Source organism: Mesorhizobium sp. RCC_202 (assembly GCF_041355295.1).
Lineage (GTDB): Bacteria > Pseudomonadota > Alphaproteobacteria > Rhizobiales > Rhizobiaceae > Mesorhizobium.
Genome location: NZ_JBFUPO010000004.1, coordinates 336195 through 392800 on the forward strand (window position 1 = coordinate 336195; position 56606 = coordinate 392800).

Sequence of the window (56606 nt, forward strand, 5' to 3'; positions counted from 1 at the left end):
AGGGGAGTAGTTCCCCAAGCGCTTAACTACCGACTATTGCCTACTCACTCTCTTACAGCTTTCCCAACAGTTCCGGCGTCGGCCAACCATCGACCGACAGCCCAAGCCGCGTCTGCTCCTTGCGGATAGCTTCGCGCGTGTTGGTGCCGAGGATGCCGTCGACCGTGCCGACATCGTAGCCCTTGGCTTCGAGCTTGGTCTGCAGCGCCTTCATCTGGTCGCCGCTAAGGCCTTGCTCGGGCGTGCGCGGGTCGAATTGCGGCGCGCCGGCAAACCGCGTCGCCATCACGGCGGCGGTCAGCGCGTAGGTGAAGGATTGGTTCCATTCCAGGTACACGTCGAAATTCTCATAGGTCAGGAAGGCGGGGCCCTTGCGGCCCATCGGCAGCGCCAGGCCGGCCCTCAGGCCATTGTCGATGAGCGGATTGCCGTTGGGCTCGGTAACGCCCCACTGCGCCCATTGCGAGATCGGCAGCTTGTTGGTGCGGCCGGTCTGGTCCCACGGCATCTCATCGGGCACGCGTACTTCCTGGACCCAGGGCTGGTCGCGCTTCCAGCCGCGCGATTGGATCTTGCTGGCCGTCGTCATGATGACGTCCGGCACGCTGTTCCTGAGGTCCACCTTGCCGTCGCCGTCGCCGTCGACACCATGCGCCAGATAGTCGGTCGGCAGGATCTGTGTCTGGCCGATCTCGCCGGCCCAGGCGCCCTTGACGTCAGCCGGCAGCACGCCGCGATCGATCAAGGTCAGCAGCGGCAGCAGCTGCGGCCGGAACAGTTGCGGACGACGGCAGTCATGCGAGAGCGTGACCAGCGCGTCCAGCGAGTGGAAATCGCCTTGGACGGCGCCGAAATCGGTCTCCAGGCCCCAGAAGGCGGTAATGATGGCCGGCTGGACGCCGAACTCTTTGTCGGCGCGGTCGAAGACATCGGCATATTTCTTCAAATTGGCCGCGCCCTGTTTGAGACGATAGGCCGAGATCATGCGGCTGGAAAATTCGGTGAAGGTCTGGGTGAACACGCCTTGGGCGCGATCGCGGGCCAGCACCTTCTGGTCGATGGTCGCGTCTTCCAGCGCGTCGAGACCGACGGCGCCGACGCCGGCGGCCTTGGCCTCGGTTGCCACGCCCTGTTTCCAGGCCTCGAAATCGCCGCCGCATTGCTGCGCCGCCGCCGGCCAGGCGAGGGCGCCAAGGATCAACGCCGCCAGGATGTCAGTGCGCAATCGCATCGCTTCCCTTTCGAGACCGGCGCATGATCCGATCGAAACCCGAACCGACCGGAGCATGCGTGGATTTCAAAATTCAGGAGCGCCGTTCGCCGCCCGGTTGGGTGCGCGGCTCCTTGTTCATCAGCGGTTGCATGTCGTTCCGCCCGCGCTGTCGAAAAGCAGGCGCGGGGGCGGATGTCAACGGGTGTTCTGCCGCAGCCACTTCTTCCAGGCGGCTTCCGAGCCGTTGAAGACGTTGATGTCGGACTTGCCGGTCATGCCGGGCACGATGCCAGTGCCGGTGTACTGCCAGAAGGTGAAAGGATGGCTGCCATATTTCTCGCGCGGGTGGCCGGCGACCGAGCGCAGCCAGTAGGGATAGCCGCGGAAAGTGGCCAGTTCATTGTCGTCGAAGAAGTCGACGGAGGTGTAGATGATCGGCTTCTTGCCGTAGTGGCGCTCGACGATTTCGAGGAAAGTGGTCATCTCGGCGCGCACGGTTGCCGGATCAGGGCGCAGCCTGCAGGTCGGCGATTTCGGGTTCCATTCCATGTCGAGCACCGGCGGCATGGCCGAGGGATCGTTGGGAACGTTGGCGATGAACCAGCGCGCCTGGGTGGCGGCCGGTGTGCAGAAATAGAAGAAATGATAGGCGGCGCGCGGCACGCCGGACGCCCTGGTGCGCGCCCAGTGCTCGTTGAAATACTCGTCGAAGCGGTCGCCGCCCTCGGTCGCCTTGATGAAGGCGAATGAGATGCCGCTGGCCCTGGCCGTCGGCCAGTCGACCGAGGTCTGATATTTGGAAACGTCGGTGCCATGGACGGCGTAGTTCCATGGCGCGCCGCTATCCCATTCATGCGGCTTGGAGTCCCCGAACTTGGGCGCGCGAACGGCAACATTCTGCGAGGCCGGCGACAGCGGCGACAAATCGTCGACGGTCGAGCAGGCGCCAAGCAGCGTCAGCATCAGGATGGCCGCAAGACGGCGCATGGCATTCCCCGGGGCCGGTTCCAGCCGGCCGCTGATGGGTCCTTGCAGATGGCCGTTGCTTGCGCTGGCCCCCTCCGGACGGTCGCCCCACAGGACCATCCGTTATTCATCGAGCGTCACCCCAACGCGCTTGGCGCATTCAGGCGGCACACCTCCGTGATCGCCGAACATGGTTGATAAACCATTGACGGCGCTCGACAAGAGACATGATTTTGCGGAAGCAATGGCGGCAAATCGATGACATAAATCGAGCTGCGAAATTCAAAGGGAAAAGATGCGCGCTGTCGTGAAGTTCATCAAATGGCTGCTCGGCCTCGTGGTGCTGGCGGTGGTCCCGCTCTTCGCCTGGCTCTATTTCGCCCCGCCCGAGCTTATCCGCGTCGGTTCGGGCTACTCAGCCAAGATCGTCTGTTCCAACGTCTTCGTTGCCGGCCGCGATGCCAATGAGGTCCTGGCGGTCGATGTGCAGGCGCCGGGCCATCCACTGCTCAAGCTGATGAAGGTGTCCGTCGACAAGGAGAGAGGCATCGTTTCGGCTGGGCTGCTTTGGGTGCTGGGCAAGAGTGTTGCCGTTGAGCGTGACGGCGTCGGCTGCGCCTCGGTTCCGGACGGCGACACCGGCAAGGCACGGCAAACGTCGCTGCGCGCGGCGCCGGCCGAGGCGGCGCAAGCCGACGCGCTCTGGCCCGACGGCGAGCGCGTGGATGCTTCGCAGAACCCCGAGATCGCGAAGATCATTGATGATGCATCGATGGCCGGCACAGGCATGCGCGCGATCGTCGTGGTGAAGAACGGCCGCGTTATCGCGGAACGCTATGGCGACGGCTTTTCGGCCAAGACCCCGTTGCTCGGCTGGTCGATGACCAAGACGGTCAATGCCGCGATCATCGGCACGCTGGTCAAGGACGGCAAGATGGCCGTGGACAGCAAGGGGCTGTTCGAGCGGTGGAAAGCCGACGGCCGCGCTGCAATCAGCCTTGCCGACATGATGGCGATGTCGAGCGGGCTTGAGTTCAACGAGGATTATGGCGACGTCGCCGACGTGACGCGCATGCTCTATCTGGAGCCGAACATGGCTGGCTTTGCCGAGAGCAAGCAGCTGACCGGCGAGGTCGGAAAAGTGTTTTCCTATTCGAGCGGCACGGCGGTGATGCTGTCGCGGCTCTGGCAGGATGCGATCGGCGACAAGACGAAGGCGCTTTCCTGGCCGCGCACAGCGCTGTTCGAGCCGCTCGGCATGCACAGCGCGGTGCTCGAGACCGACGAACAGGGCACTTTCGTCGGCTCGTCCTATCTCTACGCCACTGCGCATGACTGGGCGCGTTTCGGCCAGTTCCTGCTGCAGGGCGGCGTGTGGAACGGCAACCAGGTGCTGCCGACAGGCTTCGTCGACTGGATGCGCGAGCCGGCGCCGGCCTCGAAAGTCTATGGCAAGGGCCAGTTGTGGGTCGAAGGTCCAGGCGATGAGGAAAAGCCCGGTGCTGGCTCAGGCGCCGGCCTGCCCAAGGACACCTACTGGATGGAAGGCCATGACGGCCAGACGGTGACGATCATTCCGTCGGAGCAACTGGTCGTGGTGCGTTTGGGCTTGACGCCCGCCAAGTTCGGCTACCGGCCACAAACGATGGTTGGCGCGCTGGTCAAGGCGCTGCATTAGAGGATCGTTCGAAAGCTCTCTATGCGGCGGTCGGCAAAGGCTTGGCGCGGTTGACACGCGCCTGCTCATCGGGCGAATTCATGACCTGCCAAAGATCGTTGCGACGCTGGATGTTCAGCCAGAAATCGGGGCTGTTGCCGAATACCCGCGCCAGGATGAGCGCGGTTGCTGCCGTTACGCTACGGCGATCGTTGCACAACTCGTTCACATGCTTGCGCGGAACCCCCATCGCTTCAGCCAGAGCAGCCTGCGTCAGACCGAGCGGCTGCATGAATTCTTCCGTGAGGATTTCGCCAACCGTTGCAGGCTTGCGTGCGGTCATCAACATGTCTCGTCTCACTTATAGCTATGGTCGTCCAGATATAGGTCCGTCGCTTCACCGCGCCCGCCATCCCAGCGGAAGACTAGCCGCCATTGTTTGTTGAGGCGGATTGAATGGTAGCCTTCGAGATTGCCGCGCAATTTCTCGAAGTGATTGCTGGGTGGCACCCGTAAATCCTGGTCAGTCGCCGCATCGTCGATCATCTGGAGCTTGCGGAATAAACGGCTTTCAAGATCGGACGGAACGTTGCGGGAATGGGTATCATCCACAAAAAAGGCGCGCAGCCATTCGTCTCAAAATTCGATGATCATCACATCGCTCAGGTGATGATCTAATGTACCACCCCTTGGGGCATTCGACAATGTGCCGATGCGACAGATCACGGTCGCTGATATATGGCGACCGCAGCAGCAGACCTCTGGCTGCAAAGTTCAAAGTGCCGGATAAGATCCGATCTTGATGACCGCTAGCCAGGCATAGCCGCGATAAAGCGTTCTGAAGCGGAAGGTTGCGCCGGCACGCTCGGATTCCGATTCAAGCACGTCGCGCAGCGATGCTCGCGGCGTGACGTGGAATTTCTTGAGCCAGCCGCGCAGCATCGTCCGGAACCAGCGCGGCAGGCCTTCCTGCTGGCCGAAGTCGACGACATGCAGCGAACCGCCAGACGCCAGCGCGGCCAGGGCGGCCGACACGGTCTTTTCCCAGCCGGGGATCATCGACAGCGAATAGGACACGAACACGCGGTCGAAGCGCTCGACCCCGAAAAGCGCCTCGGCGTCGAAATCGGTCGCGTCGCCGCGCGCCAGCCTGACCTTGGCCGAGAGACCGTCGCGGGCGATCGCGGCGCTGGCCGTCTCAAGCATTTCGGCCGAGATGTCGAGACCGAAGAAACGGGCGTCGGGATAGCGGTGGGCGGCGAGCACGATGTTGCGGCCGGTGCCGCAGCCGAGTTCGAGCACGCTGCCATTTTGCGGCACATCGAGCCCCTCGATCAGCCGGTCGCGGCCGAGCAGGTAATATTTGCGGGTCAAATCGTAGATATGCCGCTGCCAGCGATAGACGCCGTCCATCAGCTCGGCATGGCTGGCTGGCAGCTCGGTCGTGCTCATGCGGCGCGCTTCACATAGAGGTGGAAGCCGCCGTAGATGGCCGAGCGATCCCTGGCCGAGAATTCGCGCGAGGCATCGCTCTCGTAAGTCCACTGGTCGAGCAGCGAGTTGGAGACGCGACCGGGCAGCAGGCTGGGTTCGGCCGCGGTGCGGAAGATGACACGCGCGCCGACCGATGCGGCGCGGGTGATCTCGGTCCACAGATCGTTGAGCAGGTCGTCGGTCATCCAGTCCTGCGCGTCGAGCAGCACGAAGCGGTCGACGGTGCCGGCATCCTTGCCGGCCAGGAACTTGATCAGATTGGCATGGTGGATGCCGACACGATCGATGTTGTCGCGAATGGTCTTGTAGTTCGCCTGTTCCAGATAGGCGGGAAGGGCCGCCTCGCCGGGCCGCGGATAACGGCGGGCAAAGGCCTGCCAGGCGAAATAATTGGTCTTCAGCGGGAAGTCGCAAGCGAGCTTTTCCAGCCGCGCCTTCAACACGCTGGCCATCGAGCCGTCGCCGGAGGTGATCAGCGAATCATACTGTGCCGGCGGAATGCCGAGGCCGAACAGCGAAGCCTTGCGCGAGGTTGCCCAGCGCAGCAGTTTCTTGTCGAAGATCGGCGCCAGCTCCTCGTTGAAGAAACGGCGCTGCTCGCCGATGTTCCGGGCCTTCATGATGCCGGCGGGATCGACACCGAACAGCTTGCCGACACGATGGCCCATGGCGATGAAGAGGCCGAGCAGGCCGGTCTGGTAGAAATTGCGGTCGAAGACCGAGATGCGGCGGCGGCCGCGCCAGCTGCGGCGCTCCCAGTAATGGCGGCTGACCGGATCGAGATGCGGCGCGATGAAGCGATCGTAGGCATCCGAATTATGGCTGGTGTCGGCGGCGCCGAAAAAGCAGAACAGGTCGCCCTGTGACGGCAGGTGGCGCACGGCCTCAAGCTTCATGCGGTTGAGCGCAATATGCGCGGCGTTGAGGTCGACGGCGTCGATGCTCGCCGGCGAGCGGGTCAGGTAGGCCAGAATGTTGCAGCCGCCTGACGCAATTGTGACGACGCGGTGGCCGGCGCCGAGCTGCATGGCCTCCATGTCGACATCCGGGTCTTCCCAGATCTGCGGGTAGACGAGGCCGGAGAACAGGAAAGCGAAAAGCCGCTCGGAAATGCCGTCTTTCGACAATGCGCGGTTTTGGTAGACCGCTTTTCCGACTTCCTTGCCGCGGCTATAAACGAGTTCTCCGGAAACATCCGACATGGCAAGGTGATTCCCCGTTTGCGTTGGCGCAAGCGGGTAGCGCAGCGTCATGACAGGCAGGTGACAGGCTGTTGACGGCTGGTTGAAGGGAAACCTACGCTTTGCCGAACGCTCCAGGGGTTGGCGTCATCACAATAACCGCTTCGCCGGCCTCGAGCACAGTCTGGTCGCAGGCCTTCAACGTCTCGACGCTGCCGTCCTTGCGCCTGACCTTGGTCGAGCCGGCCTCGCCGTCGCCGCCGCCGTCGAGGCCTTGCGGCGGGCGGTTACGGTGCGAGGACAGGATCGCGCATTCCATCTTCTCGAGGAAGCGGATGGCGCGCTTGGTGCCGTCGCCGGCGTTCCACTTGCCTTTGCCGCCGGAGCCCTCGCGGATGTGGAAGTCTTCCAGCACCACCGGGAAGCGCAGCTCCAGCACCTCCGGATCGGTAAGGCGCGAATTGGTCATGTGGGTGTGGACGCCGGACGTGCCGGCAAAGCCGCGGCCGGAGTTCATCTGGCCGGCCGGCGAGCCGGAGCAGATCGTCTCGTAGTATTGGTATTTCTTGTTGCCGAAGGTCAGGTTGTTCATCGTGCCCTGCGCGTTGGCGATCGCGCCCATGGCGCCGAATAGCGCGTTGGTGACGTGCTGCGAGGTCTCGACATTGCCGGCCACGACAGCGGCCGGATAGGCAGGTTTCAGCATCGAGCCGTCGGGGATGATGATGTTGATCGGCCGCAAGCACCCGGCATTCATCGGGATCATGTCCTCGACCATGACGCGGAAGGCGTAGAGTACAGCAGCGCGGGCGACCGGCTCCGGCGCATTGAAGTTGTTCTTCATCACCGGCGAGGTGCCGGTGAAATCGACGGTCGCTTCACGCTTGTTGCGGTCGACGCTGATCTTGACCTTGATCACCTGGCCAGTGTCGGTCGAGTACTCGTATTGCGAAGCATCGGGCAGCCGTTCCAGAACGCGGCGCACGCTTTCGGCGGCGTTGTCCTGGACATGACCCATATAGGCCTCGACGACATCGAGGCCGAAATGCGTGACCATCTTGCGCAATTCCGCCACGCCCTTCTCGTTGGCGGCGATCTGCGCCTTGAGGTCGGCGATGTTCTGGACCGGATTGCGGGCGGGGTAGGGGTGGTCGGTGAGAAGCGTTTCCAGTTCCTTCTCTCGGAAACGGCCGCGGTCGACGATGCGGAAATTGTCGAACAGCACGCCTTCCTCGTCGACCGTGGTGGCCAGAGGCGTCATCGAACCAGGCGCGGTGCCGCCGACATCAGCATGATGGCCGCGCGAGGCTGCCCAGAACAGGATCTTGTCCTTTGCGTCGTCAAACACCGGCGTCACCACGGTGATGTCGGGCAGATGCGTGCCGCCGTTGTAAGGGGCATTCAGCGCAAAGACGTCGCCGGGATGGATATCGCCGGAATTCAGCCGGATGATGGTCTCGACCGAGCGATCCATGGAGCCCAGATGCACCGGCATATGCGGCGCGTTGGCGACCAGCGCGCCGTGGCGGTCGAAGACCGCGCAGGAGAAATCCAGCCGTTCCTTGATGTTCACCGAATAGGCGGTGTTCTGCAGCGTCACGCCCATCTGCTCGGCGATCGACATGAAGAGATTGTTGAAGACCTCGAGCATCACCGGATCGGCTTCGGTGCCTAGCGCGGCGGCGCGCAGCTTCTTGACCACGCGGCGTATCACGACGTGGTTGAGATTGGTGATTTCAGCGCGCCAGCCCGGCTCGACGACGATGGTCTGGTTGGCTTCGATGATCAGGGCAGGGCCGGCGACCACGTTGGATGGGCGCAGGTTTTCGCGGCGGTAGATACCGGCTTCGTGCCAGTTGCCCTCGCAATAGATGCGCCGGCTTTCCGATGGCTTCGGCTCCGTCCCCGCAGGCCCGGCGGGCGCATAGGCTTCAGCGTTGCTTTCGGCGATTTCGGCGCCCTCGACGCCGACAGCTTCGACGATCATCGGCTTGTTGTCGTAGACGAAGCCGAACTGAGCCTTGTGGGCGATCTCGAAATCGCGCCTGGCCTGGAAAATCGAGTCTTCCGTGAAATTCACCGGCAGTGTCGTGTCGGTGCCGTCGTAGCGGATGTGGAGCACCGGTTTCGCGGCTACCGCATCCTGCGCGATGCCTTGCGCCGAGAGGTCGGCGATGACGGCTTTGCGCAAATCGGAGATGAGATTGCCGATATCGGTCCTGGATTCTTCCGCCAGCGGTTTGAGCAATGCCTGCTGGCGCGAGGCGAAGACCGAGGACAGGCCGATGCCGTAAGCCGAAAGCAGGCCGGAGAAGGGGTGAATCAGCACGGCCTCCATGCCAAGCGCATCGGCTACGAGGCAGGCGTGCTGGCCGCCGGCGCCGCCAAAACAGTTCAGGAGATATTCGGTGACGTCGTAGCCGCGCTGCACCGAAATCTTCTTGATGGCGTTGGCCATGTTCTCGACGGCGATGGTGATAAAACCTTCGGCAACCGCTTCGGGCGAGCGGCCGTCGCCGATTTCAGCCGCGAGCGCCGCGAATTTGTCGCGCACCGTTTTCGCATCGAGCGGCTGGTCCTGGCCCGGTCCAAAAATCGTCGGGAAGAAATCCGGCTGCAATTTGCCGAGCATGACATTGGCGTCGGTCACGGCGAGCGGACCGCCGCGCCGGTAGGCGGCAGGGCCCGGATTGGCGCCGGCGGAATCCGGCCCGACGCGGAAGCGGCCGGCCTCATAGTGCAGGATCGAGCCGCCGCCGGCGGCGACGGTGTGGATGCGCATCATCGGCGCGCGGATGCGCACGCCGGCGACTTCGGTGTCGAAGGCGCGTTCGTATTCGCCGTCATAATGGGCGACGTCGGTCGAGGTGCCGCCCATGTCGAAGCCGATGACCTTTTCGAAGCCGGCGAGCTTGGCCGTCTCGACCATGCCGACAACGCCGCCCGCAGGTCCCGACAGCAGCGCGTCCTTGCCCTGGAACATGTCGGCGGCGGTCAATCCGCCCGACGACATCATGAACATCAGGCGCGGGTCGGTGCCGAGTTCGCCGGCCACCCTTTGCAAATAGCGCGACAGGATCGGCGACAGGTAGGCGTCGACCACGGTGGTGTCGCCGCGGCCGACCAGCTTGATCAGCGGCGAGACCTCGTGGCTGACCGAGACCTGGCTGAAGCCGATCTTGCGGCAGACCTTGGCCACGGCCTTCTCGTGATCCGGATACTTCCAGGCATGCATGAAGACGATTGCGACCGCGTCGATGCCGTCGGCCTTGGCCTGCTCGATCGCCGGCCGGCAGGCGGCGATGTCGAGTAGGCGCTCGACGCAGCCGTCGGCGAGCACGCGTTCGTCGATCTCGATGACGCGCTCATAGAGCTGCTCGGGCAGGATGATCTCCTTGGCGAAGATATCCGGCCGCGCCTGATAGGCTATGCGCAGCGCATCGCGAAAGCCCTTGGTGATGAGCAGGAGGACACGGTCGCCCTTGCGCTCGAGCAGCGCATTGGTGGCAACCGTGGTGCCCATTTTGACGTCGCCGACCAGTCCGGACGGGATCGCCGCGCCGGCATCGAGCCCAAGCAGGTCGCGAATGCCCTGGATGGCAGCGTCGGCATAGGCTTCGGGGTTTTCCGACAGAAGCTTGCGCGGATGCAGGCCGCCTTGCGGATCACGACCGATGACATCGGTGAAGGTGCCGCCGCGATCGATCCAGAAATCCCATTTTTTGGCCTCTGCGGTGTTCGACATTCTGCTTTTACCCAATGGATTCAGACATGCGCGCTGCCAGCCCGCTGTGTTTAAGCCCGGCAATCGTAAGTTGGTGTTACATACGGAAATGCAACGTTACGAAACTCAGGCTTCGCTGGCGCATTTCTTATCTGACCGTTCACCAAAACGTGAGCGTTTATTTGAAGGAGAGATGTCATGAAGAAGCTCATTCTTGCGTCGATTTCGGCTTTGGCCCTTTTGGGTGTCGCCGCGTGCAGCGACAGCGGCACCGACAAGACCACGACCCAGAGCACCAATCCGCCGGCCAACGACACGATGAAGCCGGCATCGCCAGACGCTTCGAAGCCTGCTGAACCGGCTCCGGCAACAAATCCGGCTCCTGCCGCGCCTGCGCAGTAAGAGCTGACACAGCCAATACTCAAGAGGGCCGGCGCCTTGCCGGCCTTCTTTCTGGCCCAGATAGATTCGCCCTGCGGCATCGTCCCGACTTGATAGAACCGCCCGGTTCGCTCTATGAAGCCGGCATGTCGATTTGGGACCGCCTTGGCGATTTCATCGCTCGTGTTTCGTCGTCGGCGTCTTCGGGCGTCGCGGACGTCGTGGAAGCCGTGCGGACCGTCTTCTCCGGCGATCCGGATCTGCGCCGGCGTGTCGCTTTCTCGGTGGCGATGATCGCGCTGTCGGCCAAGATGGCCAAGGCGGACGGCATCGTCACCCAGGACGAGGTGCGCGCCTTCCAGGAAATCTTTGAGGTGCCGCCGAGCGAGACGCGCAATGTGGCGCGGCTCTACGACATCGCCAAACAGGACGTTGCCGGCTTCGAGATCTATGCCCAGCGCATGGCCGGGCTCTGCGGTTCGGGCCATGCCAACTGCATGATGCTGGAAGATATCCTCGATGGGTTGTTCCACATCGCCAAGGCCGACGGCCTGATCCATGAGCATGAAGGGCAGTTCCTGCATCGGATTGCCGAGATCTTTCGGATCGACGAGGCACATTACGAGGCGATCCTGTCGCGGCACGTCAATCTCGGCGCCGCCGACCCTTATGTCGTTCTCGGCATCGAGCGCGGCAAGCCGTTCGAGGAAATCAAGAAGCGCTACCGCAAGCTGATCTCCGACAATCACCCCGACAGGCTGATCGCGCGCGGCCTGCCCCAGGAATTCATCAAGATCGCCACGACCAGGGTCGCGGCGATCAACACCGCCTATGAGATGATCGAGCGGGGCCTCAGGCACGCATGAGCGGTTTTCTGCCGGAACATCCTGGTGCCGAGGTCCGGGTGTCGCCGAATTTCGGGCCGCGCCGCGAGACTCTCAGGCCCGACATGATCGTTTTGCACTATACCGGCATGGCGAGCGGCGCCGGCGCCGAGGCGTGGCTTTGCAACCCTGAGAGCGAAGTATCCTCACATTATCTGGTCTATGAGGACGGACGCATCGTCCAGATGGTACGCGAGCAGGACCGCGCCTGGCATGCCGGCAAGAGTTCGTGGTTCGGGCGCACCGACATCAACTCCTGTTCGGTCGGCATCGAGATCGTCAATCCTGGACATTCGCTGGGCTACAAGGCATTTCCGAAACGGCAGATCGAGGCGGTCACCAGCCTGTGCGTGGGGATCGTCGGACGCTATTTGATCCCGGCCGAAAGAGTGCTTGCCCATTCGGATGTCGCGCCTGGGCGCAAGGTCGATCCAGGCGAAAAATTCCCCTGGAAAGCCTTGTTTGCCGCCGGCGTCGGCCATCTGGTGCCGGCTGCGGCGATCCGATCGGGCGCGTCGCTGCGTGCAGGTGATACAGGCGCCGATGTCGAGGCGTTGCAGTCGATGCTGGCGCTCTATGGCTATGGCGTCGAGATCTCCGGTGTCTATGACCATCAGACCGAAATCGTGGTGTCGGCTTTCCAACGGCATTTTCGCCGGCGGCTGGTCGACGGCGTGGCCGATCAATCGACGATCAGCACGTTGCAAAGGCTCCTGGCTTCCCTTAAGGCAGCCTCCGCCAAATAATCGCGGCAGGGTCTTTTAATTACAATCCGTCACTTAAAGTGAATTGCCTCGCCTTCATTGCCGCCAATTCCACGGCCAAATGCCTCTCCCGCAAGTCGTCGGGCGTTTAGCCTCCCGGACGCTCCGACGTTGAATTGGAACAACTGCGCGAAGTTCTTCGCGCAGTTCTAACAGAACAGGATTACATGCAAAATTTGACCGTTGTAGCGGCAGCTGTTGCTGCCGGAGTGATAAGCTTTGCCTTCAGCCCGGCGAACAGCGCCCCCTTGAGCCCCCGCGCAGACAATGGCTTCGCCGCCGTCCCCGCAACACTGAAAGCAGCCGAGGCCAGCAAAATCTCAAAAAGAGCGCCAAAGGGTCAGAAGGTGGCTGCGATCAAGGCAACACAATCAACGGCCAAACGGGCCAAGCGCGGCAGAAAGACCATCGACTTTACCACGACGGCTTCGATCCACCCCGAGAAACCAGCCTCGACCCCAGCCGCTGGCGACGGCCAGTATTCGGCGATCATCGCCCGCTATGCCGCGAGCTATGGCGTTCCGGTGTCGCTGGCCAAGGCGGTCATCAAGATCGAAAGCAATTATCGGCCGCATATGGTCGGCGGCGCCGGCGAGATCGGCCTGATGCAAATCAAGCCCGCGACGGCGCGCATGATGGGCTACAATGGTTCGGCCAAGGGATTGTTCGATCCGGACACCAACATCAAATACGGCATGAAGTACCTCGCCATGGCGCGGGATCTCGGCGGCGGCACCACCTGCGGCACGATCCTGAAATACAATGCCGGCCACGGCGCAACGCGGATGAACCCGATCTCCGCCGCCTATTGCAGCAAGGTGAAGGTGCAGATGGCGGCGCTCGGCTCACCGGCTTAAGGCAGATTGTCTCTTTGCATGTCATAATCGGAAAACCGCCGGGCACCCTAGGGTTAGGCCCGAGGGCATGCTTTTGGGCGACATGCATTAGCTTTTTCGTTTGCGTTTTCAGGTGGGAATCCCTTTATACGCGCTTGTCAGCTGGCCGGGCGGCCGCACCCGCGACAAGTCGAAAGGCTGCGGGTGAGGAAAGTCCGGGCTCCATGGAGACACGGTGCCGGCTAACGGCCGGCGGGGGCGACCCCAGGGAAAGTGCCACAGAAAGCAAACCGCCGCGGCTCCGGCCGCGGCAAGGGTGAAAGGGTGGGGTAAGAGCCCACCGCGCGACTGGCAACAGGAGCGGCACGGTAAACCCCACCGGGAGCAAAACCGAATAGGGGCGGTGCGAAGGGAAACCTTCGAGGGCTGTTTCCGGCTCACCGCCCGGGTAGGTTGCGTGAGGCGCATGGCAACATGCGCCCAAGATGAATGGCCGCCACGTTCTCGCCCTCGGGCGAGGGCCATACAGAACCCGGCTTACAGGCCAGCTGGCATTTTCTCCGTTGGCGATAGCTGAACGGGATCAGAAGGTTACGCCGAAAGGCGGGCCTTTTGATTCAAAGCATCACGCAAGACAGCGCTCGATGTGGCCAAAGGTGTTCCTTGAAGCTGGTGCGATTTAATCGTACCATAGAGGAGCAAACGGAGTGCGTCATGGGCCAGGTCGACAAACGCAGCATCACGCTTTCGCCGGAACTGGCGGCCGCGGTCGACGACGTTGTCGCCGCAGGCGAATATGCTTCCGCCAGCGAAGTAATCCGCGATGCGCTGAGGCAATGGAAAGATCGCCGCGATCTGCTCGGTTACACCGTCGAGGAACTGCGCAAGCTGGTACAGGAAGGGATCGACAGCGGCCCGGCGCTGGAGGGGCCGCCGATCATCGAACGAGCGCGCGCCAAATATCTCAAGATGGCTGAAGCGAAAGGCTTCGAAAAGTGAAATACCAGCTGCTTCCTCAAGCGGCGGTCGATCTCGAAGATATTGGCGACTATATCGCCAGCCACAATCCCAACGCCGCGGTCCGTTTCGTGGATGCCTTGGAAAGGCGATGGAGCTTGCTCACCTTGCATCCTTTTCAGGTGCCCCGCGAGACGATATTGCGCTTGGTATGCGGCATCTGATTGTTGGTGAATACCTTACCTTGTACCGGGTCGGTCACGATGCGATCGAAATTGTCCGCGTACTACATGCCCATCGCAAAATCGAAGCGGGTGACATGAGCCCGTAACAGGGTCGCTTAACTGGAGATCTCATCCAGCGACGCCTCGATGGCCTGCCACAATTCTTCCACCGGTTCGCATCCAATCGATAGGCGCACGAATCCTGGCGGCACGGCGTCACCGCGCTTCGAACGCCGTTCGGCCGATGTGTGCACGCCGCCGAAGGAGGTTGCCGATTCAATCAGTGGGCAGTTGTCGATGAAAGCCTCCGCTTTCTGTTCCGAGGCGAGTTCGAACGAAATCAGGAAACCGAAGCGTTCCATATGGGCGCGCGCCAGATTGTGCGACGGATCGCCATCGAGGCCGGGATAGCGCAGACCGGTCACGGTGCGGTGGGCTTTCAGTCTTTTTGCGATTGTCTCGGCCGAAGAACACATCCGGTCGAAACGCACCTCCAGCGTTTCCAGTCCGCGATGCACCAGCCATGCCTCGAACGGTCCGGGAATCCCGCCGACCATGCCGCGCCAGTCGCTGACCTTGGCGATGATCTCCGGATTGCGGCTGGCGACATGGCCAAACAGCACGTCGGAATGACCATTCACCGCCTTGGTGTCGGCGGACACGACGATGTCGGCGCCGAGATCGAGTGGACGCTGGCCGAACGGCGTCATCGTCGTGTTGTCGACGACAAGCAGCCCATCCTGCCGGTGAACGGCTTCGGCGATCGCCGCGATATCGCAGATGTCCAGTCGCGGATTGGATGGCGTTTCGGCAAAGACCAGCCGGTAGCCATCGAAGCCGCCATCAAGGAAGGTCGGCGTTGGCCTTGTGTCGCAGGCGATGCCGAGGGGTTTCAGGAAGCGCTCCGCCATGGCGCGGGTGGCGTGGTAGCCATCTGACGGCAAAAGCACGCGGTCGCCCGATTTCAGCAGCGCGAAAAACACCGACGAGATCGCGCCCATTCCGGACGGGAAGCTGACGCATTGCGCGTCTTCGAGATGGCCGAGCGCGTGTTCGACGGCGCGCCATGTCGGATTGTCGTAGCGGCCGTATTGGTCGAAGCCGGCCTCAGTGCCGGGTGTGTGGAAGATCGAGGCCATGGTCAGCGGCAAGGGGATCGGATCGCCTTTGGCGAAACCATGGCTGCGCAAATGGGCAAGTGCCGCAGCGCGTGACTGCGCGGTGTCGGACATGAGGCTCGATCCTTTGGCTGAATAGCAATCGCCGCCGACGCTATGCGGGGCGGCAGCTCACATCAAGTTGGGTCTTTTTGGGCCAGAGGGCTCTAAACGCTTCGTTAGGCTTAATGGAGGATAAAAATCAGACGTGCCTTCAGCCTGCTCTTCCTGGTTGTGGCGCGTATGTTTGTGATGCCTACTCCCGTTGACGCCCATAGTGCCCCATGATATCCCATTTAAATCAAGCTTTCGTTCCGCGTCAGGGTGAAGCGTACGCCAATCGGGCAGTCGCGGCGGCTGCACGTTTGCCGGTTTTTGCCCTGGTGAATGAAGCGATTTGTCGCGTGCGCGGGGGCGCGGAGACCAATATGGAAAGGGGTGCGGCGGCGAAAGCGGCTGTAGCGTTCATTGGACCGTTTTCTGTCAAACACGGTGAGCAGGATCGATGCGAAGGGGCGGGTGTCCGTTCCGGCGCATTTTCGCGCCGTCGTGCAGAAACGCGGTTATTCGGAGCTTTACGCGCTGCGCTGCCTGGACCTGCCGGCGATGGATGTCGGCGGGCTCGACCTGCTCGACCGCTACGAGCAGCGGATTGCGCTGGAAGACCCGTTCCTGCAGACAGCGGACGACATGTCGTTCTTCTGCCATGGCGACGGAACGTTTCTGAAGCTGGACCAGGATGGCCGCATCACCACGACCGATTTCATCCGCGAGCATACGGGCATCTCGAACGAGGTGGCTTTCGTCGGCCGCGGCAATTTCTTTCAAGTTTGGGAGCCGGGACGGCTTGCCGCCTATGGGGCGCAAGCGCGGGCCAGGCTGTTGCAGCTTCGGCAGGGGACGAAGCCTGGGGAGCGATCGGAATGATGGCTGGCCACGGCGAGGGATCTCACGCCGTTGGCGGACTGGCCCGTCACATTCCGGTCCTCCTTGCCGAAGTACTTGAGGCTGTCCAGCCGAAGCCAGGCGAGACGATCGTCGACGGGACATTCGGCGCCGGCGGCTACACCAGCGCGATCCTCGATCGCGGCGCCTCAGTGGTGGCGATCGATCGCGACCCGGATGCGATTTTAGCGGGCAGGGCGCTCGAGCAGCAGGCGGGCGGCAGGCTGACGCTTGTCCAGGCGCCGTTCTCGACGCTGGATGAGCATGTCGAAAGCGCCGACGGCGTCGTGCTCGATATCGGCGTTTCGTCCATGCAGCTCGACCAGGCCGAGCGCGGCTTTTCCTTCCGCGCCGACGGGCCGCTCGACATGCGCATGGCGCAGGCGGGCTTGAGCGCCGCCGACGTCGTCAACAGTTTCAAGGCGGGCGATCTTGCCCGCATCTTCGGTTTCCTCGGCGAAGAGCGCCATGCCGGCCGCATCGCGCGCATGATCGAGAGCCGGCGTGACAAGCGGCCTTTCGAGCGCACGCTCGATCTTGCCGACGCGATCTCCACCCATATCGGCCGCGCGCCGAAGGATAAGATCCATCCGGCGACGCGCGTCTTCCAGGCGCTGCGCATCTTCGTCAATGACGAGCTTGGCGAACTGGCCACAGCGCTATTTGCCGCGGAGCGGGTGCTGAAGCCCGGCGGACGGCTTGTTGTGGTGACCTTCCACTCGCTGGAAGACCGCATCGTCAAGCGCTTCATCGCCGATCGCGCCGAGGCAGCCAGCGGCTCGCGCCATATGCCTGACGCGCCGCTGCGTGTTGCGACCTTCCGCAAGTCCGGCGGCGGCGTCACGGCGGGTGAGACCGAGATAGAAACCAACCCGCGGGCGCGTTCGGCAAGGCTGCGCGCGGCGATCCGCACTGAGGCGCCGGCGCGCGCCGGCGATTTTTCGATTTTCGGCCTTCCAAAGCTTCCCGCCGTCGAGCGGCCGGGGGAGAGGTAAGCACGTGTTTCGTACCAGCGACATAGTCCTGATCGCCGTCATGGTCTCGGCGGCCGCCTTGACCTACAAGACCAAGCGCGAAGCCGAGGAGCAGATGAAGGCTGTGCGCAACATTCAGGCGCAGATCCACTATGAGGAAGAAACGATCGATCTTCTCAAAGCGGATTGGAGCCTGCTCACCCAGCCCTCGCGCCTGCAGAAGCTCGCCGACGCTTACAAGAGCCAGCTCGGGCTCGAACCGGTCAACGCGCACCAGATTGGCGGCCTTGACGATATTCCCGTGAAGCCCGTGACCATCGAGGACCTCACCTCGCAGCGGTTTGGCGGCATGGCCGACAATTCCGACAAGCAGCCGTCAGACGGCAAGGACCCTGTGGTCACCGGGAGCACCGTGCAATGATCAGCAGGCTTCCCAGGATCGGTAACCTGCTCAGGCGGCGCACGAAGGCGGCGGAAAAGGGCTCGATCGTCGTCGATGCCCGCAAGGCGACCGGCGGCAAGGCCAAGACGCGTATCGTCATGACGATGGCGGTGTTCTTCACCATCTATTCGACGATTGCCGGCCGCCTGGTCTATCTCGGCATGCAGAGCCCCGACCTGTCGGGCGGGCCGCAGAGTCGGGTCACCGCGTCGCGGCCGGATATCGTCGACCGTAACGGCGAAGTGCTGGCGACCGACATCAAGACGGCATCGCTGTTTGCCGAGCCGCGCCGCATCGTCGATGCCGACGAGGCGATCGAGAAATTGTCGACCGTGCTTCCCGAGATCGACTACGAGCAGACCTACCATAAGCTCAAGAGCGGCGCCGGTTTCGTCTGGCTGCAGCGGCAGCTGACGCCCAAGCAGCAGTCCGACATCATGGCGCTGGGCGTTCCCGGTCTCGGCTTCCGCACCGAAAAGCGCCGCTTCTACCCGAGCGGCGAGACGTCTTCCTACATTGTCGGGCTGACCAACATCGACAACCAGGGCATCTCCGGCATGGAGAAGTATATCGACGAGCAGGGTTTGAGCGACCTGCAGGCGTCGGGCCTGGCGGTGGCCAAGGATCTGAAGCCCGTGAAGCTCTCGATCGATCTGCGTGTCCAGCATGTGGTGCGCGACGAGGTCGCCGCCGGCCTGGAGCGCTATCGCGCCCTAGGCGCCGGCGGCGTCGTGCTGAACATCAAGACCGGCGAAGTGATCGCCATGGCCTCGGTGCCGGATTTCGATCCGAACAATCCATACAATGCCCAGGAAAAGGACCGCCTGAACCGCATGTCGGCCGGCCTCTATGAGATGGGCTCGACCTTCAAAAGCTTCACCTCGGCCATGACGCTCGATTCCGGCAAGGCTAACATGAACAGCCGTTTCGACGCGTCGCATCCGATCCGGGTCGGCCATCAGGCCATCCACGATTTCCATGGCAAGAACCGCGTGCTGTCGCTGCCGGAAGTGTTCCTCTATTCCTCCAACATCGGATCGGCCCGTGAGGCCGAACTGGTCGGCATCGAGGGGCATCGCGAATTCCTGCATCGCCTTGGCATCCTGGACAGGATGCAGACCGAACTGCCGGAAGTCGCCCGCCCGACCGAACCGAAGGTCTGGAAACAGGTCAATTCCTTCACCATCGCCTTCGGCCATGGCGTGTCGACGACGCCGCTGCAGGCCGCTGTCGGTTGCGCGGCGCTGATGCAGGGCTATCTGATCCAGCCGACGTTCCTGGTCCGCAGCGAGCAGGACGCGATGGCGGTGGCCAAGAAAGTCGTCAGCGACAAGACCGTACAGGGCATGCGCTATCTCTATTCACTCAACGCCGAGAAGGGCTCGGCCAGAAACGCCAGGGTCCCGGGCTACCGCGTTGGCGGCAAGACCGGAACGGCCGAGAAGGTCATCAACGGCCGTTACTCCAAAGAGCTGAATTTCAACACCTTTGTCGCCGCTTTCCCGATGGACGATCCGCAATATCTCGTCTTTACGATTGCCGACGCTCCGCATCCGGAAAAGCCCGGGATGACGGACGTCGCGGCCAACAATGCGGGTGTCATGGCCGGCAACATCATCCGGCGAGCGGCGGCCATGCTTGGCGTGAAACCAGATTTCAGCCATGAAAATGGTGCAACGCTGGTTTCCTATGAGTGATTCTTGGAGCGCGCCGGCAATTGCGCGCTATTTTGTTGCGGTGAACGGGACTCAATGCATCTAAAAGATCTAGCCGGTATCCTGCCTGTCGAGGGAACAGCTTCCCGCGATCTGGAGGTGACCGGCCTCTCCTCCGATTCCCGCGCGGTCAAAACCGGGGTCGTCTTTTTCGCTCTCGCCGGCAGCAAGGCCGACGGCTCGGCTTACGCAGCCGACGCGGCGGGGCGAGGCGCGATCGCGATCGTGGCTGGCAAGGGCAGTGCCATTTCCGGCCTTTCCGTGCCGGTTCTCAGCGTCGACGACCCGCGCCTGGCGCTGGCGCTGAGCGCCGCACGCTTCTTCGGCAGGCAGCCCGAAACCATGGTCGCGGTAACCGGCACCGCCGGCAAGACTTCGGTCGCCGCTTTCGCCAGGCAAATCTGGGAGCAGGCCGGCTTTGCCGCCGCTTCGATCGGCACGACCGGCGTGTTGGCCCCCGGCCGCAACGACTATGGCTCGCTGACGACGCCGGATCCGGTGGCGTTGCACCAGTTGCTGAAAGAGCTTGCGGATGCCGGCGTGACGCACGCCTCAATGGAGGCCTCCAGCCACGGTCTCGACCAGCGCCGGCTCGACGGCGTGAGGCTCGCCGCCGGCGGCTTCACCAATCTCGGCCGCGACCACATGGACTATCATCCGACGATCGAAGAGTATCACCGCGCCAAATTGCGCTTGTTCGACACGCTGCTGCCGAAAGGAGCGCCGGCCATCATCTTTGCCGACGACCCATGGTCCGAGCCAACGGTTCGGGCCGCGAAGGCAGCGGGCCTGAAGGTGCTTACGGTTGGCCGTAACGGCGATTTCCTGACGCTGAAGCGGGTCGAACATGAGCGTCGCCGCCAGCGCGCCGAGGTGGTGGCCGACGGCGTGCTGCATGAGATCGACCTGCCTTTGGCCGGCGATTTCCAGATCGCCAACGCGCTGGTCGCGGCCGGTCTTGCGATTTCGACTGGAACACCCACCGATAAAGCCTTGGCCGCGCTGGAGAAATTGAAGGGCGCGCCGGGGCGGCTCGATCTTGTCGGCACAACGGCTGCCGGCGCTCCCGTCTATGTCGACTATGCCCACAAGCCCGATGCGCTGGAAAACGTGCTGACCTCGGTCCGCCCATTCACCACCGGCCGCGTCGTCGTGGTGTTCGGCTGCGGCGGCGACCGCGACCGGGGCAAACGGCCGATCATGGGCGAGATCGCGACGCGCCTGGCCGATGTCGTCATCGTCACCGATGACAATCCGCGCACCGAGGTTCCCGAAACCATCCGCGCCGCGATCCTTGCGGCTGCGCCCGGGGCCATCGAGATCGGCGACCGCCGCAGGGCGATCCACGAGGCAGTGGCGATGCTCCACGCCGGCGACACGCTGATCGTCGCCGGCAAGGGCCATGAGGAAGGCCAGACGATCGGCTCTGAGACCTTTCACTTCTCCGATCATGAGGAAGTGCGCGAAGCGCTGCAGGAGCGCGCCGCATGAGCCTGCTGTGGACGTCGGAAGCGCTGGTCGATGCCATGGGCGGCAGGCCCATCGGCTCATTGCCGGACGGCATCACCGGCATTTCCATCGACAGCCGCAGTCTCGAGCCGGGCAACGCCTTCTTCGCCATCAAGGGCGAAGCGATGGACGGCCATGATTTCGCGACCGCGGCGGTGAAGGCGGGTGCTGCCGTGCTGGTGGTCGCGGAAGGCAAGCTGCCGTCGCTTGGCCGGCTCACCGCGCCGATGATCGTCGTGCAGGATGTGCTTGCCGCGCTGGAAAAACTCGGCGTTGCGGCACGTGCCCGCTCGCAGGCCAAAATCATCGCGGTGACCGGCTCGGCCGGCAAGACGACCACCAAGGAAGCGCTGCGCCATGTGCTGTCGGCGGTCGGCAAGGTGCATGCTTCGGCGCAATCCTTCAACAATCACTGGGGCGTGCCGCTGACACTGGCGCGCATGCCGCAGGATTGCGACTACGCGGTCTTCGAGATCGGTATGAACCATCCCGACGAGATCAGGCCGCTGGTCAAGATGGTGAGGCCGCACGTCGCCATCGTGACGATGATCGCCGCCGCGCATCTCGGCTTCTTCAAGAACCTCGACGAGATCGCCAAGGCGAAGGCCGAAATTTTCGAGGGCCTTGAGCCCGACGGGGCAGCGGTGCTCAACCGCGACGACGGGCGCTGGAAGCTGCTCGAGAAAATGGCGAAGGAAGCCGGCGTCGCGCATATTTTCGGTTTCGGCGAGAACGCCCGTTCGACCTTCCGGCTCACCGGCTGCGACCTTTACGCCGACCATTCAGACATCACCGCCAAGATCGGCAAGCAGGATTTGACAGTGCGTGTCGGCGCGCCTGGTCGCCACATGGTGCAGAACATATTGGCCGTGCTGGGCGCCGCCAAGCTGGTCGGCGCCGATCTCGACAAGGTGGCGGCGGCGCTCGCCGATCTGGCGGCGGAACGCGGCCGCGGCCGGCGCCATGTCCTGCGCCATCCCAATGGCCCGATCACCCTGATCGATGAGAGCTACAACGCCAATCCCGCCTCGATGGCGGCCGCGATGGCATTGCTCAACACCACGCCGGTGTCGGGCGAAGGCAGGCGCATCGCCGTGCTCGGCGACATGCTGGAGCTCGGCAGCCATTCGGCGAAGCTTCACGCAGGGCTTGCCGAGCTGATTGTCGGCACTGGAACGCACAACGTCTTTCTCGGCGGCCCGGAAATGCGGGCGCTGGCCGACGTTTTGCCGTCCGACATCGCAACCGAGTATCGCACGGGGGCGGAAGAGCTGAAGCCGGTGGTGATCTCGGCGCTGAGGCCCGGCGACGTGGTGATGGTGAAGTCGTCGAAAGGCATCGGGTTTTCAAAGCTGGTCGAGGCCTTGCTCGGCAAATTTCCGGCGGAAGCCACAAACATCGAACCGACCTAGGTCGGGCTCCGGGGGACGGAAAACAACATGTTCACACTGCTCGTCGATTTCGCGGACAAGATCTCGGTCTTCAACGTCTTCCGCTACATCACCTTCCGCACCGGCGGCGCACTGATCACCTCGGCGCTGATCGTCTTCATTTTCGGGCCGACGATCATCAACTCGCTGCGGCTCAGGCAAGGCAAGGGCCAGCCGATCCGCGCCGACGGCCCGCAGACGCATTTCAAGAAAGCCGGAACGCCGACCATGGGCGGGCTGATGATCCTGTCCGGCATCATCGGCTCCTCGCTTTTGTGGGCGAACCTTTCCTCGATCTACGTCTGGGTGGTGCTGCTGGTCACCGTCGGCTTCGGCTCGATCGGCTTCTATGACGATTACCTCAAGGTCACCAAGCAGTCGCATCTGGGCTTTTCCGGCAAGGCGCGGCTCTCGCTCGAATTCATCATCGCCGGCATCGCCGCCTGGGTGATCATGCACAATGGCCAGGCGCCGTTCTCCTCGTCGTTGACCTTCCCCTTCGCCAAGGAATTCCTCATCAACCTCGGCTGGTTCTTCGTGCCGTTCTCCTGCTTCGTCATTGTCGGCGCCGGCAACGCCGTCAACCTGACCGACGGTCTCGACGGCCTGGCGATCGTGCCGATCATGATCGCGGCGGCGTCCTTCGGCGTCATCGCCTACCTGTCGGGCAATGCGGTGTTCGCCGAATATCTGCAGATCCATTTCGTCCCGGGCACCGGCGAACTTGCGGTCGTGCTCGGCTCCGTTATCGGCGCCGGCCTCGGCTTCCTGTGGTTCAACGCGCCGCCGGCCGCGATCTTCATGGGCGACACCGGCTCGCTTGCCATGGGCGGCCTGATCGGCACCGTCGCCGTCGCCACCAAGCACGAGATCGTGCTGGTCATCGTCGGCGGCCTGTTCGTGGTCGAGATCCTGTCGGTCATCATCCAGGTCGGCTACTTCAAGATGACCGGCAAGCGCGTGTTCCTGATGGCGCCGATCCATCACCATTTCGAAAAGCTCGGCTGGACCGAAAGCCAGGTGGTGATCCGCTTCTGGATCATCGCCGTCATCCTGGCGCTGGTCGGCCTGTCCACCCTCAAGCTCAGATAGGACGCGCAGTGATCCCCGCCGCATCCTTCTCAGGCAAACGCATTTCGCTCTTCGGGCTTGGCGGCTCGGGGATCGCGACGGCGCATGCGCTGATCGCGGGCGGCGCCGAGGTCCTTGCCTGGGACGACAATCCCGACAGCGTCGCCAAGGCCGCGGCCGCCGGCATTGCGACCGGCGACCTGCGCGCCGCCGACTGGTCGAAGTTTTCGGCTTTCGTGCTGTCGCCCGGTGTGCCGCTGACGCATCCCAAGCCGCACTGGACGGTGGAGCTGGCGCGCGGCGCCGGCGTCGAGGCGATCGGCGACATCGAGCTGTTCTGCCGCGAGCGCATCAGCCGGGCGCCGGGCGCACCGTTCATTGCGATCACCGGCACCAACGGCAAGTCGACGACGACGGCGCTGACGGCGCATATCCTGAAATCGGCCGGTCGCGACACGCAGATGGGCGGCAATATCGGCCGCGCCATCATGACGCTCGATCCGCCTGAGCCGCAGCGGCACTATGTCGTCGAATGCTCGTCCTACCAGATCGACCTCGCGCCTTCGATCAACCCGACCGCCGGCATCCTGCTCAATTTGACGCCCGACCATCTCGACCGGCACGGCACGATGGCGCATTACGCCTCGATCAAGGAGCGGCTGGTCGCCGGCTCCGACACCGCGATCGTCGGCGTCGACGATTCCTGGTGCGCCCAGATCGCCGACCGGCTGGAACGGGCGGGCCGGCAGGTTGTGCGCATTTCCAAGCGGCTGCCGCTGACCGACGGCTACTTCGCCGACGGCTCCGATCTGATGGAGGCCGTGCATGGCCGCTACAGCCGCGTCGCCTTCCTCGAAGGCATCGGCTCGCTGCGTGGCCAGCACAATGCGCAGAACGCATTGGCCGCGGTCGTCGCCTGCCTGAAGGTTGGGCTCGAGCTTGGCGAGATCCAGGCCGGGCTCGAAAGCTTCCCCGGGCTCGCGCACCGCATGGAGCAGGTGGGCCGCAAAGGCCACGTGCTGTTCATCAACGATTCCAAAGCGACCAATGCCGATGCGGCGGCACCCGCGCTGTCGAGCTTCAACAACCGCATCTACTGGATCGCCGGCGGTCTGCCCAAGGAAGGCGGCATCGAGCCGCTGCGCGGTTTCTTCCCGCGCATCGCCAAGGCCTATCTGATCGGCGAGGCGGCGCCCGCCTTTTCGGCCACGCTCGGCGAGACCGTGCCTTACGAAATATCCGGAACGCTGGCGGCCGCGGTCGAGCATGCCGCCAACGATGCGGCGAACGATGCCGGCGGCGAAGCCGTGGTGCTACTTTCGCCGGCCTGCGCCAGTTTCGACCAGTTCAAGAATTTCGAAGTTCGCGGCGAAGCCTTCAGGCAAGCTGCGACTGCTATTGATGGGGTGATACCCATCGGAGGGCCACGTTGATGCAAAGCCGTCTCGACAAAAGTCCTGTCGCCACCTGGTGGTGGACGATCGATCGCTGGTTCCTGGCGGCATTCCTGTCGCTGATGGGGCTGGGCATCGTCTTGTCCTTCGCCGCGAGCCCGGCGGTCGCCGAGCGCATCGGCCTCGACAGCTTCCATTTCGCCACGCGCCAGATCATCTTCACCATTCCGGCGCTGGTGGTGATGCTTGTCGTCTCCTTTCTCGAGGCGCGGCAGATCCGGCGCATGTCGCTGGTTATGATCTGCATCATGCTGGTGCTGATGGTGGCGGTGCTTTACATCGGCGTCGAGGTGAAGGGTGCACGGCGCTGGGTGTCGCTGGCAGGCCTCTCCATCCAGCCATCCGAATTCCTGAAGCCGGCCTTCGTCGTCATCTGCGCCTGGCTTTTTGCCGAGCACAGGCGCCAGCCCGATATTCCCGGCAATCTGTTCGCCATGCTTTTGCTGGCCCTAGTGATCTCCCTGCTGGTGGCGCAGCCCGATCTCGGCCAGACCATGCTGGTGCTCGGCACCTGGGGCGTGATGTTCTTCATGGCCGGCCTGCCGTGGTTCTGGATCACGGCACTGGGCGCTGCCGGTGTCGGCGGTGTTTTCGCCGCCTATACGGTGTTCCCGCACGTCGCGGCGCGCATCGACAAATTCATGACCGGCGAAGGCGATACCTTCCAGGTCGATATGGGCCGCGAGGCGCTGATCAATGGCGGCTGGTTCGGCGTCGGCCCGGGCGAGGGCACGGTCAAGCGCGTCATCCCCGACAGCCACGCCGACTTCGTCTTCTCGGTCGCGGGTGAGGAATTCGGCCTCATCATGTGTTTCTTCATCATGTCGATCTTCGCCTTCATCGTGCTGCGCGGCTTGAGCATCGCGCTCAAGGAGCAGGACGATTTCACCCGCTACGCGGTTGGCGGCCTGGTCACCGTCTTTGGGCTGCAGTCGGCCATCAACATGTGCGTCAACCTGCAACTGATGCCGGCCAAGGGCATGACGCTGCCCTTCATCTCCTATGGCGGTTCCTCGCAGATCGCCATTGCCGTCTCTATGGGCATGGTCCTGGCGCTGACGCGCAAGCGTCCCGAAAAGCGCAAGCAGATGGGCTTTGGCTTCTCGCAGCGCGCCATGCCGGCGGAATGAGGTTGGATGTCGAAGGGTGTCATCCTGCTGGCAGCCGGCGGAACGGGCGGGCATCTGTTCCCGGCCGAGGCGCTAGCGCATGAGTTGATCGAGCGCGGCTGGAAGGTGCATCTGGCCACCGATCACCGCGCCGAGCGCTATTCCGGCCAGTTCCCCGCCGTCGCTGTCCATCCGATCCCATCGGCGACCTTGGGCTCGAAAAATCCGATCGCCATGCTCTCTTCCTTCTGGAAGATCTGGCAAGGCGTGCGTGAGGCCGGGCGTGTCATCGCGAAGATCCGCCCCGAGGCCGTGGTCGGCTTCGGCGGCTATCCGACCTTGCCGCCGCTCTATGCGGCGACACGGCGCAAGGTGCCGACGCTGATCCACGAGCAGAACGCGGTGATGGGGCGCGCCAACAAGGCGCTGTCGGCCCGCGTCGATGCGATCGCCGGCGGCTTCCTGCCGGAAGGCGCAAGTGCGGCCGGCGCAAAGACGGTGACCACCGGCAATCCGGTCAGGCCGCAAGTCCTGCAAGCGGCGAAGACGCCTTACGTTCCTTCCAACGACGGTGAGCCGTTCCGCTTCCTGGTGTTCGGCGGCAGCCAGGGCGCGCAGTTCTTTTCCGACGCGGTGCCGGCGGCGATAGCGCAGTTGCCTGAGGACCAGCGCAAGCGGCTGCTCATTACCCAGCAGGCCCGCGCCGAGGATGTGGCGCGGGTCAAGGCCGCCTATGCCGATCTCGGCGTCGATGCCCAGGTCTCGCCCTTCTTCACCGACATGGCGGCGCGCATGGCGGCGGCGCATCTGGTGATGTCGCGCTCCGGCGCCTCGACGGTTTCGGAAATCGCTGTCATCGGCAGGCCGGCGTTGCTGGTGCCGTATCCGCATGCGCTCGACCATGATCAGGCGGCGAATGCCGCCGCACTTGCCGCTGCCGGCGGCGCCGAGCTCCATCCGCAATCGACGCTGTCCTCCGAGCGGATCGCCGAACTGGTCGGCGGGCTGATCCAGGATCCGAACCGGCTGGCGACCATGGCCGCCGCCGCGCGTTCGTCCGGCAAACCTGACGCGGCGCGGTTGCTCGCCGATCTCACAGAGGCTATTGCGTCCGGCAAAACAGTTTCGCACTACAGGGAGACGCGCGCATGAAGATGCCGCAGACGATCGGCCTCGTGCATTTCATCGGCATCGGCGGCATCGGCATGAGCGGCATCGCCGAGGTGCTGCACAATCTCGGCTACAAGGTGCAGGGATCCGACCAGGCCGATGGCGCCAATGTGCAGCGCTTGCGCGACAAGGGCATCGAGTGCTTCGTCGGCCACAGAGCCGAGAATCTCGGTGACGCCGAGGTCGTGGTGGTGTCGACGGCGATCAAGAAATCCAATCCTGAGCTGAAGGCCGCGCGCGAGAAGCTGCTGCCGATCGTGCGCCGCGCCGAGATGCTGGCCGAGCTGATGCGCTTCCGCCAGGCGGTCGCCATCGGCGGCACGCATGGCAAGACGACGACCACCTCGATGGTGGCGACGCTGCTCGAGGCCGGCGGTCTCGACCCGACCGTCATCAATGGCGGCATCATCAACGCCTATGGCACCAATGCGCGCATGGGTGACGGCGAATGGATGGTGGTCGAGGCCGACGAGAGCGACGGCACCTTCCTGAAGCTGCCGGCCGACATTGCCGTCGTCACCAACATCGATCCCGAGCATCTCGACCATTACGGCAGCTTCGACAAGGTGCGCGAGGCCTTCCGGCAATTCGTCGAGAATGTGCCGTTCTATGGTTTCGGCGTGATGTGCACCGACCACCCGGAGGTGCAGGCGCTGGTCGGCAGCATCGAGGACCGCCGCGTCATCACCTATGGCGAGAACGCGCAGGCCGATGTGCGCTTCACCAACCATCGCATGCAGGGCGCGATATCGGAGTTCGATGTGGTTATCCGCGACCGCAAGGGACGCGGCACGACGACAATCGAGGATCTGCGGTTGCCGATGCCCGGCCGCCACAACGTGTCCAACGCGACCGCTGCGATTGCGGTTGCCCACGAGCTCGGCCTCTCGCCGGAGGCAATCAAGAAGGGCCTGTCGTCCTTCGCCGGCGTCAAGCGGCGTTTTACCCATACCGGCTCCTGGAACGGCGTCGACATGTTCGACGACTACGGCCATCACCCGGTCGAGATCGCGGCGGTGCTGAAGGCGGCGCGCAGCGCCACCAAGGGACGCGTCATCGCCATCGCGCAGCCGCATCGCTTCACCCGACTGCATGATCTCTTCAGTGAGTTTTCCGCCTGCTTCAACGATGCCGACACGGTGATGGTCGCCCCTGTCTACGCGGCCGGCGAGGAGCCCATCGACGGGGTGACGTCCGATGCGCTGGTGTCGCGCATCCGCGCCGGTGGCCATCGCGACGCGCGCTACATCGAAGGACCGGCGGCGATTGCGCCGATCATTCGTGATCTTGCCAGGCCCGGCGACTTCGTCGTCTTCCTCGGCGCCGGCAACATCACGCAATGGGCCTATGCGCTGCCCAAGGACCTTGGGGGCACGCCCTCATGATGCGCGGCCAGGCTCTCATCGACAAGCTCGGCGACCGGCTTGCCGGCCTGCGCGGCCGCATCACACCTAATGCCGAGATGGACAAGATCACCTGGTTTCGCGCCGGGGGCCTCGCCGAAGCGCTGTTCCAGCCGGCCGACGAGGAGGACCTCGCGGCCTTCCTGCGCGCGGTGCCGGAAGACATACCGGTCATGGTGGTGGGCGTCGGCTCGAACCTGCTGGTGCGCGACGGCGGCATACTGGGTTTTGTCATCCGACTTTCGGCCAAAGGTTTTGGCGAAGCAGAAGTCACCGGCCCGACCACCATCAAAGCGGGTGCTGCGACGCCGGACAAGCGTGTCGCGGCCGTTGCCTATGAAGCCGGCATCGGAGGCTTCCATTTTTACCATGGCATTCCGGGCGCCGTCGGCGGCGCGCTTCGGATGAATGCCGGCGCCAATGGCGTCGAGACGCGCGAGCGCGTCGTCGAGGTGAGGGCGCTTGACCGCAAGGGCAATGTCCACACGCTGAGCAATGCCGATATGGGCTATGCCTATCGTCATTCTTCGGCACCGGCCGGGCTGATCTTCACGTCGGCGACTTTCGAAGGCGTTGGCGAGGACAAGGCGGCGATCAAGGCGGCGATGGACGCCGTGCAGAACCACCGCGAGACGGTGCAGCCGATCCGCGAGAAGACCGGCGGCTCGACCTTCAAGAATCCCGAAGGCACGTCGGCCTGGAAGGAGATCGACAAGGCCGGTTGCCGCGGGTTGATGATCGGTGGCGCGCAGATGTCGCCGATGCATTGCAACTTCATGATCAACACCGGCACCGCGACCGGCTATGACCTCGAATATCTCGGCGAGACGGTGCGGGCGCGGGTGCTCGAAAATTCCGGCATCCGGCTGCACTGGGAAATCAAGCGCCTTGGCAATTTCAGGCCGGATCATGCCGTGGAGGAGTTCCTCGGTCAGCTCCTTTGAGATGTGTCGATATTCAGGTGAGGCCGGCCTGCGAACGGCGGCTATCTGCGCTTCCGGTGCTCACGTACCTAAGTACGCTCCGCTCCGGCCTTCGCCGGCCGAAGCCGTCTTAAGTGTTTCCGCTCTATGAAAGCTACGGCCGGCGTAGGCCGGTTCTCGAAAGCCACCGCTCTCGGCTCGGCCTGACCTAAATCTCGACACATCTCGGCGCCTCACGAAGTTCAAGTAGTACTTGAACTTCGGCCCTCTGCGACGGTGTCAACCGTTGCCGCAAAGACTCAACAACACACTTTTCTCGCGTGTTTTCGCGGAAAGTGAATCTGTCGGAATCATAGGCACTTGCCAGCGAATCAACTCTCTGATTCTCTGCCCTAAAGCGTTTCCTGATTTGAGTCGTTCGACGCGTTAAGTCGCGTTTTCCGTCTGGGGGGCAACCTGCCGGAAGACTCGGACTCAATGCTTGGGAATGCGGTGCGGGAATATCGGTTGCAGGCCCGGCGTGAGAGGGGATGACGGGATGAAGAAGAAGCATGTGGCTGTCCTTCTGGGTGGATTCTCCTCGGAGCGGCCCGTGTCTCTGTCCTCGGGGAAGGCATGTGCGGATGCGCTCGAGAATGAAGGCTATCAGGTCACCCGTGTCGATGTGTCGCGCGATGTTGGGGCTGTGCTTGCCGAGCTCAAGCCCGACGTTGCCTTCAATGCGCTGCACGGCCCGTTCGGCGAGGACGGCACCATTCAGGGAATTCTCGAATATCTCGGAATTCCCTACACCCATTCGGGCGTGCTCGCTTCGGCGCTGGCCATGAACAAGGAGCAGTCCAAGAAAGTTGCCAAGGCGGCCGGCGTTCCGGTCGCGGAATCGAAGGTGATCAACCGCTTCGCCGTCCAGAACAAGCATCCGATGAAGCCGCCTTACGTGGTGAAGCCCGTCAATGAAGGCTCGAGCTTCGGCGTCGTCATCGTGCATGAAGGGCAGTCGCATCCGCCGCAACTGATCGGCTCGTCGGAGTGGAAATATGGCGAGATCGTCATGGTCGAGCGCTACATCCATGGGCGCGAGTTGACCTGCGCGGTGATGGGCGACGTTGCGCTTGGCGTCTGCGAGATCATCCCGACCGGCCATTCCTTCTACGACTACGATTCAAAATACGTGCCTGGCGGATCAAAACACGAAATCCCTGCTAAAATTTCACCGAATATTTACCAAAAAATACAGACACTGGCCCTTAAGGCTCATCTTGCCATCGGTTGCCGGGGCGTCTCCCGGTCGGACTTCCGTTACGACGATCGCCACTCCGAAAATGGCGAGATTGTCTGGCTTGAGGTCAACACCCAGCCGGGCATGACGCCGACGTCTCTGGTGCCTGAAATCGCCGCGCAAGCGGGACACTCGTTCGGCGATTTGTTGAGTTGGATGGTGGAGGACGCTTCGTGTCTGCGTTGAGATGGGGACAGGGCAAAGGCGGTGCGGCCGGTTCCGCGCTGTTCGGCATGCCGTTGTCATTCGACCATTTCGTCCTGCCGCGCCAGCTGCGCCGGCCGGTTCGCGTGCTTGCGCGCCTCTGTGGCGGCGAGTACGAGGCGCCGCGCTTTGCGGCTGCGATCCTGTCCGCCGCGCTGATCGCATCCAGCAGCGCCTATGGCGCTTATGTCGGCGGTTACGGCGACAGCATCGTGCAAGGTGTCACTGCGCGCACCGGTTTTGCCGTCGACCAGATCAAGGTGATCGGCAACCGCCAGACATCCGAGATCGACGTGCTTGACCGGATTGGTCTCGATGGCTGGACCTCGCTGATAGGCTTCGATGCGGAAGCCGCGCGCGAACGCATCGGGACGCTGCCCTGGGTCGAGGGCGCCGCAGTGCGCAAGATCTATCCGCATACGCTCGAAGTGCGCATCGATGAGCGTGAGCCGTTCGCGCTCTGGCAGCAGGGCAACGATCTCTCGGTCATCGAACGCTCAGGCGAAGTGATTGCGCCTTTCTCGGGCGGCAAGCAGGCCTTGCTGCCGTTGATCATCGGTACCGGCGCGCCGGCGCAGGCGCCTGGTTTCCTGGAGAAGATCAAGCGCTATCCAGAACTCGCCGCGCGGGTCAAAGGCTACATCCGGGTCGGCGAGCGGCGCTGGGACCTGAGGCTCGAGAACGGCATCACCATCAAATTGCCGGAGGACGACGAGGATCAGGCGATCGCCGAACTCGTCAAGCTCGACCATGACAATGGCATTCTCGCTCGCGACATCGTCGGTGTCGACATGCGGCTGGCCGATCGGCTGGTGCTGGAATTGTCGCCGGAGGCCGCGACGCAGCGCGAAGCCTCGCTCAACGAAAAGCCAAAGAGCCTGACCAAGCGCAAGGCGGGGACGAAGATATGAGCTGGCTTGGCGGCAATGGTGACGCTTCTTCGCGCCGGTCCGGCACGCTCACCGTGCTCGATGTCGGTTCGAGCAAGGTTTGCTGCGTGGTGGCTAAGCTCAAGCCGAACGAGGACGGCAAGCTTTTGCGCGGACGTTCGCACCGCATCCAGGTGATCGGCATCGGACATCAGAAATCGCAAGGCGTGAAGTCGGGCGTCGTGGTCGACCTCGATCGCGCCGAACACGCCATTCGGCTCTCCGTCGACGCGGCCGAGCGCATGGCCGGGCTGACCGTCGATTCCCTGATCGTCAACATGACGGCCGGCCGGCTGAAGAGCGAAGCTTTCTCGGCAACCATCAATCTCGGCGGCCATCAGGTCGAGGAAGCCGACATCAAGCGCGTGCTCTCCGCCGGCGCCAAGCAGGCGCTCAGGGCCGAGCGCGAGGTGGTTCATTCTCTGCCCGTCGGCTTTTCGCTGGATGCCGAGCGCGGCATGCGCGATCCGCGCGGCATGGTCGGCGACGCACTTGGCGTCGACATGCATGTCCTGACGGGTGACGCAGCGCCGATGCGCAATCTCGAGCTTTGCATCAACCGCTCGCATCTGTCGGTCGAGCGCATGGTGGCGACACCCTATGCCAGCGGGCTTGCCGCATTGGTCGATGACGAGCTCGAAATGGGAGCTGCCTGCATCGATATGGGCGGCGGCACCACGACGATCTCGGTGTTTTCGGAAGGCAAGTTCGTGCATGGCGACGCCATCGCCATCGGCGGCAACCATGTCACGCTCGACATGGCCAAGGGGCTGTCGACGTCGCTCGATGCCGCCGAACGGCTGAAGGTGATGCATGGCTCGGCGCTGCCCGGCAGCGCCGACGACCGTGATCTCGTTTCGATCCAGCCGATCGGCGAGGAAGGCGAGATGCCGCTGCAGATCCCGCGTTCGGTGATGACGCGCATCATCCGCGCCCGCATCGATGAGACGCTGGAGCTTTTGCGCGACCGGCTGAACAAGTCCGGCTACGGCAATGCCGTGGGAAAACGCGTCGTGCTCACCGGTGGCGCCAGCCAGCTGTCCGGCCTGCCGGAAGCGGCGCGCCGCATCCTTGGACGCAATGTGCGCATCGGCCGCCCGCTTGGCGTCGCCGGCCTGCCGGAAGCGGCCAAGGGGCCGGCGTTCTCAACGCCGGTCGGACTGCTGATCTATCCGCAGATGGCAAGCTTCGAGAGCCATTCGGCGAAGGGACTTTCCGGTTTCAGGATGACCGGGACAGGCGGAAAACTGCATCGAATGAGTCAGTGGTTGAGAGACAGTTTTTAATTGACGGGGACAGCCCCACAGGCGGCCGCAGCGGCGAGGCGGCGGGAAAGGCAAAGGACGAAGAAATGACCATCAATCTGCAAAAGCCGGACATCACCGAGCTTAAGCCGCGCATCACCGTGTTCGGTGTCGGCGGCGGCGGCGGCAATGCCGTGAACAACATGATCACCGCGGGTCTGCGCGGTGTCGAGTTCGTGGTGGCCAACACCGACGCACAGGCGCTGACGATGTCGAAGGCCGAGCGGCTCATCCAGCTCGGCGCGCATGTCACCGAAGGCCTTGGCGCCGGCTCGCAGCCGGAAGTCGGCCGCGCGGCGGCGGAAGAGTGCATCGATGAGATCCTCGACCATCTCACCAACACGCATATGTGCTTCGTCACCGCCGGCATGGGCGGCGGCACCGGCACGGGTGCTGCTCCGGTCGTTGCGCGCGCCGCCCGCGAAAAGGGTATCCTCACCGTTGGCGTCGTCACCAAGCCGTTCCATTTCGAAGGCCAGCGCCGCATGAAGACGGCCGACATGGGCATCGAGGAACTGCAGAAATGCGTCGACACGCTCATCGTCATCCCCAACCAGAACCTGTTCCGGCTGGCCAATGACAAGACCACCTTCGCCGACGCCTTCGCCATGGCCGACCAGGTGCTTTATTCCGGTGTTGCCTGCATCACCGACCTGATGGTCAAGGAAGGCCTGATCAACCTCGACTTCGCCGACGTGCGTTCGGTGATGCGCGAGATGGGCAAGGCGATGATGGGCACCGGCGAGGCTTCGGGCGAGGGCCGGGCGATGGCCGCCGCCGAGGCTGCTATCGCCAATCCGCTGCTCGACGAGACCTCGATGAAGGGCGCCAAGGGCCTGCTGATCTCGATCACCGGCGGCCGCGACCTCACCCTGTTCGAAGTCGACGAAGCCGCGACCCGCATCCGCGAGGAAGTCGACCAGGACGCCAACATCATCCTGGGCGCCACCTTCGACGAGGAGCTGGAAGGCGTCATCCGCGTCTCGGTGGTCGCCACCGGCATCGACAAGTCGGCGGCTGAAATCGCTGCAGCACCGATTTCGATCCGCACCGCACCGCAGAAGCCCGTTAGCCGTCCCGCAGCGCCGGCTGTCGACGGCCGACCGGCAGCCGTGCAGCAGCCGATCTACGAGCCGCGCGCCGTTGATCCGGTAGCCGAGGCGATCCAGCTCGCCGAGGCCAACGCGGCAGCGATGGCGCAGCAGCGCCCGGCTCCCATCGACGACTTCCAGCCGCAGAGCAAGATCTTCCAGGCACCGCCGGCCCAGCCGCGTCCGCAGCCGGTCGTGCCGCAGCAGGTCATGCAGCCCGCGCCGCAGCGCGAGATGCCGCAGCCGATGGCGGCAGCACCGCAGCGTATGCCGCGCGTGGAAGACTTTCCGCCGGTCGTAAGGGCCGAAGTCGAGGCCAAGAGCCGTCCCGCCGACCATGAGAACAGCGGTCCGATGGGCCTGATCAAGCGGCTGACCAACGGCCTCACCCGCCGTGAGGAAGAGCCTGCCCGGCTTCAGCCAGCGCAGCCGCGCGAGCCGAAGCTGCGTCAGGCGGCGCCGGAAATGCGCCGTCTCGCCAGCCAGGATCCGGCGCTCTACGCGCCGCGCCGCGGTCAGCTCGACGATCAGGGCCGGCTGACGCCGCAGAGCCGCACGGTCCAGGAAGACGACCAGCTGGAGATTCCGGCATTCCTGCGCCGCCAGGCCAATTGAGCGGATACGGCGGCCCACTGCATCGATACCGCGGGCCGCTGATCGTTAACGTTATGTGACGGATGTTAACAGGCAGACGAGCCGATCGTCTGCCTGTTTTCATTCAAAGCATATTGAAAACAAAGCGTTGCCGGGTTTTCCTTACACTTTTCCGTGGTTACACGGGGTAAGAAACCGTGATTTGGAGTCTCTCTGGCGGGTCATTATCTTCCGTGCGATCAAATCGGCCTGCAGGGATTCGGGGAGTAGTCCTGCCTGCCGATCATACCAGAGCCGCAAGCTCTTGTTTGTTTTGCCGCATTCGTGTGGACGCGAGACGCCCCATTTGCCGCAAGATGTTCGAGGCTGACAAAGCGGACACAGGCATTTTGGGCTATGGGGTTTGTCTTGCACGACTATCAGACCACAGTGAAATCGCGTGCGACGTTGACCGGTACCGGCGTCCATAGCGGCAAACCCGTCACCGTGCATTTCCTGCCCGCCGACGCCGACACGGGCATTGTCTTCCACCTTTCGAATGGCGATGAGGGCCACGAGTTCCGCGCCCTGGTCGCGGAGGTTGGCGCAACGGATCTGTCCACCATGCTTGGCGACCCGGCCGGCGCGCATATCGCCACCATCGAGCATCTCATGGCCACGGTGTTCGGGCTTGGCATCGACAATCTGGTCATCGAGATCGACGGGTCCGAGGTTCCTATCCTCGACGGCAGCGCGATGGCCTTCGTCGAGGCTTTCGACCAGGTTGGTATCGAGACGCTGGCGGTCAAGCGCCGCTATATCCGCGTGATGAAGCCGGTGCGCGTCGAGGCCGGCGCGTCCTGGGCCGAGTTCCGGCCCTATGACGGCACGCGCTTCGAGGTCGAGATCGATTTCGAAAGCCCGGCGATCGGCCGGCAGCAATTCGCTTCCGACATCAACCCCGATGTCTTCCGCAGCGATATCGCCAGAGCTCGTACCTTCGGCTTCATGAAGGACGTCGAGCGGCTGTGGGCCGCCGGCTATGCGCTCGGCTCGTCGCTGGAAAATTCGCTGGTCATCGGTGACGACAACCGCGTCATCAATGTCGGCGGACTGCGCTATCCCAATGAATTCGCCCGCCACAAGACGCTCGACGCGATGGGCGACCTGGCGCTGGCCGGCGCGCGTTTCATCGGCTGTTTCCGCTCCTATCGCGGCGGCCACCGGATGAACGCTTCGGCGTTGCGCCGACTGTTGTCCGACCATACGGCCTTCGAAATCGTCGAGACGCGGCGCCGCGAGCGTGGCCGTGTCGCTGAAATGATCGCCGTCAGCCGGCCGGTCTACGCGCCTTGGGTCATCTAATCTTGGATCCGGCGCCTTGATCTCAAGGTTGGCATCGCCGTGATCGGCGTCAGGCAGCCTGCCAGAGGCGCTGGCGCGGCGTTTCCAGGTTTTGCGGGCCGTAAATGGTTCCTTTGCGACCGATGAGGCAGAATCGCTTGTGAGTCGCCGGGTTTGATGCGGGGTACGCCTTTGTGGTATTAATACATCACCGGGGCGCCAAATTGCGCGCCGATCACGGTGCCTGACGGCCGCCACAAAAATGTGCGATTGGCCGGACATAGCGTTGCCGGGCAAGGGGATAATGGTTTATGGCTTCGGCCCGGACCGAAACGACGCCGAAGGGGCGGAATTCAAACATGTTTTTTTCGCGAGTTGGTCAATCGGTAGCGCCGCGTCGTGCTGTTCTGCTGGCGCTGTCGGTGGTTGTTCCTTCGCTCGTGCTGTCGGCCTGCATGTCGTCCGAGAAGGATGTCAACCTGGCGACTTATGTCGACCAGACCGAGCCGGCGGACGTTCTCTACAACCAGGGCCTGGCCAATATGAATGCCGGCCGCCTCGACGAAGCGAGCAAGAAGTTCGACGCTGTCGACCGCCAGCACCCCTATTCGGAAGCCGCCCGCAAATCGATGGTGATGGGTGCTTTCGCCGATTACCGGGCCGGCAACTATGACGACGCGATCGGCACCGCCAAGCGCTATCTGACGCTCTACCCGACGACCGACGACGCCGCTTATGCGCAGTACATCATCGGCCTGAGCTACTATCGTCAGATCAAGGACGTCACCCAGGACCAGAAGGAAGCGCGCCAGACCATCCAGACCATGCAGGATCTGGTGACGCGCTGGCCGAACTCGGAATATGTCCCCGATGCCAAGGACAAGATCCGCTTCGCCAACGACCAGCTCGCCGGCAAGGAAATGCAGGTTGGCCGCTACTATCTCGAGCGCCGCGAATACATCGCCGCAGTCAAGCGCTTCCGCACCGTGGTGGAGAACTACTCCAACACCCGCCATGTCGAGGAAGCGCTGGCGCGCCTGACCGAGGCCTATTACGCACTGGGCCTGGTCTCGGAAGCGCAGACGGCGGCGGCGGTGCTCGGCACCAACTATCCGGACAGCTCGTGGTACAAGGATTCCTACAAGCTCCTGCAGAGCAACGGGCTTGAACCGCGCGAGAATGCCGGGTCCTGGATCTCCAAGGCCGGCAAGCTGATCACCGGCGCCTGACGGCGGAGCATCGAACGGAAGCGTGCACAACGCTTTTCGGATTGATCCGGCGCAAAAACAAAAAGATAGTGCGGCGCTGCGACTCCAGACGGGTCGCATGCCGCGTTGAGGTGCGTCGCGCTTGAACAGGCCCGTTTGACGCGCTTTAAGTCTTTTGTTTTGCGCATGTCGTTGTCCCGAAACCGGGTCCATTTTTGGGCGACATGCAATAGGTCCGGGTTCTGATGCTGTCCAGACTGTCGATCCGCGATATCGTCCTGATCGAGAAGCTGGACATCGATTTCCTGCCCGGACTCTCGGTGCTGACGGGTGAGACCGGCGCCGGCAAATCCATCCTGCTCGATGCGTTGTCGCTGGCGCTCGGCGCGCGCGGCGACGCTTCGCTCGTCCGCCACGGCGCGGCGCAAGGCCAGGTGATCGCGGTATTCGATGTGCCGCGCAACCATCCGGCGCGCGCGCTGCTGGCTGAAAATGACATCGAGGACGATGGTGACATCATCCTGCGCCGCGTGCAGACGGCTGACGGGCGCACGCGTGTCTTCGTCAACGACCAGCCGTCCAGTGTCACCTTGATGCGCGATGTCGGTCGTGCGCTGGTCGAGATCCATGGTCAGCATGACGAGCGGGCGCTGGTCGACCCCGGCGCGCATCGCGACCTTCTGGACAGTTTTGGCGGTCATCTCGGCGCCGTGCGCGGCACCGGCGAAGCCTGGCGGTACTGGCGCGGCTGCGCGCAGGAGCTTTCCCGGCACCGCGCCAAGGTCGAAGCGGCGGCGCGTGAGGCCGACTATCTGCGCGCCTCGGTCGCCGAACTTGCCAAGCTTGATCCGCAACCGGGCGAAGAGACCGAGCTCGCCGAGCTGCGGGCGCAGATGATGCGCGCCGAAAAGATCGCCGGCGAAATCCATGATGCGCAGGACGTGCTGTCGGGTCCGTCTTCACCCTTGCCGCAACTGGCCAGTTTGCTGAGGCGGCTGCAGCGCAAGGCGACGGAGGCGCCCGGGCTGCTTGAGGATGTGGTGAAGTCGCTCGATGAAGCGATGCTTTCGCTCGACGCGGCGCAATCCGGTGTCGAGGCGGCGCTGCGCGCCACCGAATATGATCCGCAGCGCCTGGAGAAGGCCGAGGAGCGACTGTTTGCGTTGCGCGCCGCCTCGCGCAAGCACAGTGTCGCCGTCGACGATCTGGCGCAGCTGCGCGACACGATGGTTGCCGATCTGGCCGATCTCGATGCCGGCGAGGAACGCCTGCATGCGCTGGAAAAGCAGGCTGCCGCCGCGCGCGAGGCTTACGACATCTCGGCGGCGCAGTTGTCGTCGCTGCGCCACGCGGCGGCGTCCGGCCTGACCAAAGCGGTGATGGTGGAATTGCCGGCGCTCAAGCTCGAGCGCGCCGAGTTCATCGTCGAGCTGACGACCGATGCCGAAAGCCGCATGGAGGAAGGCATCGACCAGGTCGAGTTCTGGGTCCGCACCAATCCCGGCACCAGGCCTGGGCCGATGATGAAAGTGGCGTCAGGCGGTGAGCTCTCGCGCTTCCTTCTGGCGCTGAAAGTCGCGCTCGCCGATCGCGGCTCCGCGCCGACGCTGGTCTTTGACGAGATCGATACGGGGGTCGGCGGCGCGGTGGCCGATGCCATCGGCCAGCGGCTGGCGAGATTGTCGAAGCGGGTGCAGGTGCTTTCGGTCACGCATGCGCCGCAAGTGGCGGCGCGCGCTGCGACGCATTTCCTGATCTCCAAATCCGGGGGCAAGGACCGTGTCGCCACCGGCATCGCCGAAATGGACCGCGCGGCGCGCCAGGAAGAGATCGCGCGCATGCTGGCCGGCGCCACCATCACAGACGAGGCGCGCGCTGCCGCTGAACGCTTGCTGCGCGAGAACACGGCGGCTGCTTAGAGACTTGCAGCTCCTTGTTTGGCAGCTAGAGTCAGCAGATGACTGCATCCTGCTGTTCGGGAATGATTTTTGCGCCAGCCGACTCCCTGCCGGCGAATCCTGATTTATAGTGGCCTGCAATAGTTCGAGGACCGCGCCGCATGTCGGAAAAGTCAGTCGATTCGTTGAGCGAGATTGAGGCCGCTGATGAGCTGAAGCGGTTGGCGGCCGAGATCGCCGAGCACGACCGGCGCTATCATGCCGAGGACGCGCCGACGATCACCGATGCCGAATACGACGCGCTGCGGCGGCGCAACCTTGCGCTTGAGGAGCATTTTCCCGGCCTGGTGCGCGAAGATTCGCCATCGCTTCGGGTTGGGGCGGCACCCGCTGAAGGCTTTGCCAAGGTGCGCCACGCGGTGCCGATGCTGAGCTTGGCCAAGGCTTATACCGACGAGGACGTCACCGATTTCATCGAGCGCGGCCGGCGCTTCTTCGATCGCGACAAGGACCTCGACATCGCTTTCACCGCCGAGCCGAAAATCGACGGGCTGTCGGCCTCGCTGCGCTACGAGAACGGCGTGTTCGTGCAAGGCGCGACGCGCGGCGACGGCGCCGTCGGCGAAGACATCACGGCAAACCTGATGACCATCGCCGACATCCCGAAGACGCTGAAGGGTTCAGGCTGGCCGCAGACCATCGAGATCCGTGGCGAGGTCTATATGACCTATGCCGAATTCGAGGCGCTGAAGCAGCGCTCGGCGGCGGTCGGCGGCCAGGATTATGTCAATCCGCGCAACACGGCGGCAGGCTCGCTGCGCCAGAAGGATCCGTCCGTTACCGCCAGCCGTAATTTGAGGTTCTTCGCCTATGCATGGGGTTACACCACCGCCGATCCCGCCCCGACACAATTCGAGTCGGTGCAGAAATTTGGCGAGTGGGGGTTCAAGGTCAGCCCGCTGATGGTGCGGGCAAAGTCGGTCGAGGAACTCATCGCGCAGTATCATCATATCGAGGAACTGCGCTCGTCTCTGGGCTATGACATCGACGGCGTCGTCTACAAGGTCGACCAGCTCGAATTGCAGCGCCGCTGGGGTTTTGTCACCGGCGAGCCGCGCTGGGCGGTCGCGCACAAATTCCCGGCCGAACAAGCGATGACGACGGTCGAGAAGATCGACATCCAGGTCGGCCGTACCGGCACGCTGGCGCCAGTGGCGCGGCTGGCGCCGGTGACGGTCGGCGGCGTGGTGGTCGAGAACGTCACGCTGCACAATGAGGACTATATCAAGGGTTTCGACAGCAACGGCCAGCCGATCCGGGACGGCATCGACGTGCGCATCGGCGATACCGTCGTCATCCAGCGGGCTGGCGATGTCATCCCGCAGATCGTCAGCGTCGTCATCGACAAGCGGCCGGCCAATGCCGTGGCTTACGAGTTTCCGCACACATGTCCGGTCTGCGGCTCGCCGGCGACGCGCGAAATCAACGAGAAGACCGGCAAGGAGGATTCGCGCCGCCGCTGCACCGGCGAGTTGATCTGCGCGGCGCAGGCGGTCGAGAGGCTGCGCCATTTCGTGTCGCGCGGCGCGCTCGACATCGAGGGGCTGGGCGCCGAGAACATCGACCTGTTCTTCAATTCGGGGTTGGTGAAGACGGCTGCGGATATCTTTACGCTCAAGGACCGCCGGCCAGCCGTCACCAAGGCACTGGCCGAGCGGCGCGAGGAACAGGCGAAACTGCGCGAAGCCGCGTCGGGCAAGACGCGCAAGAATGTGCGCGGCGTCGAGGACCGCAACTATGAAGGCCTCGACAAATTGTTTGCCGCAATAGATGCGCGCCGCGAGCCGGAGCTCGACCGCTTCATCTTCGCGCTCGGCATCCGCCATATCGGCGAGACGACGGCGGCGGTGCTGGCTCGCACTTTCTCGACGATCGAAGAACTGATCCGGGTCGGCAAGGAGACGGCGAAAGCGGAAGACCCGCACAGCGTCTTCCCGTCGATCAACGGCATTGGCGATACCGTGATCGAGGCGCTGCGCGATTTCTTCGGCAATGAGCGCAATGATGACGTGCTCGACAGGCTGCTCGAACAGGTCAGGCCGAAGCCCTATATCGTCACCGTTTCGGCCGACAGCGAGGTCGCCGGCAAGACCATCGTCTTCACCGGCACGCTGGAAAAGATGACACGGTCGGAAGCCAAGGCGATGGCCGAACGTCTGGGCGCCAAGGTGGCGGGCTCGGTGTCGGCCAAGACCGATCTCCTGGTGGCCGGGCCGGGCGCCGGCTCCAAGCTCAAGCTTGCCAGCGAACTCGGCGTCGAGGTCATCGACGAGGACACCTGGCTGCAGCGGGTCGGCAAGTCGTGACGGCCGGCGCGTTCAAAGGATTCGGCCCAAAAGCCATTCCGTTCTTCAAGGCGCTCGACTTCCATCAGAGCCGTGAATGGTTCCAGGAGAACCGCGACCTCTTTGACAGCGAGCTGCACGGACCGTTCTGTGACCTTGTCGAGACGCTCAGTGAACGTTTCGAAAAGGCGAAGCTCGGCTTGCGAGGCGACCGCAAGAGATCGCTGTTCCGCATCAATCGCGATGTGCGCTTCGCCAAGGACAAGCGCCCTTACAACAGGCATCTGTCGGCGATCCTGTCACCCGACGGCACCAAGATGTCGCAAGGTGTGTTCTACGTGCATATCGGGCTGGAGCGCTGTTTTGCCGGCGTCGCCTGGTGGCAGCCGGCGCCGGAGCTGCTGCAGGCCATGCGCAAGGCGATCGTGGAAAAACCAGCGAAGTTCCGCGACATGGTCTCGTCGCTCAAGAAATCCGGCCTGGAGCTCGATCCGGAAGACCGCCTGAAGCGTGCGCCGCGCGGCTTCGAGGATGTTGCCGACGACGACCTTGCCCAGGCGGTGCGCAACCGGCATTTCGTGGTCCGGCATGACATCGACGTCGCGACAATCCATTCGCCGGCGTTGGTCGACGATCTCGTCGATTTCACCTTGAGTGCCAAGCCGCTGCTCGACTGGGGCAGGGCGATCCAGGGCATTGCCGTGGCGGCTTGATGTCTTTTCGGATTACATCCGCATCAGCAGGCCGCCATCGACGGCGAGCTCGATGCCGGTGATGTAGCTTGCGGCATCCGAGAGCAGGAACAGCGCGGCATTGGCCATGTCCTGCGGTGTGCCGATGCGGCCGAGCGGCGCATAGTTGGCGACGGCGGCGCGCTTCTCTTCGGTGTCCCAGCGCGCCTGCAGCGGCGTCAGCGCCATGCCGGGGCAGATGGAGTTGGAACGGATGCGGTCACCGGCAAGCTGCATGGCGAGGGACTTGGACAGCGCGCAGACACCTGCCTTCGACGCCTGATAGGCATCCTGCGGGGTCGGATCGCCGCGATACCACTGGATCGTCGAGAAATGCACCATCGCGCCGCCGCGGCCGCCGGCGCGCATATGGGGAACCACAGCGCGGGCCGTGTGGACGAAAGACTTCAGGTTGATGTTGAAGACCTGGTCCCAGACATCGAGATCCATTTCGAGCGCCGACTTGTCGCGGCCGAACCAGAGCACGCCGGCGACGTTGGCAAGGTAATCGATGCCGCCGCGCTCGCGGCCCGCAGCATTGATGGCCTGTTCGACAAAGGCGGCGTCAGTGAGGTCGCCCTGCGCAAAAGTGAGCCGGTCGTCATAGGCGGCGAGCGTCGCCGGACGCGGCTTGACGTCGATGGCGGTGACGGAGGCGCCGGCATCGAGCAGAGCCAGCGCGATCGCTTCGCCCATGCCGCCGCCAGCCCCGGTGACGACCGCATGCCGGCCGGTGAAATCATAAGCGATCATTCGTTATCCCCTCTTATTCCCGATCTTGGCATCAGGCGCGATCGCACGACAATAGGGGTGGTTCGAAAATCCATTATCCGGGAGGATTCTTTGGCGGTACGCAGGCGCTCGCAACGCTGACTGGCCACCGCGCGGGTGGCGGGTTCCCATCAGTTCCGCTGATGGTCGGCTCAAGCGAATTCGTGTGACATCGAAGACGACGCTCCCTAAGTGAGGCGGCTCATAAAGCGCGTCGCGGCGACGCGCTTTATGTCTAATTTCGATGCATGTCGTTATCCCAGGACCGCTATGCACTTCTGGGCGACATGCATTAGGAGCGGCGAATGGTGGCGGAAGCAATTTCTGAAGGCAGCGCCAAGAGCGATTTCTGGGATGGCGTGCGCCTGTCGATGCCCGTCGTCGTCGCCTCGGCGCCGTTCGCGGTGCTGTTCGGCGCCTTGGCTGTCGACAACGGTTTCTCGGTTCTCGAAGCCTTCCTGATGAGCGCCACGATCTATGGCGGTGCCAGCCAGATGGTCGGCATCGAATTGTTCGGCCAGCATGTCGCGCCGTGGCTGATCGTGCTGTCGATCTTCGCGGTGAATTTCCGCCATGTGCTCTATTCTGCCGGCATCGGCCGGCGCATCGCGCATTGGCCGCTGCTGCAACAGGCCGTCGGCTATTTCATCCTCACCGATCCGCAATTTGCCATCGCCGAGGCGCGGGCGGAGTCCGGCCGTCCCGTCGGCTTCGTCTGGTATTTGGGGCTCGGCTTGCCGGTCTACCTGTTCTGGGTGATCGAGAGCGCGCTGGGCGCGTTGTTCGGCAAAATGATCCCCGACACGCATGCGCTGGGCATCGATTTCCTGTTGCCGATCTATTTCCTCGGCCTGGTGCTTGGCTTCCGCAAGCGGCCGCTGTGGGCGCCTGTCGTCGCCGCCAGCGCAATTGCCTCGATCATTGCCTACAGGACGGTCGGCTCGCCCTGGCACGTCTCGATCGGCGCGGTCGCCGGCATCCTCCTGGCGGTCATCCTGCCGCCGCATCACAGTGGTGTGGGCAAGCGGCCATGAGCACGACCTTCTGGATCATTCTCGCCGGCGCCGTCGCCACCTATCTCACCCGCGTCGGCGGCCACCTGGTCATCTCGCGCTTCGAGAATATCCATCCGCGCGTCGAGGCCGGACTGAACGCGGTGCCGGCCGCCGTGCTGACGACGCTGGTGGCGCCCGAACTGCTGCACGCCGGCCCGGCGGAGTGGGCCGCGCTCGCCGTCACCGCGCTGGTGTCGTTGCGCGGTGGTCTGATGGCGATGTTTCTGGCAGGGGCGGCGGTTCTTATTTTGGCACGCCAGTTCGTCGGGTAGTGCGCCTGCCGTCGCAATAGCTTCGAACGGAGGCGCTGCCCCTCATTGCCCTGCCGGGCATTTCTCCCCGTAAACGGGGAGAAAGAGGCTAATGTCAAATCTTGGCGTCGTGCGGCAGCGGCGCTGTCGCCTTCTCCAGCCAGGCCAGCGTCTCGCCGTCGACCATCGGGCCGATCTCGGCCAGCACCCGGGCGTGATAGTGGTCAAGCCACTGCAACTCGTCGCGGTGCAAGAGCTCGCTGCGGATCAGGCGCTTGTCGATCGGCGCCAGCGTCAGCGTCTCGAAAGCGTGCATGGCGATGTCGCCGCCTTCGACCGGATCGGCTGATGTGACCAGGATCAGGTTCTCGATGCGGATGCCGTAGGAACCTTCCTTGTAATAGCCAGGTTCGTTGGACAGCATCATGCCGGCGAGCAGCTTTTCGGTGCCGGTGCGGGCGATGCGCTGCGGCCCTTCGTGCACGGCAAGATAGGAGCCGACGCCATGGCCGGTGCCATGGGCGAAGTCGCAGCCATGCTTCCACAATGCCATGCGGGCGACGGCGTCGATCTCCGAGCCGCGCGTGCCGGCGGGGAAGCGGAGCATCGAGATGCCGATCATGCCTTTCAGCACCAGTGTGAAGCGCTCGCGCATCTCCTGCGTCGGCTCACCGATCGGCACGGTGCGGGTGATGTCGGTGGTGCCGTCCTGATATTGCGCACCGGAATCGAGCAGGAACAACTCGCCGCTCTGCAGCTTGCGGCTGGTGGCGCGCGAGACGCGGTAATGCATGATGGCGCCGTTGGGGCCGGCGCCGGAAATGGTGTCGAAGGAAACGTCACGCAGCGGCATCTGCGTTTCCTCGCCGGTCTGCCGGCGGGTTTCCTCGAGCCTGGTGACGACGGCGATCTCGTCGAGCGAACCCGGCTTTTGCCGATCGAGCCAGCAGAGCAGCTTGGCAACCGCGGCGCCGTCGCGGCGATGCGCGGCGCGGCTGCCGGCGATCTCGGCCTGGTTCTTGGTGGCGCGGGGAATGCGGGCAGGATCCGGCGCCAGCACGACGGCGCCGCCATTGTCCTCGACCAGCATCCGGAGTTTTTCCGCCGCCAGCACCGGATCGAGCGCGATCTTGGCGCCAGCCTTGGCGAGATCGACGATTGCTGTCTCGAACTCGCCTGGATCATGCAGGTCGGCGAGCTGGGTGAGATAGGCGGCCACCTGACGCGGGAACTTGCGCTGGTCCATGAACAGCTGATGGTTGCCGTCGGCTGCTAGGATGGCAAAACCGAGCGCCAGCGGCGTATGCGGCACGTCGCCGCCTCGGATGTTGAAGGCCCAGGCGATGGAGGAGGGGTCGGTCAGTATGGCGTGGGTCGCGCCGTCCTTCTCGATCGCGCCGGCCAGCCGCCTGAGCTTGTCCTTGGCGAGCTCGCCGGCAAAGGCGATCGGGTGCAGCTCGACGGGCGCGCGCGGCGGCTCAGGCTGGTCCTTCCAGATGATGTCGATCGGGTTTTTGTCGAGCGGCACCAGCGTCGCGCCGGATTGCTCGGCCGATGCCTTCAGCGCCTTGACCTCGCCGATCGTGTGCAGCCACGGATCGAAGCCGAGCCGCGCGCCCTTACCGAGATTGTCCTTGATCCAGGTGGCAGGCGGATTGTCGACGAGGCTCTCGACGGCGAAGATCGACAGATCGACCTCGCCGCGCACTTGCAGCGTGTAGCGGCCGTCGACGAAGATGAAGGCGCGGTCGCGCAGCACGATGGCGACGCCGGCCGAGCCGGAAAAGCCGGTCAGCCACTTCAGCCGCGCCGAGCGGTCGGCGACATATTCGCCCTGGTGTTCGTCCGCGCGGGGAACAATGAAACCATCGAGCTTGTTCTCGGCCAGCCATTGGCGCAGCAGCGCCACGCGCGGCTTGCCGACAGCCGGGTCGCCGGCGGAATCAAAGGTCTGGAACATTCTGGCCTCCCTCTCGCGCCACCGCGCCTTGACCGTAGCCGATGGCCCCGAAAATCGGAATCGTTTTCCCGCTGCCTCGCCACGAGGCAAGGTGCAATGGGCGGGGACGGTTTACAACATTCCGGCGTTTGGTCCAGCGTCAGCGGCGGGCCGACCTCAGCGCTTCAAGTGGATCGTCACCCAGCCTTCACGATGCAGCGTACGGACGTGGCGGAAACTCTGGCCGACATAGGCCGAGATCACCGCGTCGCGCTGGCGGTCGAGGATGCCGGAGAGCACCAACGAGCCGCCGAGCTGGATGTGCTTGGCCATCTGCGGCGCCAGCCGCATCAGCGGCCGCGCCAGAATGTTGGCGACGATCAGATCGAACGGCGCGCGCCTGGCGAAAATGGGGTTGTGGAAGCCGGGCGCCGTTACCGTCTCGACCAGCGCCTTGACATGGTTGAGGCGGGCGTTGGCGGCGGCGACGCGCACGGCGATCGGATCGATGTCGGTCGCCAGCACCGGGATATGCGCCAGTTTTGCCAGCGCGATCGCCAGAACGGCGCTGCCGGTGCCGAGGTCGAGCGCGTTGCGCGGCCGTTCGCGCAGCACCACCTGCTCCAGCACTTCGAGGCAGCCGGCCGTGGTGCCGTGATGTCCGGTGCCGAAGGCAAGACCGGCCTCGATCTCGATGGCGAGATCGCCGCTGTGGCGCTGGGCCCGGTCATGCGACCCGTGGACGAGGAAACGGCCGGCGCGCACCGGTTTCAGCCCTTCCAGCGAGCGCGCCACCCAATCGACGTCGGGCAAGACCTCCCGCTCGATCGGCTTTGGTAAACCAAGATCGTCAAGGATCTGCGTGATACGCGCCTCGACGCCATCGACGTCATCGTCGGCGTAAAGCGACACCTCGTGGATGTCTTTTTCTTCGTCGATCTCCAGCACGGCAATCGGCAGACCGTCATCCTCGAAGGCCTGGTCGAGCGCGGCAAAAATGCGGTCGGCCTCGACCTTGCCGGTGGTGAAATGCAGCCTGGTCTGCACCATCAGGAAGGCTCTTGTTTGAACATGATCTTTTCCGAAAACCAGTTCCCACTTTTCGGGATCATGTTTGACCGCCAGCCGCCAGGCGCTTCAGCTTGGCAATGGCCGTATCGGCATTTTCGCCATAGGCGATGGTGCCGGCGAAATCACCCGTTGCATTGAGAAGCAGCACCGACGCCGTGTGGTCCATCGTGTAGTCGCCGTCGCCGGTGTCGACCTTCTTCCAGTAGATGCCGAAAGCCTTGGCCATGGCGTGCACCTTGTCCGGATCGCCGGTGATGCCGGTGATGCGGTCGGAGAAATTGCTGACATAGGTGTTCATGGTCTCCGGCGTATCGCGCTCCGGATCGACGGTGACGAAATAGGCGTTGAGATTCTTGCCGCTGTCGCCCATCGTCTTCAACCAGCCAGCCAGTTCGAACAATGTCGTCGGACAGACCTCGGGGCAGTGCGTGAAGCCGAAGAAGACGATGCTTGGGTGACCCCTGAACGCGGCCTCGGTGATCGGCGCGCCTTTCTGGTCAACCAGCGTGAAGGGAGCGCCGAAAGGCTCGCCGCTATAATGGCCGCGATAGAAGTCGAAGGTAAGCCAGCCGATGCCGGCCGCCATCAGGACGAGAATGCCGACCAGGATTGAACGCATCATCAGGGTGTCCGTCGTGATTTGCCGCGGCTCGCCGGATCGGGGCGGCCCGAGTTTGGGCGATAGTCTTAGCTGTTGGGCGCCGGCCAAGCAAAGATGTCGCGTTGCCGCAACCGGTAATCCAAGGATGGGCGCCGTTGCCCCGATACGCGATCATCATCGATCGGCTTGCAAATGCCATGGTCCTGTCCCACCTGAGACCGGCAAACGCGAACCGAGGAGGCAAATTTGCGAAAACTGATCGGCTTATTCGCCGCATGTCTTGCCTTGAGCGCTGGCGCTGCAGTGGCTGACGAGGTTGGCAAGGTCGGTGTCGACTGGGTCGGCAACGACATCATGATCGACGCGATCAAGGATCCTAAAGTGGACGGCGTGACCTGCCATGTCGCCTATTTCGACCGCAGCATCATCGACCGGCTGCACAAGGGCAACTGGTTCGAGGATCCGTCCGATTCCTCGATCTCCTGCCGCCAGACCGGGCCGATCACCATCAGCGACATCGACATGAGCGAAGGTGGCGAGGAAGTGTTCAAGCAGGGCCTCAGCCTGATCTGGAAGAAGCAGGTGGTGAACCGCATCTACGACAAGAAGAACGAGACGCTGATCTACCTGTCGCATTCGCGCCAGGTGCAGAACGGCTCGGCCAAGATGTCGGTGACCACCGTGCCGCTCTACGGCCAGAACGTGGTGTGGACGAAGGGCAAGCCGCAATAGGCAGCCGCTAAGAACCGACCAGAGATTGGCCCCAGCTTGCGGGACCAATCGCCGGGGCGTAAAGCCGCTTGATGGACCGCTCCGAAGACCTCGTCCTGAAAGATCCAGAGCCGCGCATTCATCCGACCGCGGAGCTGAAGGCGTGCAAGCTCGGCCGCTATGCCGCGATCGGCGAGCGGGTCATCCTGCGCGAGGTGAGCGTCGGCGACTTTTCCTATTTCGAACGCCACTGCGAGGCGATCTATACGACGATCGGCAAGTTCTGCTCGATCGCCGCCAACAGCCGCATCAATGCGCTCGAACACCCGATCGAGCGGCTGACCCAGCATAAGGTCAGCTACCGGCCGAACGAATATTTTCGCTGGCTGGGCGTCGATGCGGCTTTTCGCGAGCGGCGGCAGGCCAAGGCGGTCAACATTGGCCACGACGTCTGGATCGGCCATGGCGCGGTGATCATGCCGGGTGTTGCGATCGGCAACGGCGCCGTCATCGGCGCCAACGCGGTGGTCACGCGTGACGTGGCGCCCTACACGATTGTTGCCGGGGTCCCGGCCAAACCCTTGCGTGAACGCTTCCCCGCCGCGGTCGCGGCGCGCATCGAGGCGCTTGCCTGGTGGGACTGGGCCCCCGAGAAACTGGCCAGGGCAATCCCCGACATGCAGGCGCTGTCGATCGAGGCCTTCCTCGATCGCTGGGAAGACAGCGCCGCCTGACATATTTACCATTGTCCGTAACCAAGCTTTTTAACGTAAAACATTAGCGTTAAAAATTGGAAAACGGCGTGTATAGATGGCGTCTACCACTCTCCGGTTGCAAGCATTTCTGCGAAATGCACTAATGAACTCGGAGGTAATATCTAAGTGAAGTCGAAGGAAACACCGCAAAGCAACAAAGGAGAGTAGTCATGAAGAAGTTCTCACTTGCACTCACTGCAGCTGTTGTTGTTTCCTTCTCGTCCGTCGGCGCCTATGCCGGTGGTTGGGGTGGTGGCTCGGGAAGCCTGATCAATGTGTCGCCGAACGTGAATCTCGACGCGCTCAACGGTGTCCTGAACGGCAACAACATCCTCAGCGGCAATGTCGTCTCGGGCATTCTGAACGGCAACAAGACCAATGTCGTTTCCGGTATCCTCAGCGGGATCGGCATCAATCTCGGCAGCAACAACTATTCGCTGAAGAAGCACTGAGCAGCAGCGCGGATGGCTGGACCATTCGTAGCGGGCAGGAGGGCCTCGTACACCCTCCTGCCAGCCGTTCCAGGTCAATTCCGGGCAGAGTAGGGCTTTCGACCGGAATTACCCGTCCAATCTTAGATCTTGGCGCGCAGGCCGACGAAGGCGTCGACCGTGCGTTCATGCACGTCGATGATGGTCTTTACCTTCTGCGAATAATCGACACGGAAGACGACGGCCAATGACTTGGTCGCGCCCCAGGTGGTCTCGGCATAGACGCCTTTGCTGCGTTCGACGTTCTCCAGCAAAAGATTGTCCTTGAGCTGGGCGAAGATACCGGTGCCAACGGCGAGGTTTTCCCGCAATTTCAAGGCAAGCTCCAGTTCGGCGCGGCGCAGCCAGGAGGCGAGCGGATCGTCGGTGTCGGATGTCTCGTAGCGCCCAAAGCAGGTACCGCGCAGCTCAAATCCCTTCGGCAGCGGCTTGGTGAAAGTCACCTGCCAGGTCGGCAGCACGCGCTGGTATGTGTCGTCGGCGCCGCGCAGATATTGCGCGCCGAAGGCCAGGCCCAGCGTCGAACCGTCCTTGCCTTTGTAGGCGGCCTCGGCTTGCGCGGTGTATTGGAAAAAGGAGAGCTGGAGCGGTGGAAAGCCGACGCGTTCGACGGAAGCCAGCAGCGCCGACGTCGAAGCGCCGACGGCGTAGTCGCCGACTGTCTTGGTCAGCCTGGCCGCGACCTGGGAAAGAAGACGGTCGGCATGCAGCTTGGTCGGCAGGAAGATGTCGTCCTCGAAATGGGTGTCGCCGACCTTCTCGATGCTTTCGGTGGCTTCGAGCGTAAGCGATGTCGCGTTGCCGAGGTCGATGCCGAGCTGCCCTTGCGCGCTGACGATCTGCTTCAATTCACGCGTGCCGATGATCAGCGGCCCGATCTCGAGATCGTCGCCGGTGCTGATCACGCGATAGCTCAGCGTTCCGCGCAGTTCGAGCCCTGCCTCGAGGCGCCGGAAAGCCTCGGCCGACAGCGACAGCGCGCGATCGTCCTCGATCGAGGCCCGGTTGTAGCGCGAGACCTCGAAATCGGCATGGACCTTGGCGTTGGCGTCGTCGTCGCCCCATTTTTTGTCGAGCGAGCCGCGCAGCAGCGTGTACCAGTCGGTGACCGCGCGACCGCTGTCCAGCGCGTTGTTGGTCCAGTGCTGCTCGATGCTGCCGGTGATGGTCGCATCCGTGTCCGGGTCGGCTGTCGCCGTGGCGCAGGTCATCAGCACACCGATGAAGGCGCAACTGCCGAGCAATCTAGAAGACCGGGGTCGAGGCACGGGACGGGGCTTTTCGATACTCATGCCGCGCTCTCGAAATTTTAGTGCCCCTTCCGCCATGCGGGGGTGGCGCAGCGGAAGGGGCTGGAGGTAAACCGCCGTGAAGCGGAAGGAACAGGCTTTTGGCCTGCATGGGCACTATGGCAACAAACGAATAAGGCGGTTTTTCACGCGCCTGCGCCTTTCGCGTGTATCCGATTGTGCCCGCGTGCAAGCGCAAAGACGTCATCGCCTGGAACCGAAAGCGGCGACTGCTTGTTTCTCCAGGAACGTCACGATTCCGCGGCGTTATGAGGGATTTGCATGATCGAGAAACTCTTCACCAAGGCCGCAAATCGGGTCGCCCATCTGGCCGGCCTGCCTGCGACTTTCGCTGTCTGCGTGCTGATCGTGGTTGTATGGGGGATCAGCGGGCCGTTCTTCGGCTTCTCGGACACCTGGCAACTGGTCATCAACACCGGCACCACCATCATCACCTTCCTGATGGTGTTCCTTATCCAGAACACGCAGAACCGCGACGGCGCCGCGATCCAGGCCAAGCTCGATGAACTGATCCGCGTCGGCCGGGCCCACAACCATTTCATCGGCATCGAGCATCTGACGGAATCTGAGGTCGAGGCCATCCGCGACAAATGCGAGGCGGCGGCCAAGCGGCATGACCGGCAGATTGTCGAGATGGCTGCCAAGAAGGCCGTCGCGCAAAAGCGCAAACCGAAGAAGCAGACGGCCGCTTGAAGCGTCGTCAGCGGCTCATGAAGGCGGCGAACGCGTCCTTGTGGTCGGGGTGCCAGCGCGACAAAGCCGGCCGGTTCTCGATAATGTCGCCGACCGCCCAGGCCATGCGTTTTTCGTCCATCGGCCGCGCGACGTCGTTATCCGGGCACAGGATATAGAAATCGTCATCCATCAGCGATGCCAGCATGAAGTCGATAACCTGCTCACCCGTCCAGGCGCCGGCCGGCTTTTCCGTCGCCCCTTCGGTCAGCCCGGTATAGGTGAAGCCGGGGATCAGCAGATGCGCGGAAACCTTCGCTCCCGGCTCGTTGCGCAGGGCGTGCGCCAAGCCTTCGGTAAACGTCTTCACGCCGGCCTTGGAGACGTTGTAGGCGAGATTGCCGGGCGGCGTCGTGATACCCTGCTTGGAGCCGGTGTTGATGATCAGGCCTGGTTTGCCCGCGGCCAGCATGCGCGGCGCAAAGGCCTCGACGCCATGCACGACGCCCCAGAAATTGATGTCCAGCAGCCGCTTCCAGGCGTCGCGGTTCTCCCACGGCTTGCCGGGATTGTTACCGACGCCGGCATTGTTCATCAGCACCGAGACCGGGCCGAAGGCGCCGTAGGCGAGTTCCGCCAGCCGGTCGACGTCATCGGCCTTGGACACGTCGGTGGGGATCGGGAGGACGGCATCGTCGCCGGCAATCGCCGCGACCGCCTGTTTCGCCTGGTCGAGGCGCACGCCGCCGATGTCAGCCAGCACCGTCTTCATGCCCATGGCCGCGAACTTCTTGGCCGCGGCAAGGCCGATGCCGCTGGCGCCGCCGGTGATGACGGCGACATTGCCGGAAGCGAAAGCGGGCAGGGCGGTCTGGATTTCGGCGTCGCTGGTCATGATGTTGTCCTCGTTCGGGTTGGGCCGAACTTAACGCTGCTTGAGATCGAGGCAAGCCCGCCTGGGCGCCATGGTTGACCGCGAGAGCGGCAACGGGTTGACCGCGAGAGCGGCAACGGGTTGACCGCAACAGCCGGGGCCGCGCATGGTGCCGGGAAATGGAGGTTCGCCGATTGGCCGACTGGATCGAGATTCTGAAAGAGCAGACCGCCACCGGCGACCAGATGGGGCGCGACGTGCCGCAAATGCTTGCCAACCCCGATATCAGCGAGGCGCAGGTCAAGACGCTGTTCGCGGCGTTGGAGAAACAGGCCGACTTCGCCGAAAAGCTGCGCCTGGCGCTTGAGAAGTTTGGCCACGATTTTCCGATCATCAAAGCGGCGGAGCGGTTGGAAGAACGCTATGCCGACCTTGCCGCATCGGTGGCCGAGAAGCTGAAAGCGATACGCAATCAAAGCAATGCGGGAAAAATCTGAAGCGGTTTTCCGCCGACAATCGACCGGACGCACCCAGCTACTTTTCGAGAACTCGCGAGAAGCGGGTGTCGGGAACCAGCCAGACGAGAGCGACAGCCACGTAGAAGCCGACACCAATCCAGCGATTGAGGAAGGTCAGCGCGATTGCGGCTATGTAGGCGACGAGCGACAGCCTGCCCTTGCGATCGTTGCCGATTGCCTTGGCGAAGGCGGTGTCCTGTCCGTGCAGGCGATGCAGGGCAACCACCAGGATGGCGTAAGCGGTCGCGCACATTGCCAAGTCGAAACCATAGACCGCAACGGGAACCGTGGCGAAATGGTTCTCGCCCATGAAGGCCGTCGTCACCGGCATCAGGGATAGCCAAAACAACATATGCAGGTTGGCCCACAGCACGCGGCCGTCGACGCGCTGCACGGTGTGGAACATGTTGTGCAGATTGTTCCAGTAGATGCCGACATTGATGAAGGAAAGCACGTAACACAGGAAGATCGGCCACTGCGGCAGCAGCGTCGAAAAATCCTCACCCTCCGGTACCTTCAGGTCCAGCACCATGATGGTGATGATGATGGCGACGACGCCATCGGTGAAAGCCTCGACCCGTCCCTTGCCCATGGTTCCTCCCTGATCGGCAGACAGAGGTTACGAGAGGATTTCGCGCAACGCTATACTGCCAGGATTGTCAGGAGGGCATTCGGCGGGTGGAACGGCCGCCATTACATAACGTTGGATTGTAACCGGGCGGGATCTGCAACGCCGGAGGTCATCATGACCAATTATGCTCAGACCATGACACGCGACCATGAACTCGGCGGTGGTGCGGCGATGACCGCTATCGCCGCGATGATAGCGGCGCTGTTTGCCGGCAGCACGGTTCTGACCCCGCTTTACGTGATCTACAAGCAGGATTTCGGTTTTTCGCAGATCACGTTGACGCTGGTCTATGCCGTCTATGTGGTCGGCAATCTTGCGGCGCTGCTTTTGTTTGGCCGTCTGTCGGACGCCATAGGCCGTCGGCCGGCGGCGCTGGCCGCCATGGCGGTCGCCATAGTCAGCGCGCTGTTTTTCCTCTTCGCACAAAATGTAGTCTGGCTGGACGTCGCCCGTATCCTAAGCGGTCTTGGCATCGGGGTCGGCGCTGGAACCGGCACCGCATGGCTGTCCGAGCTGATCGAAGGCGAGGACAAATCGCGCGCGGCCACGATCGCCACCAGCACCAACTTCATCGGTCTGGGCGTCGGCGCGCTGGTTTCCGGGCTGCTCGCCGAATACGAGCCTTGGCCGCTCCGGTTGGTCTTTGCCGTTTATCTCGCCGTGCTTGTCCTCATCACGCTGACAATCTGGCGCACGCGCGAGACCGTGGCCCGGCCCGGCCGGCTTTCCGACGTCTCGATAGAGCCGCGCCTGTCGGTTCCGGCTAGCATCCGGGCTGGGTTCGTCGCGCCCGCCTTGACCGGCTTCGGCGCCATGGCGCTGGTCGGCTTCTACGCGGCGCTGGCGCCGAGCATCCTGGCGCAGCAGCTGCATGTCACCAACCATGCCGAAGCCGGCGGGCTGTTCTTCGAATTGTCGATCGTTGCTGCGATCACCATTGTCGTCACGACGTGGCTGTCCAGCCGTTCCACCTTGCTCGCCGCGCTGGCGCTGATGATCCCGGCCGTGGCGCTGGTCGTGGCAGCGCAGGTCTATGCCTCGATGGTGTTGATGATCGTCGCGACGGCGGTCTGCGGTGCAGCGGCGGCCCTCGGCTATCGCGGCGGCCTGCAAGTGGTGAACCAGATTGCGCCGGCGGATCGCCGCGCCGAAGTGGTGTCGGCCTTCTTCATCTGCTGCTTCTGCGGCAACGCGCTGCCGGTCATCGGCATCGGCGTCCTGTCCAACTGGACGAACCCGACCATGGCAAGCCTGGCCTTCGCCGGCATGATCACGCTCTTTTCGCTCGTCGCGCTGGCCTTTGGCGCCAAATTCGCTCGCTAGAGCGTTTCACCGTTTCATGGGAAACGGCGAACCGCTCTATCTCTTTGTTTTTACGCAATTCCGGACGGAAAACCGATCACACTTTTCCTGGAATTGCTCTAATTCGAAGTCTCGGTTGCGATATGCGCGCGCTGGCGCGGCACGCCGAGGCCGGTGTCGGGCGGCTCGCCGGCCGCTGGCCTGTCCTCGATCCTGTGCATGGTCCGCCAACGGCCAAAGCGGTAATAGGCGATGGCCAGCACCAGCGAGGCGATCGAACCCGCCGGGAAACTCCACCACAGCGCCTCCTGGCCAAGCACGCCGCGCATCGAATAGGCAAAACCGGTGCGGATGAACAGAACCGAGACGATCAGGATGATCAGCGGCGGCATGACGGCGCCGGTGGCGCGCACCGTGGCGAAAAGCACGATGGTGATGCCGAACAGGATGAACGACCACGATGCCACCTTGTTGATGTGGGCGGCAATGTCGATCGCGGTGCTGTCGCCGCTCAGGAACAGGCTGAGCACCGAGCGGTCGAAGACGAACAGCAGCGCCACCAGCGCGCCGGTCAGCACCAGGTTGAAGCCGACGCCGGAGGCCGCGACCTTGCCGATGCGGTCCCATCGGCCGGCGCCGACATTTTGCGCCGCCATGGAAGAGACCGCGGCGCCGATGGCAAGCGCCGGCATCTGGATATAGGTCCAGAGCTGCGCGGCGATGCCATAGGCGGCGGCAACCTGCGAGCCATAGGAATTGACGATGCCCATCACGGTCAGCGCGGCGGCCGAGATGACAATCATCTGCAGTCCCATCGGGATGCCTTTGAAGACGATGATCCTGAGCAGCGCCGGATCGGGCCGGAATAAAGCGAGATCGGCGCCGGCCAACCGCAGCGGGTTCTTGCGCGCATAGAGCACGATCAGGATGGCGGTGACGCTCACCGTCTGGCCGATGAGCGTCGAGGTCGCCGAGCCGGCGATGCCGAGCTCGGGGAAGGGGCCGATGCCGCGGATCAGCAATGGGTTCAAGACGACGTCGAGAACCACCGCCAGCGCCATGAAGACAAAAGGCGTGCGTGAATCGCCGGCGCCGCGCAGCACGGTCATGACGAAGGACAGAAGGTTCATCATCGGCACGGCAACGAAGATGATGCGCAAATAGC

General features: G+C 63.4%; 51 protein-coding genes, 1 other RNA gene and 1 pseudogene (1 of these 53 only partly in view). 37 read left to right on the forward strand and 16 right to left on the reverse strand.

The annotated features are described in order from the left end of the window. Positions 1-52: 52 nt before the first annotated feature. Together AB6802_RS11740 and AB6802_RS11745 are read right to left on the reverse strand one after the other, a co-directional pair. On the reverse strand, positions 53-1231 hold the full coding sequence (locus AB6802_RS11740; RefSeq protein WP_371010260.1) for a lytic murein transglycosylase: 1179 nt from the start codon (positions 1229-1231) through the stop codon (positions 53-55). 177 nt (positions 1232-1408) lie between these two features. Next, positions 1409-2200 (reverse strand): GH25 family lysozyme, encoded by a 792-nt coding sequence (locus AB6802_RS11745; RefSeq protein WP_371010261.1) that lies wholly within the window; start codon positions 2198-2200, stop codon positions 1409-1411. Positions 2201-2474: 274 nt separating this feature from the next. On the opposite strand from AB6802_RS11745, the gene AB6802_RS11750 reads away from it, so the two are divergent. Continuing rightward, entirely contained in the window at positions 2475-3857 is a 1383-nt protein-coding gene (locus tag AB6802_RS11750) for a serine hydrolase domain-containing protein (protein WP_371010262.1), read from the forward strand. Positions 3858-3876: 19 nt separating this feature from the next. Here AB6802_RS11750 and AB6802_RS11755 read toward each other — a convergent pair whose 3' ends face one another. From AB6802_RS11755 to AB6802_RS11775, 5 genes are all read right to left on the reverse strand, one after another. Further along, positions 3877-4185: a HigA family addiction module antitoxin gene (locus AB6802_RS11755; protein ID WP_371010263.1), complete on the reverse strand. Its 309-nt coding sequence runs from the start codon at positions 4183-4185 to the stop codon at positions 3877-3879. 8 nt (positions 4186-4193) lie between these two features. After that, entirely contained in the window at positions 4194-4463 is a 270-nt protein-coding gene (locus AB6802_RS11760; RefSeq protein ID WP_371010472.1) for a type II toxin-antitoxin system RelE/ParE family toxin, read from the reverse strand. Positions 4464-4610: 147 nt separating this feature from the next. Then, positions 4611-5288, reverse strand: coding sequence for a cyclopropane-fatty-acyl-phospholipid synthase family protein (locus AB6802_RS11765; protein WP_371010264.1), 678 nt, complete (start codon positions 5286-5288; stop codon positions 4611-4613). Continuing rightward, entirely contained in the window at positions 5285-6583 is a 1299-nt protein-coding gene (locus AB6802_RS11770; RefSeq protein ID WP_371010265.1) for a DUF3419 family protein, read from the reverse strand. The genes AB6802_RS11765 and AB6802_RS11770 overlap by 4 nt, the downstream gene beginning before the upstream one ends. Before the next feature lie 43 nt (positions 6584-6626). After that, a complete protein-coding gene (locus tag AB6802_RS11775) occupies positions 6627-10256 on the reverse strand; it encodes a hydantoinase B/oxoprolinase family protein (protein WP_371010266.1) in 3630 nt (1209 codons plus the stop codon). A 177-nt stretch (positions 10257-10433) separates the two neighbouring features. Here AB6802_RS11775 and AB6802_RS11780 point away from each other — a divergent pair, with 177 nt between their 5' ends. The 7 genes and pseudogenes from AB6802_RS11780 to AB6802_RS11810 all read left to right on the forward strand — a co-directional run bounded on the left by AB6802_RS11780 (position 10434) and on the right by AB6802_RS11810 (position 14388). Further along, positions 10434-10637: a hypothetical protein gene (locus AB6802_RS11780; RefSeq protein WP_371010267.1), complete on the forward strand. Its 204-nt coding sequence runs from the start codon at positions 10434-10436 to the stop codon at positions 10635-10637. Positions 10638-10762: 125 nt separating this feature from the next. Continuing rightward, on the forward strand, positions 10763-11482 hold the full coding sequence (locus AB6802_RS11785; RefSeq protein WP_371010268.1) for a TerB family tellurite resistance protein: 720 nt from the start codon (positions 10763-10765) through the stop codon (positions 11480-11482). Beyond that, positions 11479-12246 (forward strand): N-acetylmuramoyl-L-alanine amidase, encoded by a 768-nt coding sequence (locus AB6802_RS11790; RefSeq protein WP_371010269.1) that lies wholly within the window; start codon positions 11479-11481, stop codon positions 12244-12246. Before AB6802_RS11785 ends, AB6802_RS11790 begins: the two co-directional genes overlap by 4 nt. Before the next feature lie 185 nt (positions 12247-12431). Continuing rightward, positions 12432-13121 (forward strand): lytic transglycosylase domain-containing protein, encoded by a 690-nt coding sequence (locus AB6802_RS11795; protein WP_371010270.1) that lies wholly within the window; start codon positions 12432-12434, stop codon positions 13119-13121. Between the two features lie 137 nt (positions 13122-13258). Then, an RNA gene (rnpB, locus tag AB6802_RS11800) (RNase P RNA component class A) lies at positions 13259-13656 on the forward strand. A 158-nt stretch (positions 13657-13814) separates the two neighbouring features. Further along, positions 13815-14099: a type II toxin-antitoxin system ParD family antitoxin gene (locus tag AB6802_RS11805; protein WP_371010473.1), complete on the forward strand. Its 285-nt coding sequence runs from the start codon at positions 13815-13817 to the stop codon at positions 14097-14099. Then, positions 14096-14388, forward strand: a pseudogene (locus AB6802_RS11810) (type II toxin-antitoxin system RelE/ParE family toxin). Before AB6802_RS11805 ends, AB6802_RS11810 begins: the two are co-directional and overlap by 4 nt. A gap of 9 nt (positions 14389-14397) precedes the next feature. Here the strand turns inward: AB6802_RS11810 and AB6802_RS11815 are convergent. Then, complete coding sequence (locus AB6802_RS11815) at positions 14398-15513, reverse strand: cystathionine gamma-lyase (RefSeq protein ID WP_371010271.1); 1116 nt, start codon at positions 15511-15513, stop codon at positions 14398-14400. 393 nt (positions 15514-15906) lie between these two features. Here AB6802_RS11815 and mraZ point away from each other — a divergent pair, with 393 nt between their 5' ends. The 21 genes from mraZ (at position 15907) to AB6802_RS11920 (ending at position 42471) form a co-directional block, all read left to right on the forward strand. Then, the gene (gene mraZ / locus AB6802_RS11820; protein WP_371010272.1) at positions 15907-16365 is read left to right on the forward strand and encodes a division/cell wall cluster transcriptional repressor MraZ; all 459 of its coding nucleotides are present in this window, start codon (positions 15907-15909) and stop codon (positions 16363-16365) included. Continuing rightward, positions 16362-17378 carry a 16S rRNA (cytosine(1402)-N(4))-methyltransferase RsmH gene (gene rsmH, locus AB6802_RS11825; protein ID WP_371010273.1) on the forward strand — a complete coding sequence of 339 codons (1017 nt, stop codon included), beginning with the start codon at positions 16362-16364 and terminating at the stop codon, positions 17376-17378. The genes mraZ and rsmH overlap by 4 nt, the downstream gene beginning before the upstream one ends. Positions 17379-17382: 4 nt before the next feature. Then, the gene (locus tag AB6802_RS11830) at positions 17383-17778 is read left to right on the forward strand and encodes a hypothetical protein (protein WP_371010274.1); all 396 of its coding nucleotides are present in this window, start codon (positions 17383-17385) and stop codon (positions 17776-17778) included. Beyond that, positions 17775-19496: a peptidoglycan D,D-transpeptidase FtsI family protein gene (locus tag AB6802_RS11835; protein ID WP_371010275.1), complete on the forward strand. Its 1722-nt coding sequence runs from the start codon at positions 17775-17777 to the stop codon at positions 19494-19496. The genes AB6802_RS11830 and AB6802_RS11835 overlap by 4 nt, the downstream gene beginning before the upstream one ends. A gap of 54 nt (positions 19497-19550) precedes the next feature. Further along, positions 19551-21005: a UDP-N-acetylmuramoyl-L-alanyl-D-glutamate--2,6-diaminopimelate ligase gene (locus tag AB6802_RS11840; RefSeq protein WP_371010276.1), complete on the forward strand. Its 1455-nt coding sequence runs from the start codon at positions 19551-19553 to the stop codon at positions 21003-21005. After that, the gene (locus AB6802_RS11845) at positions 21002-22435 is read left to right on the forward strand and encodes a UDP-N-acetylmuramoylalanyl-D-glutamyl-2,6-diaminopimelate--D-alanyl-D-alanine ligase (RefSeq protein ID WP_371010277.1); all 1434 of its coding nucleotides are present in this window, start codon (positions 21002-21004) and stop codon (positions 22433-22435) included. The genes AB6802_RS11840 and AB6802_RS11845 overlap by 4 nt, the downstream gene beginning before the upstream one ends. Before the next feature lie 27 nt (positions 22436-22462). Further along, positions 22463-23545 (forward strand): phospho-N-acetylmuramoyl-pentapeptide-transferase, encoded by a 1083-nt coding sequence (gene mraY, locus AB6802_RS11850; RefSeq protein ID WP_371010278.1) that lies wholly within the window; start codon positions 22463-22465, stop codon positions 23543-23545. A gap of 8 nt (positions 23546-23553) precedes the next feature. Further along, positions 23554-24957, forward strand: coding sequence for a UDP-N-acetylmuramoyl-L-alanine--D-glutamate ligase (murD, locus tag AB6802_RS11855; protein WP_371010279.1), 1404 nt, complete (start codon positions 23554-23556; stop codon positions 24955-24957). Beyond that, the gene (gene ftsW / locus AB6802_RS11860) at positions 24957-26108 is read left to right on the forward strand and encodes a putative lipid II flippase FtsW (RefSeq protein WP_371010280.1); all 1152 of its coding nucleotides are present in this window, start codon (positions 24957-24959) and stop codon (positions 26106-26108) included. The genes murD and ftsW overlap by 1 nt, the downstream gene beginning before the upstream one ends. 6 nt (positions 26109-26114) lie before the next feature. Beyond that, the gene (gene murG / locus AB6802_RS11865) at positions 26115-27239 is read left to right on the forward strand and encodes an undecaprenyldiphospho-muramoylpentapeptide beta-N-acetylglucosaminyltransferase (protein WP_371010281.1); all 1125 of its coding nucleotides are present in this window, start codon (positions 26115-26117) and stop codon (positions 27237-27239) included. Next, complete coding sequence (gene murC, locus AB6802_RS11870) at positions 27236-28642, forward strand: UDP-N-acetylmuramate--L-alanine ligase (RefSeq protein ID WP_371010282.1); 1407 nt, start codon at positions 27236-27238, stop codon at positions 28640-28642. Before murG ends, murC begins: the two co-directional genes overlap by 4 nt. Beyond that, positions 28639-29604: a UDP-N-acetylmuramate dehydrogenase gene (gene murB / locus AB6802_RS11875; protein WP_371010283.1), complete on the forward strand. Its 966-nt coding sequence runs from the start codon at positions 28639-28641 to the stop codon at positions 29602-29604. The genes murC and murB overlap by 4 nt, the downstream gene beginning before the upstream one ends. Before the next feature lie 517 nt (positions 29605-30121). Then, entirely contained in the window at positions 30122-31048 is a 927-nt protein-coding gene (locus AB6802_RS11880) for a D-alanine--D-alanine ligase (protein WP_371010284.1), read from the forward strand. Then, positions 31036-31977, forward strand: a complete 942-nt coding sequence (locus tag AB6802_RS11885; protein ID WP_371010285.1) for a cell division protein FtsQ/DivIB — start codon at positions 31036-31038, stop codon at positions 31975-31977. The genes AB6802_RS11880 and AB6802_RS11885 overlap by 13 nt, the downstream gene beginning before the upstream one ends. Continuing rightward, positions 31974-33281, forward strand: coding sequence for a cell division protein FtsA (ftsA, locus tag AB6802_RS11890; RefSeq protein ID WP_371010286.1), 1308 nt, complete (start codon positions 31974-31976; stop codon positions 33279-33281). The genes AB6802_RS11885 and ftsA overlap by 4 nt, the downstream gene beginning before the upstream one ends. Before the next feature lie 65 nt (positions 33282-33346). Beyond that, positions 33347-35005: a cell division protein FtsZ gene (gene ftsZ, locus AB6802_RS11895; RefSeq protein WP_371010287.1), complete on the forward strand. Its 1659-nt coding sequence runs from the start codon at positions 33347-33349 to the stop codon at positions 35003-35005. Between the two features lie 375 nt (positions 35006-35380). Next, positions 35381-36328 (forward strand): UDP-3-O-acyl-N-acetylglucosamine deacetylase, encoded by a 948-nt coding sequence (gene lpxC / locus AB6802_RS11900; RefSeq protein ID WP_371010288.1) that lies wholly within the window; start codon positions 35381-35383, stop codon positions 36326-36328. 338 nt (positions 36329-36666) lie between these two features. Then, positions 36667-37536, forward strand: a complete 870-nt coding sequence (locus AB6802_RS11905) for an outer membrane protein assembly factor BamD (protein ID WP_371010289.1) — start codon at positions 36667-36669, stop codon at positions 37534-37536. A 224-nt stretch (positions 37537-37760) separates the two neighbouring features. Beyond that, positions 37761-39434 carry a DNA repair protein RecN gene (gene recN / locus AB6802_RS11910; protein WP_371010290.1) on the forward strand — a complete coding sequence of 558 codons (1674 nt, stop codon included), beginning with the start codon at positions 37761-37763 and terminating at the stop codon, positions 39432-39434. A 140-nt stretch (positions 39435-39574) separates the two neighbouring features. Then, entirely contained in the window at positions 39575-41779 is a 2205-nt protein-coding gene (gene ligA / locus AB6802_RS11915; RefSeq protein ID WP_371010291.1) for an NAD-dependent DNA ligase LigA, read from the forward strand. Continuing rightward, on the forward strand, positions 41776-42471 hold the full coding sequence (locus tag AB6802_RS11920; RefSeq protein ID WP_371010292.1) for a DUF2461 domain-containing protein: 696 nt from the start codon (positions 41776-41778) through the stop codon (positions 42469-42471). Before ligA ends, AB6802_RS11920 begins: the two co-directional genes overlap by 4 nt. Positions 42472-42483: 12 nt before the next feature. On the opposite strand, the gene AB6802_RS11925 is transcribed toward AB6802_RS11920, so the two are convergent. Further along, positions 42484-43242, reverse strand: a complete 759-nt coding sequence (locus AB6802_RS11925) for an SDR family NAD(P)-dependent oxidoreductase (RefSeq protein ID WP_371010293.1) — start codon at positions 43240-43242, stop codon at positions 42484-42486. A 323-nt stretch (positions 43243-43565) separates the two neighbouring features. On the opposite strand from AB6802_RS11925, the gene AB6802_RS11930 reads away from it, so the two are divergent. Next, entirely contained in the window at positions 43566-44294 is a 729-nt protein-coding gene (locus tag AB6802_RS11930; RefSeq protein WP_371010294.1) for an AzlC family ABC transporter permease, read from the forward strand. Then, entirely contained in the window at positions 44291-44587 is a 297-nt protein-coding gene (locus AB6802_RS11935) for an AzlD family protein (protein ID WP_371010295.1), read from the forward strand. The genes AB6802_RS11930 and AB6802_RS11935 overlap by 4 nt, the downstream gene beginning before the upstream one ends. 94 nt (positions 44588-44681) lie before the next feature. On the opposite strand, the gene AB6802_RS11940 is transcribed toward AB6802_RS11935, so the two are convergent. The 3 genes from AB6802_RS11940 to AB6802_RS11950 all read right to left on the reverse strand — a co-directional run bounded on the left by AB6802_RS11940 (position 44682) and on the right by AB6802_RS11950 (position 48198). Continuing rightward, on the reverse strand, positions 44682-46526 hold the full coding sequence (locus tag AB6802_RS11940) for an aminopeptidase P family protein (RefSeq protein ID WP_371010296.1): 1845 nt from the start codon (positions 46524-46526) through the stop codon (positions 44682-44684). A 156-nt stretch (positions 46527-46682) separates the two neighbouring features. Then, positions 46683-47555 carry a 50S ribosomal protein L11 methyltransferase gene (locus tag AB6802_RS11945; protein WP_371010297.1) on the reverse strand — a complete coding sequence of 291 codons (873 nt, stop codon included), beginning with the start codon at positions 47553-47555 and terminating at the stop codon, positions 46683-46685. 58 nt (positions 47556-47613) lie between these two features. After that, a complete protein-coding gene (locus AB6802_RS11950) occupies positions 47614-48198 on the reverse strand; it encodes an SCO family protein (protein WP_371010298.1) in 585 nt (194 codons plus the stop codon). 225 nt (positions 48199-48423) lie between these two features. Here AB6802_RS11950 and AB6802_RS11955 point away from each other — a divergent pair, with 225 nt between their 5' ends. The 3 genes from AB6802_RS11955 to AB6802_RS11965 all read left to right on the forward strand — a co-directional run bounded on the left by AB6802_RS11955 (position 48424) and on the right by AB6802_RS11965 (position 50095). Further along, positions 48424-48909: a CreA family protein gene (locus AB6802_RS11955; protein ID WP_371010299.1), complete on the forward strand. Its 486-nt coding sequence runs from the start codon at positions 48424-48426 to the stop codon at positions 48907-48909. A 71-nt stretch (positions 48910-48980) separates the two neighbouring features. Continuing rightward, positions 48981-49622 carry a DapH/DapD/GlmU-related protein gene (locus AB6802_RS11960; RefSeq protein ID WP_371010300.1) on the forward strand — a complete coding sequence of 214 codons (642 nt, stop codon included), beginning with the start codon at positions 48981-48983 and terminating at the stop codon, positions 49620-49622. 191 nt (positions 49623-49813) lie between these two features. Continuing rightward, a complete protein-coding gene (locus AB6802_RS11965; protein ID WP_371010301.1) occupies positions 49814-50095 on the forward strand; it encodes a hypothetical protein in 282 nt (93 codons plus the stop codon). A gap of 122 nt (positions 50096-50217) precedes the next feature. On the opposite strand, the gene AB6802_RS11970 is transcribed toward AB6802_RS11965, so the two are convergent. Then, complete coding sequence (locus AB6802_RS11970) at positions 50218-51426, reverse strand: hypothetical protein (RefSeq protein ID WP_371010302.1); 1209 nt, start codon at positions 51424-51426, stop codon at positions 50218-50220. 279 nt (positions 51427-51705) lie between these two features. Between AB6802_RS11970 and AB6802_RS11975 the strand changes: the two genes are divergently transcribed. Then, on the forward strand, positions 51706-52137 hold the full coding sequence (locus AB6802_RS11975) for a low affinity iron permease family protein (protein ID WP_371010303.1): 432 nt from the start codon (positions 51706-51708) through the stop codon (positions 52135-52137). 7 nt (positions 52138-52144) lie between these two features. On the opposite strand, the gene AB6802_RS11980 is transcribed toward AB6802_RS11975, so the two are convergent. Then, the gene (locus AB6802_RS11980; RefSeq protein ID WP_371010304.1) at positions 52145-53011 is read right to left on the reverse strand and encodes an SDR family NAD(P)-dependent oxidoreductase; all 867 of its coding nucleotides are present in this window, start codon (positions 53009-53011) and stop codon (positions 52145-52147) included. 173 nt (positions 53012-53184) lie between these two features. Here AB6802_RS11980 and AB6802_RS11985 point away from each other — a divergent pair, with 173 nt between their 5' ends. Beyond that, a complete protein-coding gene (locus AB6802_RS11985; protein ID WP_371010305.1) occupies positions 53185-53487 on the forward strand; it encodes a hypothetical protein in 303 nt (100 codons plus the stop codon). A 37-nt stretch (positions 53488-53524) separates the two neighbouring features. Here AB6802_RS11985 and AB6802_RS11990 read toward each other — a convergent pair whose 3' ends face one another. Further along, positions 53525-54100 carry a TMEM175 family protein gene (locus AB6802_RS11990; RefSeq protein WP_371010306.1) on the reverse strand — a complete coding sequence of 192 codons (576 nt, stop codon included), beginning with the start codon at positions 54098-54100 and terminating at the stop codon, positions 53525-53527. Positions 54101-54253: 153 nt separating this feature from the next. Between AB6802_RS11990 and AB6802_RS11995 the strand changes: the two genes are divergently transcribed. After that, the gene (locus AB6802_RS11995; protein WP_371010307.1) at positions 54254-55462 is read left to right on the forward strand and encodes an MFS transporter; all 1209 of its coding nucleotides are present in this window, start codon (positions 54254-54256) and stop codon (positions 55460-55462) included. Between the two features lie 98 nt (positions 55463-55560). Here the strand turns inward: AB6802_RS11995 and AB6802_RS12000 are convergent, their stop codons facing one another. Beyond that, positions 55561-56606 carry the 3' portion of an MATE family efflux transporter gene (locus tag AB6802_RS12000; protein WP_371010308.1) on the reverse strand. It continues 424 nt past the right edge of the window, so only the last 1046 of its 1470 coding nucleotides appear in the window; its start codon lies off the right edge, out of view; it ends in the stop codon at positions 55561-55563.

What these genes read in the sequence shown, in the direction of transcription:
- AB6802_RS11925 (WP_371010293.1), bottom strand. Translation starts at nt 43,242, where the DNA reads ATGATCGCTTATGATTTCACCGGCCGGCATGCGGTCGTCACCGGGGCT.
- AB6802_RS11780 (WP_371010267.1), top strand. Translation starts at nt 10,434, where the DNA reads ATGAAGAAGCTCATTCTTGCGTCGATTTCGGCTTTGGCCCTTTTGGGT.
- AB6802_RS11945 (WP_371010297.1), bottom strand. Translation starts at nt 47,555, where the DNA reads ATGGTGCAGACCAGGCTGCATTTCACCACCGGCAAGGTCGAGGCCGAC.
- AB6802_RS11740 (WP_371010260.1), bottom strand. Translation starts at nt 1,231, where the DNA reads ATGCGATTGCGCACTGACATCCTGGCGGCGTTGATCCTTGGCGCCCTC.
- AB6802_RS11765 (WP_371010264.1), bottom strand. Translation starts at nt 5,288, where the DNA reads ATGAGCACGACCGAGCTGCCAGCCAGCCATGCCGAGCTGATGGACGGC.
- AB6802_RS11790 (WP_371010269.1), top strand. Translation starts at nt 11,479, where the DNA reads ATGAGCGGTTTTCTGCCGGAACATCCTGGTGCCGAGGTCCGGGTGTCG.
- AB6802_RS11835 (WP_371010275.1), top strand. Translation starts at nt 17,775, where the DNA reads ATGATCAGCAGGCTTCCCAGGATCGGTAACCTGCTCAGGCGGCGCACG.
- AB6802_RS11815 (WP_371010271.1), bottom strand. Translation starts at nt 15,513, where the DNA reads ATGTCCGACACCGCGCAGTCACGCGCTGCGGCACTTGCCCATTTGCGC.
- ftsA (WP_371010286.1), top strand. Translation starts at nt 31,974, where the DNA reads ATGAGCTGGCTTGGCGGCAATGGTGACGCTTCTTCGCGCCGGTCCGGC.
- AB6802_RS11755 (WP_371010263.1), bottom strand. Translation starts at nt 4,185, where the DNA reads ATGTTGATGACCGCACGCAAGCCTGCAACGGTTGGCGAAATCCTCACG.
- ligA (WP_371010291.1), top strand. Translation starts at nt 39,575, where the DNA reads ATGTCGGAAAAGTCAGTCGATTCGTTGAGCGAGATTGAGGCCGCTGAT.
- AB6802_RS11935 (WP_371010295.1), top strand. Translation starts at nt 44,291, where the DNA reads ATGAGCACGACCTTCTGGATCATTCTCGCCGGCGCCGTCGCCACCTAT.
- AB6802_RS11805 (WP_371010473.1), top strand. Translation starts at nt 13,815, where the DNA reads ATGGGCCAGGTCGACAAACGCAGCATCACGCTTTCGCCGGAACTGGCG.
- AB6802_RS11880 (WP_371010284.1), top strand. Translation starts at nt 30,122, where the DNA reads ATGAAGAAGAAGCATGTGGCTGTCCTTCTGGGTGGATTCTCCTCGGAG.
- AB6802_RS11990 (WP_371010306.1), bottom strand. Translation starts at nt 54,100, where the DNA reads ATGGGCAAGGGACGGGTCGAGGCTTTCACCGATGGCGTCGTCGCCATC.
- AB6802_RS11795 (WP_371010270.1), top strand. Translation starts at nt 12,432, where the DNA reads ATGCAAAATTTGACCGTTGTAGCGGCAGCTGTTGCTGCCGGAGTGATA.
- AB6802_RS11845 (WP_371010277.1), top strand. Translation starts at nt 21,002, where the DNA reads ATGAGCCTGCTGTGGACGTCGGAAGCGCTGGTCGATGCCATGGGCGGC.
- AB6802_RS11785 (WP_371010268.1), top strand. Translation starts at nt 10,763, where the DNA reads ATGTCGATTTGGGACCGCCTTGGCGATTTCATCGCTCGTGTTTCGTCG.
- AB6802_RS11960 (WP_371010300.1), top strand. Translation starts at nt 48,981, where the DNA reads ATGGACCGCTCCGAAGACCTCGTCCTGAAAGATCCAGAGCCGCGCATT.
- recN (WP_371010290.1), top strand. Translation starts at nt 37,761, where the DNA reads ATGCTGTCCAGACTGTCGATCCGCGATATCGTCCTGATCGAGAAGCTG.
- rsmH (WP_371010273.1), top strand. Translation starts at nt 16,362, where the DNA reads ATGATGGCTGGCCACGGCGAGGGATCTCACGCCGTTGGCGGACTGGCC.
- murG (WP_371010281.1), top strand. Translation starts at nt 26,115, where the DNA reads ATGTCGAAGGGTGTCATCCTGCTGGCAGCCGGCGGAACGGGCGGGCAT.
- AB6802_RS11750 (WP_371010262.1), top strand. Translation starts at nt 2,475, where the DNA reads ATGCGCGCTGTCGTGAAGTTCATCAAATGGCTGCTCGGCCTCGTGGTG.
- AB6802_RS11930 (WP_371010294.1), top strand. Translation starts at nt 43,566, where the DNA reads ATGGTGGCGGAAGCAATTTCTGAAGGCAGCGCCAAGAGCGATTTCTGG.
- AB6802_RS11745 (WP_371010261.1), bottom strand. Translation starts at nt 2,200, where the DNA reads ATGCGCCGTCTTGCGGCCATCCTGATGCTGACGCTGCTTGGCGCCTGC.
- lpxC (WP_371010288.1), top strand. Translation starts at nt 35,381, where the DNA reads ATGGGGTTTGTCTTGCACGACTATCAGACCACAGTGAAATCGCGTGCG.
- AB6802_RS11940 (WP_371010296.1), bottom strand. Translation starts at nt 46,526, where the DNA reads ATGTTCCAGACCTTTGATTCCGCCGGCGACCCGGCTGTCGGCAAGCCG.
- ftsW (WP_371010280.1), top strand. Translation starts at nt 24,957, where the DNA reads ATGCAAAGCCGTCTCGACAAAAGTCCTGTCGCCACCTGGTGGTGGACG.
- murC (WP_371010282.1), top strand. Translation starts at nt 27,236, where the DNA reads ATGAAGATGCCGCAGACGATCGGCCTCGTGCATTTCATCGGCATCGGC.
- murB (WP_371010283.1), top strand. Translation starts at nt 28,639, where the DNA reads ATGATGCGCGGCCAGGCTCTCATCGACAAGCTCGGCGACCGGCTTGCC.
- AB6802_RS11950 (WP_371010298.1), bottom strand. Translation starts at nt 48,198, where the DNA reads ATGATGCGTTCAATCCTGGTCGGCATTCTCGTCCTGATGGCGGCCGGC.
- AB6802_RS11995 (WP_371010307.1), top strand. Translation starts at nt 54,254, where the DNA reads ATGACCAATTATGCTCAGACCATGACACGCGACCATGAACTCGGCGGT.
- AB6802_RS11775 (WP_371010266.1), bottom strand. Translation starts at nt 10,256, where the DNA reads ATGTCGAACACCGCAGAGGCCAAAAAATGGGATTTCTGGATCGATCGC.
- AB6802_RS11905 (WP_371010289.1), top strand. Translation starts at nt 36,667, where the DNA reads ATGTTTTTTTCGCGAGTTGGTCAATCGGTAGCGCCGCGTCGTGCTGTT.
- AB6802_RS11975 (WP_371010303.1), top strand. Translation starts at nt 51,706, where the DNA reads ATGATCGAGAAACTCTTCACCAAGGCCGCAAATCGGGTCGCCCATCTG.
- AB6802_RS11980 (WP_371010304.1), bottom strand. Translation starts at nt 53,011, where the DNA reads ATGACCAGCGACGCCGAAATCCAGACCGCCCTGCCCGCTTTCGCTTCC.
- AB6802_RS11840 (WP_371010276.1), top strand. Translation starts at nt 19,551, where the DNA reads ATGCATCTAAAAGATCTAGCCGGTATCCTGCCTGTCGAGGGAACAGCT.
- AB6802_RS11770 (WP_371010265.1), bottom strand. Translation starts at nt 6,583, where the DNA reads ATGACGCTGCGCTACCCGCTTGCGCCAACGCAAACGGGGAATCACCTT.
- AB6802_RS11965 (WP_371010301.1), top strand. Translation starts at nt 49,814, where the DNA reads ATGAAGAAGTTCTCACTTGCACTCACTGCAGCTGTTGTTGTTTCCTTC.
- AB6802_RS11970 (WP_371010302.1), bottom strand. Translation starts at nt 51,426, where the DNA reads ATGAGTATCGAAAAGCCCCGTCCCGTGCCTCGACCCCGGTCTTCTAGA.
- mraY (WP_371010278.1), top strand. Translation starts at nt 22,463, where the DNA reads ATGTTCACACTGCTCGTCGATTTCGCGGACAAGATCTCGGTCTTCAAC.
- ftsZ (WP_371010287.1), top strand. Translation starts at nt 33,347, where the DNA reads ATGACCATCAATCTGCAAAAGCCGGACATCACCGAGCTTAAGCCGCGC.